This is a genomic window from Streptomyces sp. NPDC001985 (genome assembly GCF_040296845.1).
Taxonomy (GTDB): domain Bacteria; phylum Actinomycetota; class Actinomycetes; order Streptomycetales; family Streptomycetaceae; genus Streptomyces.
Genome location: NZ_JBEOYB010000042.1, coordinates 1 through 57,671, shown reverse-complemented (window position 1 = coordinate 57,671; position 57,671 = coordinate 1). Strand labels below are relative to the sequence as shown.

The 57,671-nt window shown below is 74.6% G+C and carries 39 protein-coding genes (1 of these 39 running past the window's edge); 17 read left to right on the top strand and 22 right to left on the bottom strand.

The features are described 5' to 3' along the window. The 12 genes from ABT122_RS20075 to ABT122_RS20025 form a co-directional block, all read left to right on the top strand. Nucleotides 1–198: the 3' portion of a DUF6084 family protein gene (locus ABT122_RS20075; RefSeq protein WP_351553684.1), read on the top strand. Its footprint begins 456 nt before the window's first position; 198 of the gene's 654 nt are visible here — the last part of the coding sequence; its start codon lies off the left edge, out of view; the stop codon is at nt 196–198. Continuing rightward, nucleotides 195–1,757, top strand: a complete 1,563-nt coding sequence (locus tag ABT122_RS20070; protein WP_351553683.1) for a hypothetical protein — start codon at nt 195–197, stop codon at nt 1,755–1,757. The genes ABT122_RS20075 and ABT122_RS20070 overlap by 4 nt, the downstream gene beginning before the upstream one ends. Then, the gene (locus ABT122_RS20065) at nt 1,754–2,317 is read left to right on the top strand and encodes a hydrogenase maturation protease (RefSeq protein WP_351553680.1); all 564 of its coding nucleotides are present in this window, start codon (nt 1,754–1,756) and stop codon (nt 2,315–2,317) included. Before ABT122_RS20070 ends, ABT122_RS20065 begins: the two co-directional genes overlap by 4 nt. Continuing rightward, a complete protein-coding gene (locus tag ABT122_RS33630; RefSeq protein ID WP_451068378.1) occupies nt 2,311–2,415 on the top strand; it encodes a DUF6893 family small protein in 105 nt (34 codons plus the stop codon). Before ABT122_RS20065 ends, ABT122_RS33630 begins: the two co-directional genes overlap by 7 nt. A gap of 174 nt (nt 2,416–2,589) precedes the next feature. Beyond that, entirely contained in the window at nt 2,590–2,958 is a 369-nt protein-coding gene (gene hypA / locus ABT122_RS20060) for a hydrogenase maturation nickel metallochaperone HypA (RefSeq protein WP_351553677.1), read from the top strand. 18 nt (nt 2,959–2,976) lie between these two features. Next, nucleotides 2,977–3,903, top strand: coding sequence for a hydrogenase nickel incorporation protein HypB (gene hypB / locus ABT122_RS20055; RefSeq protein WP_351553674.1), 927 nt, complete (start codon nt 2,977–2,979; stop codon nt 3,901–3,903). Beyond that, nucleotides 3,900–6,236: a carbamoyltransferase HypF gene (gene hypF / locus ABT122_RS20050; protein ID WP_351553671.1), complete on the top strand. Its 2,337-nt coding sequence runs from the start codon at nt 3,900–3,902 to the stop codon at nt 6,234–6,236. The genes hypB and hypF overlap by 4 nt, the downstream gene beginning before the upstream one ends. 14 nt (nt 6,237–6,250) lie before the next feature. Then, entirely contained in the window at nt 6,251–6,514 is a 264-nt protein-coding gene (locus tag ABT122_RS20045; RefSeq protein ID WP_351553669.1) for a HypC/HybG/HupF family hydrogenase formation chaperone, read from the top strand. Next, nucleotides 6,511–7,635 carry a hydrogenase formation protein HypD gene (gene hypD / locus ABT122_RS20040; RefSeq protein WP_351553666.1) on the top strand — a complete coding sequence of 375 codons (1,125 nt, stop codon included), beginning with the start codon at nt 6,511–6,513 and terminating at the stop codon, nt 7,633–7,635. The genes ABT122_RS20045 and hypD overlap by 4 nt, the downstream gene beginning before the upstream one ends. Before the next feature lie 88 nt (nt 7,636–7,723). Beyond that, nucleotides 7,724–8,713 (top strand): hydrogenase expression/formation protein HypE, encoded by a 990-nt coding sequence (gene hypE / locus ABT122_RS20035; protein WP_451068421.1) that lies wholly within the window; start codon nt 7,724–7,726, stop codon nt 8,711–8,713. 795 nt (nt 8,714–9,508) lie between these two features. Next, complete coding sequence (locus ABT122_RS20030) at nt 9,509–10,000, top strand: hypothetical protein (protein WP_351553660.1); 492 nt, start codon at nt 9,509–9,511, stop codon at nt 9,998–10,000. 255 nt (nt 10,001–10,255) lie between these two features. Beyond that, entirely contained in the window at nt 10,256–11,812 is a 1,557-nt protein-coding gene (locus ABT122_RS20025) for an MFS transporter (RefSeq protein ID WP_351553657.1), read from the top strand. On the opposite strand, the gene ABT122_RS20020 is transcribed toward ABT122_RS20025, so the two are convergent. From ABT122_RS20020 to ABT122_RS19925, 20 genes are all read right to left on the bottom strand, one after another. After that, a complete protein-coding gene (locus ABT122_RS20020) occupies nt 11,780–14,020 on the bottom strand; it encodes an AfsR/SARP family transcriptional regulator (RefSeq protein ID WP_351553654.1) in 2,241 nt (746 codons plus the stop codon). The two genes, ABT122_RS20025 and ABT122_RS20020, sit on opposite strands and share 33 nt — an antisense overlap. Nucleotides 14,021–14,339: 319 nt before the next feature. After that, nucleotides 14,340–15,188 carry a dimethylargininase gene (ddaH, locus tag ABT122_RS20015; RefSeq protein ID WP_351553651.1) on the bottom strand — a complete coding sequence of 283 codons (849 nt, stop codon included), beginning with the start codon at nt 15,186–15,188 and terminating at the stop codon, nt 14,340–14,342. Between the two features lie 67 nt (nt 15,189–15,255). Next, the gene (locus ABT122_RS20010; RefSeq protein WP_351553648.1) at nt 15,256–16,083 is read right to left on the bottom strand and encodes a 2OG-Fe(II)-dependent halogenase WelO5 family protein; all 828 of its coding nucleotides are present in this window, start codon (nt 16,081–16,083) and stop codon (nt 15,256–15,258) included. 12 nt (nt 16,084–16,095) lie between these two features. Then, complete coding sequence (locus tag ABT122_RS20005) at nt 16,096–16,791, bottom strand: FMN-binding negative transcriptional regulator (protein ID WP_351553645.1); 696 nt, start codon at nt 16,789–16,791, stop codon at nt 16,096–16,098. Between the two features lie 14 nt (nt 16,792–16,805). Next, a complete protein-coding gene (locus ABT122_RS20000; protein WP_351553642.1) occupies nt 16,806–18,122 on the bottom strand; it encodes a lysine N(6)-hydroxylase/L-ornithine N(5)-oxygenase family protein in 1,317 nt (438 codons plus the stop codon). A gap of 48 nt (nt 18,123–18,170) precedes the next feature. Next, the gene (locus ABT122_RS19995) at nt 18,171–18,380 is read right to left on the bottom strand and encodes an MbtH family protein (RefSeq protein ID WP_351553639.1); all 210 of its coding nucleotides are present in this window, start codon (nt 18,378–18,380) and stop codon (nt 18,171–18,173) included. A 48-nt stretch (nt 18,381–18,428) separates the two neighbouring features. Continuing rightward, a complete protein-coding gene (locus ABT122_RS19990; protein WP_351553636.1) occupies nt 18,429–19,367 on the bottom strand; it encodes a class I SAM-dependent methyltransferase in 939 nt (312 codons plus the stop codon). A 43-nt stretch (nt 19,368–19,410) separates the two neighbouring features. Continuing rightward, on the bottom strand, nt 19,411–21,225 hold the full coding sequence (locus tag ABT122_RS19985) for a condensation domain-containing protein (RefSeq protein WP_351553633.1): 1,815 nt from the start codon (nt 21,223–21,225) through the stop codon (nt 19,411–19,413). A 19-nt stretch (nt 21,226–21,244) separates the two neighbouring features. Next, nucleotides 21,245–24,565: a non-ribosomal peptide synthetase gene (locus ABT122_RS19980; RefSeq protein WP_351553630.1), complete on the bottom strand. Its 3,321-nt coding sequence runs from the start codon at nt 24,563–24,565 to the stop codon at nt 21,245–21,247. After that, nucleotides 24,562–27,804: a non-ribosomal peptide synthetase gene (locus tag ABT122_RS19975; RefSeq protein ID WP_351553627.1), complete on the bottom strand. Its 3,243-nt coding sequence runs from the start codon at nt 27,802–27,804 to the stop codon at nt 24,562–24,564. The genes ABT122_RS19980 and ABT122_RS19975 overlap by 4 nt, the downstream gene beginning before the upstream one ends. Before the next feature lie 67 nt (nt 27,805–27,871). Further along, nucleotides 27,872–32,581, bottom strand: coding sequence for an SDR family NAD(P)-dependent oxidoreductase (locus tag ABT122_RS19970; protein WP_351553625.1), 4,710 nt, complete (start codon nt 32,579–32,581; stop codon nt 27,872–27,874). After that, nucleotides 32,571–35,861: a non-ribosomal peptide synthetase gene (locus ABT122_RS19965; RefSeq protein WP_351553622.1), complete on the bottom strand. Its 3,291-nt coding sequence runs from the start codon at nt 35,859–35,861 to the stop codon at nt 32,571–32,573. Before ABT122_RS19965 ends, ABT122_RS19970 begins: the two co-directional genes overlap by 11 nt. Before the next feature lie 109 nt (nt 35,862–35,970). Further along, nucleotides 35,971–37,707 (bottom strand): hypothetical protein, encoded by a 1,737-nt coding sequence (locus ABT122_RS19960; protein WP_351553619.1) that lies wholly within the window; start codon nt 37,705–37,707, stop codon nt 35,971–35,973. Continuing rightward, nucleotides 37,704–38,888 (bottom strand): 2-oxo acid dehydrogenase subunit E2, encoded by a 1,185-nt coding sequence (locus tag ABT122_RS19955; protein WP_351553616.1) that lies wholly within the window; start codon nt 38,886–38,888, stop codon nt 37,704–37,706. Before ABT122_RS19955 ends, ABT122_RS19960 begins: the two co-directional genes overlap by 4 nt. Further along, a complete protein-coding gene (locus tag ABT122_RS19950) occupies nt 38,885–39,964 on the bottom strand; it encodes an alpha-ketoacid dehydrogenase subunit beta (protein ID WP_351553613.1) in 1,080 nt (359 codons plus the stop codon). The genes ABT122_RS19955 and ABT122_RS19950 overlap by 4 nt, the downstream gene beginning before the upstream one ends. Beyond that, nucleotides 39,957–40,895, bottom strand: coding sequence for a thiamine pyrophosphate-dependent dehydrogenase E1 component subunit alpha (locus tag ABT122_RS19945; RefSeq protein ID WP_351553610.1), 939 nt, complete (start codon nt 40,893–40,895; stop codon nt 39,957–39,959). Before ABT122_RS19945 ends, ABT122_RS19950 begins: the two co-directional genes overlap by 8 nt. A 12-nt stretch (nt 40,896–40,907) precedes the next feature. After that, nucleotides 40,908–41,135 (bottom strand): acyl carrier protein, encoded by a 228-nt coding sequence (locus ABT122_RS19940; protein ID WP_351553607.1) that lies wholly within the window; start codon nt 41,133–41,135, stop codon nt 40,908–40,910. 14 nt (nt 41,136–41,149) lie between these two features. Then, nucleotides 41,150–42,724, bottom strand: coding sequence for a hypothetical protein (locus ABT122_RS19935; RefSeq protein WP_351553604.1), 1,575 nt, complete (start codon nt 42,722–42,724; stop codon nt 41,150–41,152). A 310-nt stretch (nt 42,725–43,034) separates the two neighbouring features. Then, nucleotides 43,035–44,006, bottom strand: a complete 972-nt coding sequence (locus ABT122_RS19930; protein ID WP_351553601.1) for an ornithine carbamoyltransferase — start codon at nt 44,004–44,006, stop codon at nt 43,035–43,037. Nucleotides 44,007–44,059: 53 nt separating this feature from the next. Beyond that, nucleotides 44,060–48,100, bottom strand: coding sequence for a non-ribosomal peptide synthetase (locus ABT122_RS19925; protein ID WP_351553598.1), 4,041 nt, complete (start codon nt 48,098–48,100; stop codon nt 44,060–44,062). Nucleotides 48,101–48,587: 487 nt separating this feature from the next. Here ABT122_RS19925 and ectB point away from each other — a divergent pair, with 487 nt between their 5' ends. Continuing rightward, nucleotides 48,588–49,856, top strand: coding sequence for a diaminobutyrate--2-oxoglutarate transaminase (ectB, locus tag ABT122_RS19920; RefSeq protein WP_351553596.1), 1,269 nt, complete (start codon nt 48,588–48,590; stop codon nt 49,854–49,856). A 54-nt stretch (nt 49,857–49,910) separates the two neighbouring features. Here the strand turns inward: ectB and ABT122_RS19915 are convergent, their stop codons facing one another. Then, a complete protein-coding gene (locus tag ABT122_RS19915) occupies nt 49,911–52,013 on the bottom strand; it encodes a restriction endonuclease (RefSeq protein ID WP_351553593.1) in 2,103 nt (700 codons plus the stop codon). A 248-nt stretch (nt 52,014–52,261) separates the two neighbouring features. Between ABT122_RS19915 and ABT122_RS19910 the strand changes: the two genes are divergently transcribed. From ABT122_RS19910 to ABT122_RS19900, 3 genes are read left to right on the top strand one after another with little or no spacing between them, the layout of a single operon-like run. After that, on the top strand, nt 52,262–53,020 hold the full coding sequence (locus tag ABT122_RS19910; protein ID WP_351553590.1) for a (Fe-S)-binding protein: 759 nt from the start codon (nt 52,262–52,264) through the stop codon (nt 53,018–53,020). Then, complete coding sequence (locus tag ABT122_RS19905) at nt 53,017–54,441, top strand: LutB/LldF family L-lactate oxidation iron-sulfur protein (RefSeq protein ID WP_351553587.1); 1,425 nt, start codon at nt 53,017–53,019, stop codon at nt 54,439–54,441. The genes ABT122_RS19910 and ABT122_RS19905 overlap by 4 nt, the downstream gene beginning before the upstream one ends. Next, nucleotides 54,438–55,073 carry a LutC/YkgG family protein gene (locus ABT122_RS19900; protein WP_351553585.1) on the top strand — a complete coding sequence of 212 codons (636 nt, stop codon included), beginning with the start codon at nt 54,438–54,440 and terminating at the stop codon, nt 55,071–55,073. Before ABT122_RS19905 ends, ABT122_RS19900 begins: the two co-directional genes overlap by 4 nt. 36 nt (nt 55,074–55,109) lie before the next feature. On the opposite strand, the gene ABT122_RS19895 is transcribed toward ABT122_RS19900, so the two are convergent. After that, entirely contained in the window at nt 55,110–56,039 is a 930-nt protein-coding gene (locus ABT122_RS19895) for a TauD/TfdA family dioxygenase (RefSeq protein WP_351553582.1), read from the bottom strand. Between the two features lie 357 nt (nt 56,040–56,396). On the opposite strand from ABT122_RS19895, the gene ABT122_RS19890 reads away from it, so the two are divergent. After that, entirely contained in the window at nt 56,397–57,437 is a 1,041-nt protein-coding gene (locus ABT122_RS19890) for an ABC transporter substrate-binding protein (protein WP_351553579.1), read from the top strand. The last annotated feature ends 234 nt before the right edge of the window (nt 57,438–57,671 follow it).

Here is a 57,671-nt window from a genome sequence, read left to right as displayed (position 1 = left end):
GTGCGCCTGCCGGTGCGGGTGTGGCGGGAGATGATCGAGCAGCACTTCCCCGGCTGCGGCTGGCTGCGGCTGCCGGGGGATCTCATCGACGGGCTGCTCGCCTTCCGCACCCGGCGGGCGCTGCCCTCCTGGGAGGCGACCGTGCGCACCCTGCTCAGCGCGGCCGAGCCCGCGGAGATCGGAGAGGGCGCGCGATGACGGCACCGGAACCGGCGGCCGTCCCCGCGGAGGTGACCGGCACCCGCCGGGCGGAGACGGCCGGCGCCGTCCCGCCCGAGGTGACCGGCGCCGTCCCGGCGGAGACGGCAGGCATCCGCCCGCCCGACCTGACCGGCACCATCCCGGCCGAGGTGACCGGCGCCGTCCCGGCCGAGGCCGCCGATGTCTTCCCGCCCGAGGTGGAGGACCAGTTCGGCGCGGTGCGGCAGATCGCCGACGCGGTGCTCTTCGAGGGATACGTCCTCTACCCCTACCGGGCCTCGGCGGCGAAGAACCGGCTGCGCTGGCAGTTCGGCGTCCTGGTGCCGCCCGGCTACGGCCGGGGCCGGGCCGAGCAGGTGCATCAGCGGACGGAGTGTCTGCTGGAGCCCCGGAGCGGCGCACTGCTCTCCGTCGAACTGCGCTTCCTGCGGACCCAGCGCAGAACCGTCCAGCGGGCGGCGGACGGCGGCTGGGAGACGGTCCCGGAACTGGAGCTGGCCGACCGGGTGCTCGTCTGCTGGGACGAGGGAGTGGAGGAGCGGATCAGGCTCCGTGTACCGGTCGCCGACCTGGCGTCCGCCGGCGGGATCACCCATGGCTTCCGGCTCCCCGCGCACCACGAGGAGGAGGTGCTCCACGCGTCGGGGGCGCCCGTGGGACGGCTGCTGCGCGCCCGGGAGCCGGTCGCCGGGGAGATCCGGCTGAGCACGCGCGAGATCCCCGGCCCGTACGGAGCGGTGCGGCTGACCGCCGTCGTGGAGAACACCGGCCGCTGGGAGGCCGCGGCCGGGGCCCGCCGGGAGGACGCGCTGCCGCACTCGCTGGTCTCGGCGCATCTGCTGCTCGCCCTGGACCGCGGCTGCTTCCTGTCGGTGACGGACCCGCCCCGGTGGGCCGAGGCCGCGGTGGCCGAGTGCCGCAACGAGCACACCTGGCCGGTGCTGGCCGGCCCGGCGGGGCCCGACCGGGTGGTGCTGTCGTCGCCGATCATCCTGGAGGACCATCCGCGGATCGCCCCGGAGAGCCCGGGCGCGCTCTACGACTCCACCGAGATCGACGAGATCCTGGCCCTGCGCACGGCGGCCCTGACCGACCGGGAGAAGCGTGAGGCGCGCGGCACCGACGAGCGGGCGGGCGCGGTGATCGATCTGGCCGACTCCCTCCCGCCCGAGGTGCTGGAGCGGCTGCACGGTGCGGTACGGGCGCTGCGCGGGGTCACCGGCCCCGGTCCCGGAGCGGACGGCGAGCCGCAGCCGTGGTGGGACCCGGGCGGCGACCGGGACGTGGACCCCGCCCGGGACCGGGTGCTGATCGACGGTCACGCGGTCGGCGCGGGCAGCCGGGTCGTGCTGGGCCCCGGGCACCGCCGCACCGACGCCCAGGACCAGTTCCTGCACGGGCGCACCGCCCTGGTGGAGGCGGTGCTGCACGATGTCGACGGCTCGGTCCACCTGGCGGTCACGGTCGACGGCGACCCGGGCGCGGATCTCTGGCGCGCGCAGGGCCGGTTCCGCTACTTCCAGCCCGACGAGGTCACCCCGCTGGAGGGGCCGTGACCGCCGGGCGGGTGCTCGTCGCGGGGGTGGGCAATGTCTTCCTCGGCGACGACGGCTTCGGCGTCGAGGCCGTCCGCCGGCTCGGGCTCGCCGGGGTGCCGGACGGCGTGGAGGTGGTCGACGCCGGGGTGCGGGGCGTCCATCTCGCGTATCAGCTCCTCGACGGCTACCGGACGGTGGTGCTGGTGGACGCCGCCGCGCGCGGGGGCGCGCCCGGAACCGTGTATCTGATCGACGCCGGCACCGGGGCGGTGGAGCCCGGGGGGCCGGCGGTGCTGGACGGGCACCGGATGGGCCCGGACGCCGTGCTGGCGCTGCTGGCGGCGCTCAGCGCGGGCACCGGGGGCGTACCGCCCGGGCGGGTGCTCGTGGTCGGGTGCGAGCCCGCGTCGCTGGAGGAGGGCGTCGGGCTGAGCGCGCCGGTGGCCGCCGCGGTGGACGGGGCCGTACGGCTGATTCTCGACGTCGTGGGCCGGGACGGGGAGACGGACGGGGGCATGGACGCGGGCGGGGAGAGCGTGGGGGCCGAGCTGTCCGGAAGAAAGGCGTCACCATGGTGAAAGCTGTGTTCGCTGCGGCCCTGGGGGCCGCCGTCGGTGCGGTCCTCTGGCAGACCCTGCCCGACCTCAAGCGGTACGTCCGCATCTCCCGTATGTGAGCCGCCGCGCGCCGTCCTCCCGGGCCGCACTGCTGCGAATGGGTCCCGCCGGGGCCGGCCGCGGCGTGGCGCACCCGCGGGGCGGCGGCTCCGCCGTGCAATGGAGCCGCTGTCACACCGCGCGGCCGGCCGGGGCCGGCCGCCGGCACAGTGGAGTGGGAGCGAGGCGCACCGATGCACGAGATGTCGATCGCGGAGGCCGTTGTCGAGCAGGTGGTCCGGGCCGCCGGCCGGCACGGCGCCGCCTCGGTGGCATCGGTGCGCCTGGAGGTCGGCGAACTCGCCGGAGTGGTGCCGGACGCTCTGGACTTCTGCTTCGCGCTGGTCTGCGAGGGGACGGTCCTGGAGGGTGCCCGGCTGGAGATCCGGAGCGTCCCGGCGCTCGCCCGGTGCGGTCCCTGCGGGGTCGAGTGGCCTCCGGGTGTCCCCCCGGACCTGGTCTGTCCCCGCTGCGGCGGGGCACGGGCCGAGCTGCTGACGGGGCGTGAACTCCAGATCAGGGATGTCGCGTGGGCCGATGGCCCGCTGCGTGCCCACGGCTGACGAGGAAGGCGGATTCCCATGTGCCGTACGGCCGATCTCCGGCAGGCGGTCCTCGCCCGCAACGACGACAGCGCGCGGGCGCTGCGCGCCGAGCTGGCCGGCCGGGGGGTCATCGCCGTCAATCTGCTCTCCAGTCCGGGCAGCGGCAAGACGGCGCTGCTGGAGGTAGAGCTAGCGCTGGCCCGGGAGCGCGGCGTGCCGGTGGCGGCGCTGACCGCGGATCTCGCCACCGAGAACGACGCCCGGCGGCTGGCCCGTACGGGGGTGCCGGTCCAGCAGGTGTACACCGACGGGCTCTGTCATCTGGAGGCCGCGACACTGCGCGGCTATCTGGCCGGCTGGCTGCCCGCCGAGGCCCGGGTGCTCTTCGTGGAGAACGTCGGCAATCTGGTCTGTCCGGCCTCCTACGACCTCGGCGAGTCGCTGCGGGTGACGCTGGCGTCGGTGACCGAGGGCGAGGACAAGCCGCTCAAGTATCCGGGGGCGTTCGGGCTGGCGCAGCTGGTCCTGGTCACCAAGGCCGATCTCGCGGAGGCCGTGGAGTTCGACCGGGACACCTTTCTGGCGAATGTGGCCCGGGTCAACCCGGGGGTGGAGGTGGTGTTCACCTCGGCCCGCCGGGGGCAGGGGGCCGGGGCGCTGCTGGAGCGGGCGCTGGCCGTGTGCGAGGGAGCGCGGGCCCATGAGCCGGTGATGGCCCGTACGCCGGACCACCCGCACCCGCATCCGCACCCGCACCCGGAGCAGGACCCGGTGCGGCACACACAGCCGTACGCGCGTCCGCACGCGCACCCGGAGCCGCACCCCGCCGGCGGCACGGAGCCCGCCGCCGCTCCGGCGCTCTCCGTCTCCGGCCCTCCGCCGCGCACCGCCCCGGACCCGCCGGCCGCACCCCGCTCCCCCGCCGTCCCCCGCCACGGGCACCCGGTCGCGGACCAGCGGTGACCCCCGCCCCGGAAGCGGACACCGCTCCGCTGCGGGTGAGGGTCACCGTCCAGGGGCTCGTCCAGGGCGTCGGCTTCCGCCCGTTCGTCTACACCCTCGCCGCCGGGCTGGGGCTCTCCGGCCATGTCGGCAACACCGGCGACGGTGTGCTCGCCGAGGTGGAGGGCCCGGCGGACGCCGTGGACTCCTTCTGCCGCCGGGTGGCGGCCGACGCCCCGGCGGCGGCCCGGGTGGCGTCCGTGCGGCACGAGCCCATCGCGGTCGCCGGCACGGCGGGCTTCGCCATCGCCGCCACACGCGCGGACGACGGGCCCACCGGGTCCGCGCTCATCCCCCCGGACACGGCGACCTGCGCCGACTGCCTGGCCGAACTCACCGACCCCGCCGACCGCCGCCACCGGCACCCGTTCCTCACCTGCACCGCCTGCGGCCCCCGCTTCACCATCGTCACCGCGCTGCCCTACGACCGCGCGGCCACCACGATGGCGGGCTTCCCGATGTGCGCCGCGTGCGCCCGCGAGTACCGCGATCCGGCCGATCGGCGCTTCCACGCCCAGCCCATCTCCTGTCACGACTGCGGCCCCCGGCTCGCGCTGATCGCGCCGGGCGCGCCCGCCCTCGACGGCGAGGCCGCGCTGGGGCGGGCCCGCCTGCTGCTCGCGGAGGGGGCGGTGGTGGCGGTCAAGGGCATCGGCGGCTACCACCTGGCGTGCGACGCGCGGAACGCGGAGGCCGTCGCCCTGCTGCGGCGCCGGAAGAACCGGGGCGACAAACCCTTCGCCGTGATGGCGCGCGATCTCCGGGAGGTCGAACCGCTGGTGGAGCTGGGGGCGGTGGAGCGGTCGCTGCTGACCGGGCCGGTCCGGCCGGTCGTCCTGCTGCGGCGCCGCCCGGCCGGTCCGGGCGCGGCGCCGGTGCTCGACGCCGTCGCCCCGCGCGGGCCCGACCTCGGGGTGATGCTGCCGTACACCCCGCTGCACCATCTGCTGCTGGGGCTGCCGGGCGACCCGGAGGGCCCCCGGCTCCTGGTGATGACGAGCGCCAACCTGGCCGGCGAGCCCATCGTCACGGACGACGGGGAGGCACTGGAGCGGCTCGCCCCGCTGGTGGACGCCTGGCTGGCGCACGACCGGCCGATCCATGTGCCGTGCGACGACTCGGTGGTACGGGTCGTGGACTCGGTGCCGCTGCCGCTGCGCCGCTCGCGCGGCTGTGTCCCCGCGCCGGTCGACCTGCCGCTGGAGGTCCGGCCGGTCCTCGCGGCGGGCGGTGACCTCAAGAACACCCTCGCGGTCGCCGCCGGCCGGCGCGCCTGGCTCTCCGGGCACATCGGCGACATGGACGATCTGGCGACCCTGGACGCCTTCGGGCGGGCGGCGGACCATCTCACGGCGCTGACGGGTGTGGCGCCCTCGGTGCTGGTGGCGGACCGTCACCCGGGCTACCGCTCCGCCCGCCGCGCCGCGCACCGGGCGGCCGGCCGGCCGCTGGTCCGGGTCCAGCACCACCACGCCCATGTCGCGGCGGCGATGGCGGAACACGGCCTCGACGGCGAACAGCCGGTGATCGGGGTCGCCTTCGACGGCACCGGGTACGGCGACGACGGCGCCGTCTGGGGCGGCGAGATCCTGATCGCGGACTACGCGGGCTTCCGCCGCTTCGCCCAGCTCGCCTATGTGCCGCTGCCGGGCGGTGACGCGGCGGTGGCCCGTCCGTACCGGATGGCGCTGGCGCATCTGCGGGCCGCGGGGATCGGGTGGGCGGCGGAGCTGGCGCCGGTCGCGGCCTGTCCGGACGGTGAACTCCGGGTGCTGGAGCGGCAGCTGGAGTCCGGGCTGCACTCCGTCCCCACCTCCAGCATGGGCCGGCTCTTCGACGCGGTGTCGTCCCTGGCCGGCATCTGCCACCGGGCCGGGTACGAGGCCCAGGCGGCCATCGAGCTGGAGGGCGCGGCCCATGCCCACGGCCCGGCGCAGGGCTACCGCTTCGCGCTGCGCCGAGGCGACGGCCGGTGGCTCGCCGACCCCGCGCCGGTGCTGCGCGCGGCGGTGGCCGAGCTGCGGGCGGGTGCTCCGGCGGGGCTGGTGGCGGCCCGTTTCCACGCGGCGGTCGCGGAGCTGGTACGGCGGATCTGCGCGGCGGCACGGGAGCGGCACGGGCTGGGGACGGTGGCCCTGACCGGCGGGGTGTTCGGGAACGCCCTGCTGCTGTCGGAGTGCGCGCGCGGGCTGGCGGCGGACGGCTTCCGGGTGCTGCGGCACCGCCGCGTACCGCCCAACGACGGAGGACTGGCCCTCGGCCAGCTCATGGTGGCCGCGCGGGTCGCGGCCTGAGAGGAGACGGCTCCATGTGTCTGGCGGTGCCCGGCAGGGTGATGGAGATCGCGGAGCGCGACGGTGCCCGGATGGCCGTGGTGGACTTCGGCGGAGTGGTCAAGGACGTGTGTCTGGAGTATCTGCCGGATCTGAAGGTCGGCGAGTACGCCATCGTGCACGTCGGTTTCGCGCTGCAACGGCTGGACGAGGAGTCGGCGCGCAGAACGCTCGATCTCTTCGCCGAACTCGGTCTGTTGCAGGAGGAGTTCGGAGATCCCTGGGAGGAGCAGCGGTGAGGTATCTGGCGGAGTTCCAGAATCCGGAGCTGGCCGGCGGCCTGCTCGACGACATCAGGGCGGCGGTGACCCGGCCGTGGGCGCTGATGGAGGTGTGCGGCGGACAGACCCACACCATCATCCGGCACGGCATCGACCAGTTGCTGCCCGAGGGGGTGGAGCTGATCCACGGCCCGGGGTGTCCGGTGTGCGTCACCCCGCTGGAGGTCATCGACAAGGCCCTGGAGATCGCCTCCAGGCCCGGGGTGATCTTCTGTTCGTTCGGGGACATGCTGCGGGTGCCCGGAACCGGGCGCGATCTCTTCCGGGTGCGGGGCGAGGGGGGCGATGTCCGGGTGGTGTACTCGCCGCTGGACGCGCTGCGGATCGCGGTGGAGAACCCGGACCGCGAGGTGGTGTTCTTCGGCATCGGCTTCGAGACCACCGCCCCGCCCAACGCGATGGCCGTGCACCAGGCCCGCGGACGCGGTGTCCGCAACTTCAGCATGCTGGTCTCGCACGTCCGGGTGCCGCCCGCCATCGACGCCGTCATGAACTCACCGCACTGCCGGGTGCAGGGCTTTCTGGCGGCCGGTCATGTGTGCAGCGTGATGGGGACGGACGAGTACCCCGAGCTGGCGGCGCGCCACCGGGTGCCGATCGTGGTCACGGGATTCGAGCCGCTGGACATCCTGGAGGGCATCCGGCGCACCGTGCGGCAGCTGGAGCGCGGTGAGCACACGGTGGAGAACGCCTATCCGCGCGCGGTGCGGCCGGAGGGGAATCCCGCGGCCCGCGCCATGCTGGCGGATGTATTCGAGGTCACCGACCGCGCGTGGCGGGGGATCGGGACGATCCCGCTGAGCGGCTGGCGGCTCTCGCCCCGCTACCGCGACCACGACGCGGAGCACCGTTTCGACGTCGCGTCCATCACCACCAGCGAACCCGCCGAGTGCCGCAGCGGGGAGGTGCTCCAGGGGCTGCTGAAGCCGAACGAGTGCGCGGCCTTCGGCACCACCTGCACACCGCGCACACCGCTGGGCGCCACGATGGTGTCCAGTGAGGGCGCGTGCGCCGCGTACTACCTCTACCGCCGTCTCGGCACCCAGGCCACTCCTCTGGAGGCGAACCCCGTTGGCTGACACCCTCTCCGGCACCCAGTCCCCCACGGCACCCGATCTCTGCGGCTGGAGCTGTCCGCTGCCGCTGCGGGATCATCCCCGGGTCGTCATGGGGCACGGCGGGGGCGGTGCGATGTCCGCCGAGCTGGTGGAGCACCTCTTCCTGCCGGCCTTCGGCGGTCCGCCGGCCGCGGCCCTCGGCGACAGTGCCGCGATCGGTCTCGGCGGGGCACGGCTCGCGTTCTCCACGGATTCGTTCGTGGTCCGGCCGCTGTTCTTCCCCGGGGGCAGCATCGGGGATCTCGCGGTCAACGGCACGGTGAACGATCTCGCCATGAGCGGGGCGCGGGCCGCGTATCTCTCCTGCGGTTTCATCCTGGAGGAGGGGGTGGAGATCGAACTGGTGGGCAGGGTCGCCCGGGCGCTGGGCGACGCGGCCCGCGCGGCGGGGGCCGAGGTGGTCACCGGGGACACCAAGGTGGTGGAGGCGGGCCACGGGGACGGCGTCTACATCAACACCTCGGGGATCGGGCTGATCCCGCCCGGGGTGGACATCAGGGCGGAGCGGGCCGAGCCGGGCGATGTGGTGATCGTCAGCGGCGGGATCGGGCTCCACGGTGTGGCGGTCATGAGCGTGCGCGAGGGCCTGGAGTTCGGGGTGGGGATCGAGAGCGACTGCGCGGCCCTGGGCGGGCTGGTCGGGGCGATGCTCGCCGTCACCCCGGATCTGCATGTGCTGCGCGATCCCACCCGGGGCGGTCTCGCGGCGGCGCTCAACGAGATCGCCGCCGCCGCGGGCGTCGGTGTGGTGGTGCGGGAGCGGGCCGTGCCGGTGCCCCCGGAGGTCGCCAGCGCCTGCGCCATCCTGGGTCTGGACCCGATGTACGTGGCCAATGAGGGCAAGCTCGTCGCCTTCGTGCCGCGTGAGCACGCGGAGGCGGTGCTCGCCGCGATGCGGGCGCATCCGCTGGGCGCCGGTGCCGCGGTGATCGGGGAGTGTGTGCCGGAGCATCCGGGGATGGTGGTCGCCCGTACGGCGTTCGGCGGAACCCGGGTGGTCGATCTGCCGCTGGGCGAGCAGTTGCCCCGCATCTGCTGAGAGCGCTTACCACTCACATCCCGGTTCCGGGGTGTCCCAGCACTCACTTCACTCTCACGGGTGAATTCAGTCAACTGCCGTTGGGCGACCACCGATCGACTGCACGTGATGTCATATGCCAATGCGATAGTTCCGAAACGGCAACTCTGTCGCACTTGATCAGAATGCTGCACAAAAAAGCCGAGTAAGCGCAGTCATCGATCAGTTTCCATCAAGGTGACCAAGGCATCCGGTTCTGCGTCGCCTTGACTAATCGTCAACAGTTCCGGAGAGCGGTGCCGCCGTCCACCGGCGGCGGATTCGCCGCCGGTCCGAGGGCCCACCAACAGCCCGGCAAGGCGGTACGGTCATCGGGAAAGTCGGCCCGGGAGGCCGGTCCGACGCAGCGAGAAGGCCCTGGGCGGCTGCCACCGCTCCAGGGCCAAATGATCAAGCAAGGAGTCTGCCGTCGATGCTTGACCCGTTCCGCCGAGAGTGCTCACTCCCGTTCCCGGCGTCCCGTGCCGGAAGTATCCCGCACCCGGCACCACCGCAAACAGGTCCCCGCGCCGGCGGCCCGTGCGCCGGGCCCGGCACCGCCGCCGGCCAGGGCGGCTGACGGACCGTACGCTCACACGATCCGCGGCGGGCAGGAGCCGCCACCGGGTGGAAGGGTCCCCGGCGGCCGGCCGGCCGCGGACCCGGGCCGCCGCACCCCGTCCCGTACCGCGCGGCCCGCCTCCACTCCACCCCCGCCGGGGCCCTCACCGGGCCGGCGGGTCCGTGGACCTCGCACACCCGAGGAGGTCCGGGGCCGTGCAGAAGCCGTCAGCCCCGCAGCACCGCCATTCCCCGCCCGCCCTCCACCGCCTCGACTACCAGGCCTTCCGCCAGCTCGTCCGGAGCGACTACGCCGTGTACGCGCGGGCCCGCATAGGGCTGGAGCCGGTGGCATCGGCCGCCGTCGATGAGGCGTTCACCGCGATAGCCCACGCCTGGGCGCGCATGCTCAGCAGCCCGTCGACCGCCGCGGCGGCCTGGCTGCTGCTCGGGGACACCGTGACGCGCCACGCGTCCGGCGTCCCCGGCACCCGCTCCCCGGCTCACCGGATTCTGCCCGCGCCACCCGCCGACGCCCTGCTGCTCCACCGCGGACTCGGCCTCCCGCTCGACCGCACGGCCGCGCTGATGGGTTCCGACATCTCGGCGGTACGGGCCCTGATCGCCCGGGCCGACCGCGAACTGGGCCGCGCCCGGGAGGCACCCGCGCTCCGGGCTCCCTCCTCCGCCGCCCGACGGGCCGGGTGACCGGGGCGCGCGGGCCCGGGGGCGGTCACCCGACCCGCGCCCGCGCGGTGCGAGCGCCCTCGGCGGTACCGGCCCGCGCCGCCAACCACACGGAACGAAGGGCCCGTTCATCCGCCGGCGGCGGCCCCGGGCGCATGACCCGACCCCCCGCACCTCTGTACACTGCGACGACTCGCTCATACAGTGTTGGATTACTGGATCAGCGTTGGACGAAACCCTTGGCCGTAGGGCCAACAGGCCGTGGAGAGGTGCTCAGTGACGGAAGAACAGACGGGGGCCGAGGGGCACCCCCGGCGCTGGCTGATCCTGGTGGCGCTCTGCTCGGCGCTCCTGGTGATCGTCATCGACAACACGGTCCTCAATGTGGCCATGCCCTCGATCGGCCGGGCCTTCAACGCCTCCACCGGTGAACTCCAGGCCGTACTCGACTCCTATGTGGTGGTCTTCGGCGGACTGCTGGTGGCGGCGGGGGTGGCGTCCGACCGCTACGGGCGCCGGCGGACGATGGTCATCGGGCTGATCGTCTTCGCGGTCACCTCGCTCGGCGCCATCGCCGCCCAGTCGGTGTGGTGGCTGATCGGCATGCGGGCGGCCATGGGTGTGGGCGCGGCGCTGGTGATGCCCGCGACCCTCGCCGTGATCGTGCAGGTCTTCCCCGCGCGCGAACGCCCCCGGGCGTTCGCGGTGTGGGCGGCGGTGGCCTCGGCGGCGATGGGCCTCGGGCCGCTGCTCGGCGGCATCCTGGTGGACTGGTGGAGCTGGGCCGGGGTGTTTCTGATCAACCTGCCGATGGTGGCGGTGGCGCTGTTCGGGACGCTCAAGCTGGTCCCCGAGTCCCGTGACCCCGAGGGGCGGCCCCTGGACCCGCTGGGCGCGGTCCTGGTCACCCTGGGCATGGTCGCGCTGGTGTGGGCGGTGATCGCGGTGCCGGAGGAGGGGTTCACCGCGCCGGTCGTCCTCGGTTCCTTCGCGCTCTCCGCGATCGCGCTCGCGGCCTTCGGTCTCCGCCAGCGGCGGTCGGCGGAGCCGATGGTGGATCTGTCGCTCTACCGGGACCGTACGTTCGCGGGTGCCAGCTTCGCCATCGCCCTGCTGTCGGTGGCGACGGGCAGCACGCTCTTCCTCCTGAGCCAGTATCTGCAACTGGTCCACGGCTACAGCGCCACCCTGACCGGGCTCTCCGTCGCCCCGCTCGCGGCCGGTGTGGTCATCGGCTCCGTCTTCGGCGGGCGGGCGCCCGGGCGGATCGGCGCGCGGGCGACCATCGTCACCGGCTTCGCCGTGACGGCCTGCGGTTTCGCGGTCCTGGTCACGCTGACCCCCGGCTCCCCCTACCCGGTGGTGGCGGCCGGGCTGCTGCTGTGCGGCGGCGGCACCGGGTTCGCCAGCCCGGCGGGGACCAGCACGGTGCTCTCCGCCGTACCGCCGCACCGGGCGGGGATGGGATCGGCGCTCAACGACACCCACCAGCAGATGGGCATCGCCCTGGGCGTGGCGGTGCTGGGCAGTCTGCTGACGGCCGTCTACCGGGAGCTGCTCTCCGGGGACGTGCCCGGGCACGCGCGGGGCTCGCTGGCCGAGACCCTGGCGTACACGGAGACGGACCCGGCCCTGTCGGCGCTGGCCGGCACCGCCCGGGAGGCGTTCTCCGACGCTCAGTCGGTCGCCATGGGCGCCGGTCTGGGCTTCGCCCTCGCGGGCGCGGCCGTGGCGCTGTTCACGCTGCGGGGCGGGCCGCGCGAGAGCCCCCGCGCCGAGGGGGGCGCGGGGGCGGGCGCGTCAGACCGGGTGGCGCAGGAGCGACAGGCGTGAGGCGGGCCGGGGCGGCGGGGGCGATCCGGCCGGGCAGAGCGGGCCGGGGTCGGCCAGCGGGTGCGGAGGGCGGGACGTCCCCGCCTCCGCGGGAGCGCCGCCCTCCCGCGCGGCGGCCGTGCGCAGCAGCGCGAGCAGCTCACCGGGTTCCCGGCGCCCGTCCCCGATGACCAGCCCCGAGGCGACGGCCGGGCCGAAGCGCTCATCGGCCCGGCCCAGCACGGCCCGGAGGAATTCCCGCTCCTGGTGGGCCCGTCCGTGACCGGCCCCGCCGGTGAAGAGGGAGGCCGCCGGTCCCGCGCCCGCGTCGGGCGGGGTGCGCCCGCCGCCGGACCGGGGCGCCCCGGTGGCCCTCTCCGCCAGTTCCAGCCATCCCCGCAGGGCGCGCAGCTGGATGGTCACGGCCTCGGCGGGGTCCATCCGGGCCAGCAGATGGACCCGGAGAAGCTCATGGAGGCCATAGCTCCAGGAGTGGGTGCGCTCCGACCACCGCACGGCCAGCAGGCCGCGGTCGGCGAGCCGGTCGAGGACCTCCCGGGCGCGGGTGGCCGGACGGCCGATGAGCACTCCGGCGATCCACGGGGTCAGGGCCGTGCGGCCGAAGACGGCCAGGGCCGAGAGCGGCCCCCGGTCGTCCTCCGGCAGATCGCGGAGCGCGCCGTCGAAGGTGCTGACGATGGAGCGGCCGGGGGTGCCCAGCCGCTCCAGCCAGCTCTCCTCCCGGGAGAGCGCTTCGGTGACATGCGCCATGGACCAGTGCGGCCGGGACGCGAGGAGGGTGCCCACCGACCGGATCGCCATGGGCAGCCCGGCGCAGCGGGCCAGCACCTCCTCGGTCCGAGGTCCCTGTTCCTCGTCGCGTCTGGCGGGAAGCCCCGAGAAGAGCAGGCTCCGGGCCTCCTCGGGCGCCAGCGGGCCGAGCGGTACGCGCAGGGCTCCCTCGACCGTCAGGGTGGCGGCCTGGGCGGTGACCAGAACCGCGCACCTTCCGCTGGGAGGGATCACCGCCCGCAGATCCTCCGGTCCGGCAACGTTGTCGACCACCAGCAGCACACTGCGGGACGCCACCAGGCTGCGGTACAGGTCCTGCCGCTCCCCGGCGGACTCGGGCACCGTGCCCTCGGCCGCGCCCAGTCCCCGCAGCAGCCGGCCCAGCACGGCGCGCAGCCCCTCCTCGGAGCGCGGGTAGGCCGCCGCGTCGACATAGAGCCGGCCGTCGACGAACTCCTCGTGGAGGCTGTGCGCCGCGCGCAGTGCCAGGGTGCTCTTGCCGACGCCGGGCATCCCGGTGACGACGACGGCGCGCGGGGCCGTGTCGGCGTGGGCCGCGCCGCCGTTGACCAGCCGGGCGACGATCTGCCGCAGCTCGGACGTCCGGCCGGTGAAATCCGGTATGTCCGGCGGGAGCTGGCTGGCCGCCGCGTCGCCGGCCCGGCAGGGGGCGGGGCGGCGTGCGGGCCGGTCCGGTCCGCCGTCGCCCGCGGTGCCCGACAGCAGCGACTGGTAGAGCTGCTGGATGTCCTCGGCCGGGTCCGCGCCGAACTCGTCCGCGAGTCTCCTGCGCAGGCTCCAGTAGACGTTGAAGGCGTCGCTGCGCCGTCCGCTGCGGTCCAGCGCCACCATCAGATGGCGGTGGAGCCGCTCCTGTGTGGGGTGGGCGGCGACCAGATCCACCAGTTCGGGGACGAGTTCGGCGGCGTCCCGGGTCTCCAGATCCGCTCCGATGCAGTGCTCCAGCGCGAGCAGCCGCAGTTCGGCCAGCCGGCCGGCCTCCCGGTCGAAGAGTTCACCGTCCAGCATCTGGAAGGCGCACTCCCCCCGCCAGCGGCCGAGCGCCCCGCGGAGCACCGCGGCCGTCTTCTGGAAGGCGCCCCTCGCCTCCCACTCCAGGGCGCTCTCGACCTCCGCCTCGAAGAGGTGCGCGTCGACCGCGTCCGGCGCGACGTCCAGGAGGTAGCCGGAGGGATGGGTCACGATCGCCCGGGTCCCGAGCACCCGGCGGAGGGTGCTGATCCTGCTGTGGATCTGGGCCTGCGCGGTGGACGGCGGACTGCGCTGCCAGAGGGTGTCGACGATCTGCGGCACCGGGACGACGGTGCCGCAGCGGGCGATCAGCAGCCCGAGCAGGGCCTGTTGTTTGGGTCCTCCTGCGATCACGGGGACTCCGCCGTCGACGACGCTCAGCGGCCCCAGTACCTGGAACTTCACACCCATACTCCTCGCGGTCTCGGTTGCGCCCGATTCGGGGTGGGGGGCACGGAAGGCCGCACGGCGGGCGGGGGAGCCCGGCGAGTCCGCACGACCTGTTCCGTCCCGGCGTGAAAGGCTTCTCCATGCCCTGCCGCTCCATCCGTCGGGAGGCCGGACGGGTGCGCGCCGGGGGTGCCGTCGGCAGCGCCCCGGGCCCCTCCCGCGGACCCCGCTCGCCGGGTCCGGAACAGTGCCGGCCCCTTCCTGACGATTGATACTGCCCGACACCGTGGATCAACGGGGGGTGATTTCACGTCAGATTCGTTGGATAAGGCAACTAATCCTGCGGGGGTCTGATCTCCAGGGTGCAGCACTTCACGCTGCCGCCGCCCTTGAGGAGTTCCGTCAGATCCACCCCGATCGGCTCGAAGCCCCGCTCGCGCAGCCGGGCGGCGAGGGTGGTGGCGGCCTCGGGGAGGACGACATGGCGGCCGTCGCTGACGGCGTTGAGCCCGAACACCCCGGCCTCGGACGGACCGGCGAGCAGCGCTCCGGGGAACACGCGCCGCAGGACGGCGCGGCTCCCCGGGGAGAACGCCTCCGGGTGGTACATGATCTCGTCGCCGTCGAGTACGGCGAGGGCGGTGTCCAGGTGGTAGTAGCGCGGGTCGGTCAGCTCCAGGCCGATCACCGGGCGGCCGAAGAACTCCTGGGCCTCCGCGTGGCTCTCGGGCGAGCTGCGGAAACCCCTCCCGGCCAGAATCCAGCTGTCGGTCACGAGGAAGTCGCCCTCGCCCTCGTTGATGTGGCGGGGCTCCCTCACCTCGGTGAAGCCCCGCTCCCGGAACCAGCTCAGATGGGCGGGGCCCTCGGCGGACCGCTCGGCGTCGCGGAAGCGCGCGCCGAGGACCCGGCCGCCGACCACGGTCGCGCCATTGGCCGCGTACACCATGTCCGGCAGGCCGGGCAGCGGGGGGATCAGCTCGACCTCGTGCCCCAGCTCCAGGTAGAGGGAGCGCAGCCGCTCCCACTCGGTGACGGCCAGCGCGGTGTCGACGGGTTTCCCGGGGTCCATCCACGGGTTGATGGCGTAGGTGACGTCGAAGAACTCCGGCCGGCACATCAGATAGCGGCGGCGGCGGGCGACGCGGGGGCCGGTGGCCCGGTGCGGTGCGGCGGCGGTCATGGCACTCCAGTCGGTCGGTGGGGGCGGTCCCGCGCGGGGCTCCGGGGAGGGGAGGAGTGGGGCGGGCTCAGGACCAGAGGAGGAGGTTGCCGTGGCGGGAGAACCCGATGAAGAAGGAGAGGGTGACCCTCCGGCCGCCCCGGTTGGCCTCGATCATGTGGTAGTTCCGGGGGTCGAAGACGATCGCGTCGCCGGTGGCGGGGGCGACGGTGAGGCTCGGCTCGCCCGCGACCACCTCGGGCCGGTACCAGTAGCCGTCCCGGTGGTGCTCGTCGTCCGGGCGCCAGCGGCGGCGGAAGACGGTCAGCGCGCCTCCGTCGGGCGGGGTCTCCAGATAGCAGTTGAAGGCGAGCTGGCTCAGCGGGGTCTCGTCCAGACCCGCCGGGAACTCCCGCTCCACCTCGTCGAAGTGGAGGCCGGCGCCCTGGTACATCTCCCGGATCATGCCCGCGAACAGCGGTGCGCCGCCGACGGTGGCGGGCGTGACCTCCTGCTGCCACGCGGCCGCGAGCCGGTCGCCGGCGAGGCCGAGCGGGTCCCGGCCGTCCAGCAGCCGTGAGCGCACCCGGGCCGCGGCAGCGGCTTCCTCCCAGTAGGAGGGCTCCACCCGGGCGCTGTTGTAGTAGTCGAACACGGCGGGGCCGAGCTTGGCGATCCGCCGTCCGACCAGCCGCTGGTCGTACTCCCCCATGGCGTCCTGGACGAGCGAGGCGACCGTGGTCCGGCACTCGTGCGGGGAGAAGAAGTTCCGCACCCGCACCGCGCCGAGGACTCCGGCCGCCACCCGGCTCATCCGTCCGGCGTCCATCTCGTCCACGACATCGAGCCCGAAGAGGGTATGGACGGGTGTGGTGTCGTGATGCCGCTCCCGCGGCACATCGGTCCTCTGCTGCACTGGTGCCGCCCCTCACGGATCGGTTGGGGGCTCCGCGGGGCCTTCCCCGCGCGGAGCTCCGTCCTGGTAGAAGTCCTTCATCAGCCGTGCCATCTCGGCGCCGCGCCCGCCGCCGGCCCGGAACCACTCGGTGACCGCGCTCCGGACCCCGGGGGACTTCTCCTGGCTCAGCTTCAGCATGGTGTCCATCCGGGTGACGCGGAACGCGAAGGCGCCGACGCCCGGGAGCAGTTCCTCGAAGTACGCCGCCGACGCGTGGGCGCACCATCCGCCGCCGAACCGTCCCTCCAGCTCGGCGGCGGTGGCCGTGACGACCTCCAGCGTCTCGGTGTCGTCGTCGATGAGCCGCAGCGTGCCGTGGACGTGGACGGCGGCGAAGTCCCAGGTCGGCGCGGCAGGATCGGTGTCGTAGACGGCGGGCGATACATAGGCGCCGGGCCCCTGGAAGACGAGCTGGGCCGGTGAGCCGCTGCTCAGGGCCGCCCAGTGGGGGTTCGCCCGGTTCATGTGGCCGAGGAGCACGGCGCCGCGCGGGTCCTGCCCGGCGAGCAGTTCCGCCCGGGAGTCCCGGGGAATGATCACCGGCACATGGGTGGCGTACGGGGCGGCGGATGCCCTGCTCGTCGACAGCAGCGCGAGCGGGTTCTCCTCCAGAATCCGTACGGGCCAGGTCCGGTCCTCGGTCCGGTACAGGCTGGGCACATACATGGGAGCCGCCTCTCCTACTCGCGGCCGGCCGCGGCCGGGCGCCGCGCGAGGGAGCGGGCCACCTCGCCCGCGCGCACGGCCGTGTTGGACAGCAGGCCGGAGGAGATGCCGTGGCTGTGCTCGGTGGCGCCCTGGAGATAGATCCCGCAGCGCACCCTGCCCTCGGTGACCACCCGGTAGTCGCGCTCCGTCTGGAGCCTGCCCTGTTCGTCGGCCTTGCACAGACCGGCCACCGAGCCGAGCAGCCGCCGTACGTCGGGGGCGCGGTAGCCGGTGGCGTACACCACGCAGTCCGCCGGGAGCCGGAGCCGTTCCCGCGTGACGAGGGACTCGACCGTGACCTCCACCCCGTCGTCGCGGGGCTCCACCCGGGTCAGCCGCGAGGTGTTGAGGACTCTCAGCCGCTGGTTGCCCGTCACCTTCTCCTGGTACGCCCGCCGGTAGAGCTCGTCGATCAGCTCGGCGTCCACCACGGAGTAGTTGGTGTTGCGGTGGTAGTCGAGCAGGGCGCGCCTCACCTCCGGCGCGGCGGTGTAGAACGCGTCGACCGCCCCGGGATCGAAGATCCGGTTGGCGAAGGGGCTGTCGTCGGACGGGCTGTAGCCGTAGCGGGCGAAGACCGGGCAGATCTCGGCGGTCTCGAACCGGCGGTGCAGATACTCGGTGACCTCGGCGGCGCTCTGGCCCGCGCCCACGACGACGATCCTGCGGGGGTGCCGGGGCAGCGTGTCGACCCGCGCCAGCAGCTCCGAGCTGTGCCAGACCCGGTCGCCCGGCACCGCGCCCGGCGGCATGCTCGGCTCCAGACCGGTGGCGACCACGACATTGCGGGCGCGCCGGACGCTGGTGCGCCCGCCGTCCGGCCCGCTGTGCCGGACCACGACCTCCAGCGAGTCCACGGAACCACCGGAGTGCACCGGGCGGACATCGGTGACCTCCGCTCCGTACTCGACCCGGTCGGCGAAGAATCCGGCGACCCAGGAGAGATAGCCGTGGAACTCGATGCGGGACGGGAAGAGGACCTTGTGGTTGATGAAGTCCGACAGCCGCCCGGCCTGCTGGAGATAGCCGAGGAAGCTGTAGGGGCTTCCCGGGTCGCGCAGGGTCACCAGGTCCTTGAGGAAGGAGATCTGCATGGTGGCGCCGTCGATCAGCATGCCGCCGTGCCAGGTGAACCGCTCTCCTCGTTCGTAGAAGACCGAGGTCACGGCCTCGGCGGAGCCGGGCGGCCCGGTCTCCGCCAGCGCGGTGGCCAGGGCGAGGTTCGAGGGGCCGAACCCTATGCCCACGACGTCGACGATCTGATCGGTTTCCGCTGCGGACACGCTCATGTGTCCCTCCCTCTTCCCTGTGGCCGGACGGTGGGGGCGGACATCGGGTCAGGCATCGTGCCCGGCCCGGGCGAGGCTCTCGCGCAGACTGCGCGGGCGCATATCGGTCCACACCGCGTCGATGCGGGCGAGGCACTCCTCGCGCCCGCCGGTGGTTCCCTCGGCCCGCCACCCCGCCGGGATCTCCCGGTCGGCGGGCCAGACCGAGTACTGCTCCTCGTCGTTGAGCACCACGCGGTACGGTGCGTCACTCGCCATGTCCTGCTCCTCTTCTCCAGATGGGCCGCCGGGTGGGCGGCTTCGGGGTCACGCCGGTTCGCAGACCAGCGCGCAGGAGAGGGTGGCCCGGTTGTCGCGGGCCTCCCGCTCGGTGTATCCGGTCATGGGGAACACCTCGGCGCCGAGAATCCTCAGACCGCCGTCGCGGAGGTACGCGTGGACCTCCTCGGGGGTGCGCCAGAGGTTGATGTGGTCCGGTGCGGGGCTGTTCACCGGGATGTTGATGAAGAGCCGGCCGCCGGGGCGGGTCAGTCCGCGCAGCCGGCGCACCGCCTCGTCCGGCTCGTCGACGTGCTCCAGCAGCTCGCTGGCGACGACGGCGTCGAAGCTCTCCGCCGTGCCGGGGTCGTGGAGGTTGCGGTGCTCCAGGCGGGCGGTGCGCACCCCCATGCGCTCCAGGGCGTCCGCGGTGTTCGCCAGGCTGCTGGCGCTCACGTCCCAGCCGGTGACCCGGACGCCGGGGCGCTCGGCGGCGAGCGCGAGGAGGAGTCCGTGCCCGGGGCCGACCTCCAGCAGGGTGTTCCCGGGGCGGAGCGCGGGGAGGAAGCGCTCGACATAGGTCTGGAGCGCTCGGGTCTGGTTGACCCAGTAGATCTGGGAGAGCAGCAGGCCGTCGGTGTACCGGGTCATGTAGCCGGTTTCGAGTGCGATGCCGGCGCGGACCTCGGCGAAGGAGGTGTAGCGGTACTCCCCGGTCAGATGGAAGCGGTACTCCTCCTCCAGCATCCGGTCGCAGGTCCAGCGGTAGTTCCGGGCGTACCGGTCGGGATCGTGCCCGGTGATGGCGGCGATGTTCCGGCTGACGCGTTCGCAGAAGTCCAGATGGGCGCGGTCGAGTCCGCGGAACCGCTCCTCCGTGTGGGCGAGGTGGTCGGGCCAGTGGGCGAGCACCCGTTCGGTGAGGCGGGTGAGGGCGGGCCTGTTCTCCAGGGCCGCCGCGAGAGGTGGTGCGCCGAGCTGTTCCACTGCTGCTGCTCCTTCCCAGGGGGTTTCTCCGGCGGGGCGCGGTTCAGGCGGTGGGGCCGAGGCCCATCCGCCGCCGGACGGCCGACAACTGGCGGTCGTCGAGACCGCCGGCGGCGCCGGTGAGCAGCCCCACCAGTTCCCGCAGCCGCTTCTCCCAGTGGTCGGCGAGCCGGCGCACCTCGTCCTCGGGGAGCAGATCCCGGGCGAACACGAACTCGGCGGTCAGCTCGCGGTCCATGGCGGTCACCACGATGTCGAGCAGATACCGGCGGGGGGCGTCGGCGCTCTGCAGGACGCCGGGGGCCTGGACCGGATTGCCCAGGATCTCGCCGGTTCCGGCGCCCGAGCCGCGTTCGAAGCGGCCCAGGTAGTTGAAGCTGACCCGGGACTGCGGCAGCCGGGCCAGCGCGGCCCCGCCGGGCCCTCCCAGATAGCGCAGCAGTCCGTAGCCGAGACCGTTGTCCGGCACCTCGGCCAGGGTCCGGGTGACCGCGTCGACGGCGTCCCCGGGCCGGTCCGGCGCGGGGAGCGGGAAGCGGACCGGGTGGATGGCGGTGAACCAGCCGACGGTACGGGAGACATTGGCCGTCCCGGCGACGACCTCGCGCCCGTGGGCCTCCAGATCGAGCTGGAGGCCCTCCGTGCCGGGGGTGCGCGGCCAGGCGGAGAGCAGCGCGGCCAGCAGCAGATGGTGGGGCTGGGTGCCGCGGGCGGGCACCTGCCGCAGCAGGGTCGCGGTGAGTTCCCGGTCCAGCCGGGTGGTGACGACGGCGCTGCGCCCGACGGTGTTCGACGGCTCCGCGCCGCCCTCGTGCGCCGCCCCCGGGCCCGTGAGGGGCACCTCGGTGGCGCGGGCGTCCGGGACCCCGGTCCAGTACGGGAGCTGACCGGTGATCCGCTCGTCGGCGGCCCACTCGCGCAGCAGCCGGGACCACTTCCGGAAGGAGGTGGTACGGGCCGGGGGCCGGGGGTCCTCGCCGCGCTCCAGCCGCCGGTACACCTGGTCCAGGTCGTCGGTGAGGACCCTCAGGGAGATGCCGTCGACGACCAGGTGGTGGGCGATCAGCACCAGGAAGTCCCCGTTCGCGCCGGTGTCCCCGGGGCGCGCGCCGCCCTCGCAGAGCACCGCGGTCAGCAGGGGGCCGCGGCCGAGGTCGATGTCGCGCTGGGCGTCGGCGACCGCGCGCCGGACCCGTTCGGCGCGCTGCGGCCCCGGCAGTCCGGTGAGATCCACGCGGGAGAGCACGGGGTCGGGGGCGTGGGCGTCCACCCAGTGCCGCCAGCCGGTGGCGGTGCGCTGGAACCGGCTGCGCAGGACGTCGTGGTGGGCGGCGACGCGGGCGAGGGCGCGGCGCAGGAGCGCGGCCCGCACGGGCTGCCGCAGGGCGATGTGGAGGGTCTGGTCCCAGTGGTGGGAGTCGGGGATGTCCTGTTCGAAGAACCACTGCTGGATGGGGGTGAGCAGGACCTCGCCGACCGCCTCGCCCTCGGTCTCGCCGTCCTGCGGCGCCGCGTCCGCGGCGCCGCGGGACAGCTCGGCGAGACCGGCGACGGTCTGGGCCTCCAGCACCTGCTGGGGTGAGACGGGGATGCCCTCGGCGGTGGCGCGGGCGGCGATCTGCATCCCGATGATCGAGTCCCCGCCGAGTTCGTAGAAGTTGTCGTGGAGCCCCGGGTCGTCGACTCCGAGCAGCTCTCCCCAGATCCGGGCCAGGGCCTCCTCGGTGGCGGTGGCGGGCCGGTCCCGCTCCGCTCCGGCCTCCCGGGTGCGGCGGCGCTGCTCCAGCAGCCGTTCCAGCCGCTGTTTCTGGGCGGGGGTGAGCCGGGCCAGCCGTTCGGCGTAGTTCGCTGTGGACATGGGTGCCTCTCTGGGGTGGTCAGGGGGTGGCCGGGGGTCCGGCGCGGCGGGCGGCGCGGTCGGCGGCCCCGGCGCCGCCGAGCTGCTCCTCCACGGCGGCGAGCAGCGCCCCGGGGGTGCGGACCGCGAGCAGGGTGCCGACGCCGAGCGCCACGCCGAACGCGCCCCGGACCCGGCTGGTGAGCCGGATGGCGAGCAGGGAGTCGCCGCCGAGCGCCAGGAAGTCGTCATCGGGGCCTGCCGGGGCGGTGCCGAGCACCGAGGTCCACAGCCGGTCCATGAGCGCGGCGGCGGGCCGGGTGGCGTGACCGGGTGCGGCGGCGGGGCGGGCCGCCGGCTCGGGATCGGGCAGGGCGCGCCGGTCGACCTTGCCGCTCGGTGTCAGCGGGATGCGGTCGACCCGGACCACGCGCCAGGGCACGAACGCGGGCGGGAGCACCGCGCGCAGTCCGGCGGTCAGCCGCCGTTCGTGCTCGGCCCAGGCGCCGCCGTCCGGCGTGTCGTGGACGACATGGCCGATGAGCCGGTGGTCGCCCTGGATCTCCCTGATGACCACGGCGGCGTCCCGCACCCCGGGCAGGGCGCGCAGGGCGGTGCGCACCTCGCCCGGTTCGATCCGGTAGCCGCGGACCTTGACCTGGTCGTCGGTGCGGCCCAGGCACTCCAGGGTGCCGTCCCAGGAGAGGACGCCCTGGTCGCCGGTGTCGTACAGCCGGCTGCCGGGGACCGTGGCGAAGGGGTCGGGCACGAACCGTTCCGCCGTGGTGGCGGGGCGTCCGAGGTAGCCGCGGGGCAGGGCGGCGCCGCCGATGTGGACGGTGCCGGCGACTCCGTACGGCACCGGGCGGCCGTCGGGGCCGAGGACATGGAGGCTGACCGCGTCGACGGCCTTCCCGGCGGGCGGGCGGTCGGCCAGGAGCGCCGGGTCGCCGGTCAGCCGGTGGCTGCTGACGACCTGCACCTCGGATGAGCCGTACTGGTTCTCCAGGCGCGCGCCGTGCCGGGCGCCGGCGAGCAGGGCCCGCACCGGGTCGCTGATCCGGAGGGGCTCCCCGGCGACCATGACCTCCCGCAACTCGGGCAGGGTGATGCCGAGCCGATCGGCGGCAAGGGCGATCTGCTCCAGGGCGGTCGGGGAGAGGTACCAGCGCTGGATGCCCTGGTCGCGCGCGAGCCGCAGCAGGCGTTCGAAGTCGCGGCGGTCCTCGTCCCCGGCGAGGACCAGGGTGCCTCCGCCCGCCCAGGTGGTGAAGATCTCCTGGGCGGAGACGTCGAAGGTGAAGGAGACCTGGGCGAGGGTGCGGGCGGGGGCGGGCACCGTGCCGTGGGCGAGTTCCCAGGCGAGCATGTTCACGACCGGGCCGTGCGGCATCGCCACGGCCTTGGGGCGCCCGGTCGAGCCGGAGGTGTAGGTGACATAGCAGAGGTGGTCCGGTCCGACGGCGGCGTCGGGCGGGGTGGCGGCGGGCGGTTCGCGGTCCGCGCGCAGCCGGACCGGTTCCGTGCCCGGTGCCCGGTGGTGGGTGGCCTCCTCGGTCAGCAGCACCCGTGCCCCGGAGTCCGCCAGCAGGAACCGCAGCCGTTCGTCGGGGTGGTCCGGGTCGAGGGCGAGATAGGCGCAGCCCGCCCGGAGAACGGCGAGGATGCTCACCAGGGCCGTGGCCGAGCGGGTCAGGAGCAGCGCGACGACACGGTCCGGTCCCGCGCCGTGCCGGACGAGTTCCGCGGCGAGCCGGCCGGACCGGTCGTCGAGCGCGGCGTAGTCGAGGAGCGTGCCGTGGTCGTCGACGGCGATGGCGTCCGGGGTGCGGGCGGCCTGCCGTGCCACGATCCGGTGCAGCGGGAGCCGGGTGACGGCCTGCGGGCTGTCACCGTCCCGGCCGCCGGGCCCGTCGGATGCCCCGTTGTCCTCGCGGTCACCGGCCGGCGGGCGGCCGTGGGCGACGGCGGGCGCGGCGGTGGCGGCCCGGACCTCGCGCACGGGTCTGTCCAGGCCGTCGGCCATCGCGCCCACGGCGGCCTCCAGCCGGCCCAGCAGGGTGCGGACGGCCTCCGGGGCGAACCGGCCGGTGTCGTGGAAGAGCTGGAGCCGGATCTCGCCGTCCGCCGGGAGGACCACCAGGGTCAGCGGATAGCCGGTGTCCTCGGTGTACTTCCACAGCGTCGACTCCGTCCCCGGGCCGAGATCGAGCAGGCTGCCGTGGTGCGGGTAGTTCTCGAAGGCGACGATGCTCTCGAAGAGCGGCTGTTCCGGCTCGGTCGCGCACAGCCGCTGGATGTCGGCGAGACCGAGGTGCTGGTGGGGCAGGGTGGCATTCTGCTGCCGCTGGATCGTGGCGAGCCAGTCGCGCACGGACTCGGCGCCGCCGGCGTCCACCCGCCGGGGCACGGTGTTCACACAGGGGCCCGCGATCTCCTGCGCGCCCGGCAGCCCGGCGGGCCGCAGGGCGACCGTGACGCCGAACAGCTGCGGTGGGCCGGGGGCCGCCTGGGAGAGGGTCATCGCCCAGGCGGCCTGGAACCAGGTGCTGAGGCTGACCCTGGCCCGGCGGGCCGCCGCGCGGGCGGCGGCGCCGACGGCGGGGGGCAGTTCGTGGAGAGCGGTGCCGCCCTCGACCCGGCCGCGCCGCTCGCCCGGCGGCCCGGGGCGCAGCACCAGCCGGGCGGGGGGTGTCCGGCGGCCGAGGCTCTCGCGCCAGAACCGCTCGGCGGCCGGGGTGTCCTGGCGCGCCAGCCAGTCGGCGTAGTCGCGGAACGGTGGTGCGGGCTCCCGTTCCCGCGCGCTGTCCGGGCCCTCCCGGTAGGCGCGCCCGGCCTCGGCGAGCAGGCGGGGCATGGTCCAGCCGTCCAGCACCAGATGGTGGACCGTCCAGATCAGATGGGTGGCGTCGGAGGCGTGGAGCAGGGCGATGCGCATCAGGGGCGGCCGGGTGATGTCCAGGCCCTCGGCCCGGTCGGCCCGCAGATACTCCTCGACACGGCGCTCGGCCTCCCTCGGCGGGAGCCCGGCGAGTGAGGTCTCCGTGACCGGCACCTCCGCGTGCGAGAGGGTGACCTGGAGGGGTTCGTCCACCTCCTCCCAGACGAACCCGGTCCGCAGGACGGAGTGCCTGGCCAGGACGGAGCGCCAGGCGGCGCCCAGGGCCCGGCCGTCCACCACGGGGCCGGTGCCCGGGCCGGTGCGGGCGCAGCGGAACACGAACTGCTCCAGGTAGGGCCCCGGCCGCGCGGCCTTGAGGCAGTGGAAGAGCATGCCGCTCTGGAGGGAGGTCAGGGGGCCGATGTCCTCGATCGCGGCCTCGCCGGGGGCCGGTGCCGGGGCCGTTTCCTGTGGGCTCATGGGGTGTTCTCCACCTGTTCCAGCAGTTGTTCCAGCAGGTCGCCGTCGATGTCCGCGAGCGCGGTGAGCGCCGCGCGGTCGACCTTTCCGTTGACGGTCAGGGGGACGGTGGGCACCCGGTGGACGCGGGTGGGGACCATATGGCCGGGGAGGGTGGCCGCCAGTGCCTCTCTCACCTCGCGCTCGAAGCCGGCCCGGAGCCCGGGGGCGACCACGTACGCGACGAGCCGGGCGCGCCCCTGGGGGCCCGGCTCGGCCTGGACGACCGCGGCGCCGACGGCGTCCAGCCGCAGCAGGGCGGCCTCGACCTCGGCCGGCTCGATGCGGTAGCCGCGCACCTTGACCTGGTGGTCCCGGCGTCCCACGAAGGTGAGTTCACCGCCGGGGAGCCTGCGCACATGGTCGCCGGTGCGGTACATCCTGGCGCCGGGCAGCGGGCTGTGCGGATCGGGGAGATAGTGTCCGGCGGTCGTCCCGGGGCGGTTGAGATAGCCCCGGGAGACGGCGGTGCCGCCGATGTGGACCTCGCCGACGGCACCGGGGGGCACGGGTTCGAGTTCGCGGTCGAGGACATAGAGCCGCACCCCGTCGAAGGGCACCCCGATGGGCAGGGCGGCGCTGAAGCGCTCATCGTGCTCCTGCCAGGTCTGGACGATCGTCCCCTCGGTGGGGCCGTAGGCGACGAAGAAGCGGCACCGTCCCGTCCAGCGCTCACGGAGATCACCGGTCACCAGATCGCCGCCGGTGATCGCGATCCGGACGCTGGGCACGGCCGCCGGGTCGACCAGCGACAGCAGGGCGGGCGGCAGATAGACCACGGTCGCCCCCGAGGCGCGGATCACCTCCTCGATGCCCTGCTCGGCGCGGGCGACATCGGGCGGCCCCAGGCAGAGGGTCGCGCCCGAGGAGAGCGCCATGAAGATCTCCCACACCGAGGCGTCGAAGTTGAACGAGACGACCTGGAGGACCCGGCTGCCCGGGCCGAGCCCGAAGTCCTCCACGGAGCAGGCGATGACCTTGGCGAGGGCCCGGTGGGTGATCTGCACGCCCTTGGGGCGGCCGGTGGTGCCCGAGGTGTAGATGACATAGGCGAGCCCGTCCGGTTCGGTGGCGCGGGCCGGCGGCCCCTGCGGTTCCGCTGCCCCGGCCGGAAGTCGGTTCAGGTCGATCAGCGGGGTGGCGCCGAGGACGGCGTCCAGCGGTTTCGTGCCGGCGGGTCCGGAGGTCACCACGGCGGCGGGTCCCGCGTCGCCCACCATGGCGGTCAGCCGCTCCACCGGATAGGCGGGATCGAGCGGCAGATAGGCGGCACCCGCCTTGAGGACGCCGAGCAGCGCCGCCATCTGGTCCGGGGAGCGGGCGATGTGGATGCCGACGACGGACTCGGCGCCGATGCCCCGCCGCCGCAGCTCCCGGGCGAGCGCCCCGGCCCGCGCGTCCAGCTCTCCGTACGTGACGCGCTCGCCGTCGCACCAGAGCGCGTCGTGCTCCGGATGCGCCGCGGCCCGGCGTTCGAACATGAGGTGGACGGGTTCCCAGGCGCCGTCCTCGTGCTCCGCCCGGCCCTCCTGGTCGAGCAGCAGCGCCCGTTCGGCGGGGGTGAGCACGGGCACGGCGGTGGCGGGGGTCTCCGGATCGGCGGCGGCCAGGGCGGTGAGGGCATGGGCGAAGTGGCCGTGGAGCCGTTCGACGGTGGCCCGGTCGAAGAGATCGGTGGCGTACTCGGCATAGCCGCTCAGCCCCCCGTCGCTCTCGTCCAGATACCAGTTGAGGTCGAACTTCGCCGTACCGGTGGAGCGTTCGGCGATCTCGACGTCCAGGCCCGGGGGCGGCGCGGGAAGGCTGTCACCGGAGAACAGCACCAGGGCGCACTGGATCAGCGTCGGTACGCCCGGCTCCCTCGGGACGCCCGCTGCCTCGGCGATGGCCTCCAGGGGGAGCAGGGCGTGCTCCCGCGCCCGGTCGATCTCCTCGTGCAGGCCGGTGAGGAGCGCGGAGAGCGTCGGCCGGCCGGAGAGCCGGACGGCGAGCGGCACGGTCTTGGTGAGATATCCGGCCACCTGGTCGAACTCGGGGCGGGTGCGGCCCGCGACGGGGAAGCCCAGCACGAAGTCGTCCTGTCCGGTGTGGCGGCGCAGGGTGAGCGCGCAGGCCGCGGCGAGCACGGTGAACAGGGTGACGTTCCGCCGCCGCGCCAGGGCGCGCAGGGCGCCGGTGGTGGCCCGGTCGACCGTGACCGGAATCCGGTCGCCGCGGAAGGAGCGGGTCGCGGGCCGGGGCCGGTCGGTGGGCAGCTCCAGCACGGCGGGGAGTCCGGCCAGCGCGCCGCGCCAGTGGGCGGCGAGCCGCTCCCGGCGCTCCCGGCCGAGTTCCGCGCGCTCCCAGGCCGCCACGTCGAGGGCGTCCGGAGCGGGTGGGCGGGGCGCGGTGCCGGGGCCCTCGGCACAGGCGGTCAGCAGATCGGCGGTGATCAGCCGCAGCGACCACGCGTCGCAGACCAGGTGGTGGAGGACGAGCACGAGCAGGGAGCGGTCCGGCGAGAGCCGCAGCAGCCGGGCGCGCAGGGGGGTGCGCGCGAGATCGAAGGGGGCGAGCGCCGCCGCGTCGATCTCCCGCTCGACCCGGGCGTCCAGAGCGGCTCCGCGGAGCGGGGAGAGGTCGACGCTCTCCCACTCCGGCGGTTGCTCGGTCCGTGTGCCCACGGGGCCGTCCGCACCGGAGGTGAAGACCGTGCGCAGTGCTCCGTGGCGGGCGACGACGTCGGCGAGGGCCGCGCGCAGCCGTTCCGGGTCGGGGGCGCCGGAGAAGCTCAGGGTCAGCGGGACGTTGTAGGCGGGGTTGCCGGGGTCGGCGGTGTGGAGGGAGTACAGGCTCTCCAGCGCGGGCGGGAGACGGACCGGGTCGCCGGGCCGGGGGGCCGGCGCTCCCGGCGGGCGGCCGGCCTCCGCCGGGGCCCGGCCGCCCGTCTCCGCCACGGCCTTGCGCAGCAGCTCCCGGAAGTCGCCCATCCTGGTGGCCGGTTTCAGCGCCTGGATGGGCAGCTCGGTCCCGAGCGTCCGCCAGCAGGCGGAGAGCACGCGCACGGCGCGCAGGGAGTCGCCGCCCAGCTCCGCGAAGGTGCTGGTGTCGTCGGCCGCTCCCGTGCCGAACACGGATTCCAGGGCCTGCGCGAGGGCGGCGTCGGCACGGGCGTCGCCGGGGGCGTCGTGGGGGAGGCCGGGGGCGGGGTGCTGGGGCACGCTGATCTCTCTCTCCGGGTGGGTGCCGGTGGGTGATGGGCGGTGTCGTGCGGAGTGGCGCCCGGTGTCAGCCACGGGCGCCTCCGGGGTCCGGGCCGGGTGCGCCGGTCCCGGTCGCGCCGGTGCCGAGCAGCAGGGTCAGCCCCTCCACCGTGGGATGGAGGAAGAGCGTCTGGGCGGTGGCGGCCGTGCCGAAGCGGTCGTTGAAGCGCTGGGCGATGCGCATCGCCATCAGGGAGTGGCCGCCCAGTTCGAAGAAGTTGTCCCGGACGCCGAGGCCGCTGATGCCGAGGGCGGCCTCCCACATGGCCAGGACCTCCCGCTCCCGGCCGTCGCGGGGGGCGAGACGGTCGGTGGTGAGCCCGGGGCGGCGGGCGGCCGGATGCCGCTCTTCCCCGGCTCCCGCACCGGCGGGGGGCGCGACGGAGGCGGACTCGGACACGGGCACGGGCACGGTGGAGGCGGGGAAGGGGGCCGGCGCGGCGGGCGGCTCGCCCGGGCCGTCGAGGAGGTCGTCGGGGTGGATCGTGGCGACCGCGAGCTGTCCGGCGTGGGCGTGGCCGAGCGCGTCGACGAACGCGCGGACCGCGTCGGCCGGGTCCATGGCCGGGCCCAGGTCGTGGGAGGTGAGTTCGCGGTGGGCCCGTTCGGCCTCCCTGGCCATCCCGGTGCCCTCCCAGCGGTCCCAGTTGAGCGCCACGACCGGAAGCCCGAGTTCGCGGGAGGCCAGGACGGCGTAGGAGTCGAGGAAGGCGTTCGCGGCGGAGTAGGGGGCCAGGCCGGCCGAGCCGCTCAGCGAGCCCAGGGAGGAGAACAGGGCGACGAAGTCCGGGGTGAGGCCGGTCCGGAGGAGGGCGTCGGTGAGCGCGTGGGCGCCGTCGACCTTCGCGCCGAGCGCCTCCCCGAGGGTGGCGGGGTCGACGAACTGCGCCATGCCGCCGCCCGGTGACCCGGCGGCGTGGATCACTCCGTGGAGCGCGCCGAAGCGGTCCGCGGTCTCCCGGAGGATCGCCGTGAGGCGTTCGCGGTCGCGGACATCCCCTCGCCGCACCAGCAGGTCGGGGGCGTCGGACTCCTCGGCCGTGCGGCCGATCAGGACCAGCCGGGCGCCGTACTCGGCGGCGAGGTGGGCGGCGACCTCGCGGCCCACTCCGCCGAGGCCTCCGGTGATGGCGTACACCCCGCCCGCCCGCAGCGGCGCGGCCCCCGCCACCGGTTCCAGCCGCTGGAAGCGGCGCTGCCAGCGGTGGCCGCCCCGGTATCCGGCCACCGGGTCGGTGCCCGGGGCGGGCACGGTCTCGGCCACCAGCATGCGGGCGGCGTGGCGCAGGCTCGCGGGACCGGCACCGGTGCCGGTCTCGGCGTGGTCCAGGTCGGCCACCCGCAGCCGCACATGGGGAAGTTCGACGGGCAGGGCCAGGGCGGCCCCGGCGGCGCAGGCCGCCCGGGGGGTCAGCCGCTCCGCTCCGGTGACATCGAACGCGCCCCGGGTGACCAGACACAGTTCGAGGGCGGTGGCGGTGGTGTGGCCGGCGGCGTGCGCGAGAGCCAGCAGACCGGCCAGGCCGGGGGCGGCGGCCCCGGCGGGCTCCCCGGTGGCGGCCCCGGCGGGCTCCCCGGTGGCGGCTCCGGCGGGCTCCCCGGCAGCGGCCTCTGACCGGTCCGTCCCGGAGCCTGCCGCGCCTGCCGCGCCGGCCGCCCCCGGCCCGGCGGGCCCTGGGGCCAGCGGCCGGAGGTCGACGACCCTCAGCGGGGTGTTCTCCCGCGCGCCCGGGGCCGGTTCCGCCAGCGCGGCCAGCAGCCGCCGGCAGTGGGAGCGGTCATCGGGGTCCAGGACGAAGGAGGAGGTTCCGGCCTGCCGGAAGGCGCTCCCCGGCCGGGCCACGGCCGGGTTGACCCCGTGTTCCCGGAGCACCGTGACGAGTTCGTCCGCGAGCGGGGAGCCGTCGGAGAGGATGAGCCAGCGCCGGTCCCGGACACGGCCGGCGGCGGCGGGCGGGTCGACGCGGCGGCGCCAGCCGGCCCCGTAGAGCGCCGGGACGGGACGGGTGGGTCCTGGGGACACCGGCACGGCGGGGCGGGGCTCGGGAGCGGAGCCGGCCGGGCGGCAGAGGTCCCTGCGGAAGGGGTAGCGGGCCGCGGGCATCCGCCACCGGCGCTCCCCCGCGTACAGGCCGGTCCGGTCCACCTCGGCTCCGGCCACCCACAGCCGTCCCAGCGCCCGCAGGAAGACCTCGCTGTCCTCGCTGGGGTCGCGCGGGTGGCGCAGGGTGTTGGTGATCGTGGCGCGGGCCGCGAGAGGGTGGGCGCGGGCGATGGTGGTCAGCGCGGTCCCGGGGCCCGCTTCGATCAGCGCGAGCCTGCCGTCGCCCAGGGAGTCCAGCCCTTCCGCGAAACGGACCGTGCTCCTCAGATGGGTGACCCAGTACTCGGGGTCGGTGACCTCGTCGCCGACCGCCCCTCCGGTCACATTGGAGATCATCCGCAGGGTGGGCGGGCGCAGCGGGATCGCGCCCATGAAGGAGCGGAACTCGGGCAGCGCCGCCTCCACCAGCGGTGAGTGGGCCGCGGTGGCGATGGCGAGGAGATGGCTGTCGGTGCCCGTGGCGGCGAGCCGTTCCCGGGCCGCCTCGATCTCCCGGCGGGGTCCGGCGATGACGCACAGCCGGGGTCCGTTGACCGCGGAGAGCGAGAGCCGGCCGGTGAGGAAGGGGCGTACGGACTCCTCGGACGCGGCCACGCTCAGCATCGCCCCGCCCTCGATCCCGGCCAGGATCTCGCCCCGTTTGACCACGACGGCGAGCGCGTCCTCCAGGGTGAGCACTCCCGCGAAGTAGGCGGCGGCGTACTCGCCGAGGCTGTGGCCGAGCACCGTGGTGGGGCGCACGCCCCGGGCGGCGAGGAGTTCGCCCGCGGCGACCTCGGTGATGAGGAGCGCGGGCAGCCCGACCGCGGGGTCCGCCAGCGCGTCCGGCGCGCCGGGCGCCCCCTGTCCGGCCCCCTGGGGCGGGTACATGGCCTCGCGCACCCGGCGGCGCAGATCCGGGTCCCAGGGCAACGCGAGGCAGCGGTCGACGGTGTCCCGGAAGAGCGGTTCGTCGGCGTACAGGCCCCGGCCCATGCCGGCGTGGTGGGCGCCACCGCCGGGGAAGAGGAACACGGTCTCCTCGGGGCGGTCCTGTTCGGCGTCGCCGGCGAGGAATCCGCCGGAGCGGGGGTGGTCCAGCAGGCTCCGGGCGGCGGTGTGCCCGTCGCGGTGGACGACCGCCGTCCGGTGGCGCATGCCCTGGCGCCCGGCCAGGGAGTGGCAGGTGTCGGCGAGCGCGGTGTCCTGGCCGCTGTCGACGGCCTCGGTGAGAAGGGCGCCCGCGGAGGTCGCCAGCGGGGTGAGCGAATCGGCGTCCCGGGCGGAGAGGGTGAGCAGATGCCAGCGGCGGCGGGTCCCGTCGCTCCGGCGGTGCGGGGCCTCCTCCAGGACGGCGTGGGCGTTGGTGCCGCCGATGCCGAAGGAGCTGACGGCCGCCCGCCGGGGGTGTTCCCCGGTCTTCCACTGGGCCCCCTCCCCGCTCAGCCGGAAGGGGCTGCCGTCCAGGCCGAGTTCCTCGTTGACGCGCTCCGGACGGACGGCCGGCGGGAGGTGCCCGTGGTGGAGGGCGAGGACCGCCTTGATGAATCCGGCGACCCCGGCGGCGACATCGGTGTGGCCGATGGCGGCCTTGACCGAGCCGATGGCACAGGTGCCGGTGCCGGTGGCGCCCATCGCGCGGTAGGCGTGGGTGAGCGCGGAGATCTCGACGGGGTCGCCGAGGCGGGTGGCGGTCCCGTGGGTCTCGACATAGCCGACGGTGTCGGGGTGGACTCCCGCGTTGCTCAGCGCCTGGGACACCACCCGGCGCTGCCCCTCCGCGCCCGGTGCGGTGTAACCGACCTTCGCCGCGCCGTCGTTGTTGACGGCGCTGCCCTTCAGCACGGCGTAGATCCGGTCGCCGGACGCGAGGGCGTCGCCGAGCCGGCGCAGCACCACCACCCCGATGCCGTCGGCGGGGACGAAGCCCGCCGCGTCCCGGTCGAAGGGGCGGCAGACGCCGTCGGGCGACATGATGCCGCCGGGCTGGTGCAGATACCCCTGGGGCCGCAGGGAGGTCCAGGACACCCCGCCGGCGACGGCCATGTCGCACTCGTGGCCCAGCAGGCTCTGGGCGGCGAGATGGATGGCGACGAGCGAGGTGGAGCAGGCGGTCTGGACGTTGATGCTGGGGCCGGTCAGCCCCAGCCGGTGGGAGACCCGGGTCGGCAGGAAGTCCTTCTCGTTGGAGGACATCCGCTGGAAGACATCCATCGGGTTGGTGAGCAGTTCGCCGAGGCCGGAGGGGAGATGGGTGCTGATGGTCTGTCCGGCGAGCACGCCGATGGCGCCGGGGAAGACGGCGGGGTCGTGGCCGGCGTCCTCCAGGGCGCGCCAGGCGCACTCCAGGAACATCCGCTGCTGGGGGTCGATCAGGGCGGCCTCGCCGGGCGAGAGTCCGAAGAAGGCGAAGTCGAACTCCTCGGCCCCTTCGACGATCCCGCCCGCGGGCACATGGTGCGGATGGTCCAGGACGGAGGCGGGCACGCCGCGCGCGGTCAGCTCCGCGCGGTCGAAGCGGGAGATCGCGACGGTCCCGTCCTTGATCAGGCGCCAGTACTCGCGCGGGTCGCGGGCGCCGGGGAAGCGGCAGTCGAGGCCCACGACGGCGATGTCGAGGAGTTGGTCGTCGGCGGTCTGCTCAGTGGTCACGGCGGGTCCTTCCGGTTCGGGCGCTCAGCCGTGCGGCCCGCGCGCGGCGCTGGTCGGAGAGGTCGGACGGCGCCGGGGGGACGGGTTCGCCCTCCCGCTCGGCGAGATGGGCGGCGAGCAGCCGGATGTTGTGCGCGCGGAAGAGTTCGGCCATGGGAACCCTGATCCGGCGGTCCTGCTGGATGCGGTCGCGCAGCCGGACCATCTCCAGGGAGCTGCCGCCCAGCGCGAGAAAGCTGTCCGTGACGCCGACCCGGTCGAGGCCGAGGATCTCGCTCCACATCCGGACCAGGTCGCGCTCGGTGTCGTCGGCGGGGGCGATGTACGCGTGGCCGGTGTCGGGGCGTTCCCTGCCGGGCTGGGGCAGGGCGGTGTGGTCGGCCTTGCCGGAGGAGTTCACCGGGATCGCGTCCATGATCACAAAGACGGCGGGGACCATGTACGCGGGCAGCCGGGTCCGCAGAAAGGCGGCCAGGGAGTCCGGCCGGAGCACCCGGCCGGGGAGGGGCGCGGCATGGGCGATCAGCCGCCGCTCCCGCTCGGGGGGCTGCCCGTCCCGCTCGTGGCGGCCGTCCGGCGCGGGGTGGTCGTCCCGGGAGACCGTGACGACGGCGTTGGCCACGTCCGGGTGGAGCCTCAGTGCCTCCTCCACCTCGCCCGGTTCGATCCGGAAGCCCCGGATCTTCACCTGGCGGTCGACCCGGCCGAGGAACTCCAGCCGCCCGTCGGGGAGCAGCCGCGCGAGGTCGCCGGTGCGGTAGAGGCGCTGCCCGGGACGGGCGGCCCAGGGGTGGGGGATGAACCGCTCGGCGGTCAGCCCCGGGCGGCCCAGATATCCCCGGGCCAGCCCGGCGCCGCCGATGTGCAGTTCGCCGGTGACGCCGGGGGGCACCGGCCGCAGGGCGGCGTCCAGGACGAGGGCCTCCGCGTTGCCGACCGGGGTGCCGATGGCGGGTCTGCGGGGGGTGCCGCGGATCTCGCCCAGGGACGCGGCGACCGTGGCCTCCGTGGGCCCGTACCCGTTGAACAGCGGCCCCCGGGCGGCGAGCCGGGCCGCGAGCCTCGCCGGCAGCTCCTCCCCCGCCGAGATCAGGGTGACCGCCCCCGGGTCCGCGCCGGGGGGCAGCGAGGCCAGCACCGAGGGCGGCACGGTCGCGTGGGTGACGCGTCCCCGGCGCAGCTCGTCCGCGAGCGCGCCGCCGGAGAGCGGCGCGCCGTCGGCGGGCAGACGGAGCGCACCGCCGTGCCCCAGGGCCATCACGATCTCCCACACCGAGGCGTCGAAGGTGGGACGGGAGAACTGGAGCACCCTGGCCCGGGAGAGGTCCCCCAGGGCCAGGCGCTGCGCCGCGATCAGGTTGGCGAGCCCCGCGTGCTCCAGCAGGGCGCCCTTGGGGCGGCCGGTGGAGCCGGAGGTGTGGATCACATAGGCGAGGCTGCGGGGGGTGCGGCCGGGCGCGGGCGGGGGTCCGTGTCCGGCCTCCGCCCTCCCGCCGCCGGCGCGCAGGACCCGTACCGGCCGTCCGAGCCGTTCGGCGACACCGTCGCGGTCGGTGATCAGCAGGGGCAGCGCGGTGTCGTCGGCGATGAGGCGCAGCCGGTCGTCGGGGTGGTCCGGGTCCAGGGGCACATAGGCGCCCCCGGCCTTCCAGATCGCCAGCAGGGCGGTGATGAGGTCCGGTGTGCGGTCCAGGAGGACACCGACCGGGGTCTCGGTGGTCACTCCGTGCTCGCGCAGCACCCGGGCGAGGGCGTTGGAGCGGCGGTCGAGCCGGCGATAGGTGATCTCCTCGTCTCCGTGCACCAGGGCGATGGCGCCGGGGGCGCGGCGCGCCAGGGCGGTGAAGATCTCGTCCACGCACCGGTCCCCGCTGTCGCCGGCGTCGGGGCCCCGTCCGAGGGCGATGAGCCGCGCGGTCTCCTCGGGGGTCGTCAGCGGCAGCGCGCCGATGGGGGTGTCCGGGGCGCGCAGGGCCGCCGCGAGGAGGGTCAGATAGTGGTCGACCAGCCGCTCCACGGTCGCCGGGTCGTACAGGGCGGTCGCGTACTCGGCCCGTACGGTGAACCGTCCGCCGCTCTCCACGACGAGGAGGGAGAGGTCGAACTTGGCGCAGCCGTTGTGCGCGAACTCCTCGTGGACGGTCAGTCCGGGCAGGTCGAGGCCGGCGCCGGCGCGTTCCACTCCGAAGGTGGTCTGGACGAGCGGGGGCCGGCCGGGGTCGTGTTCCCGTACGAGTTCGCCCACCAGCCGGTCGAAGGGCAGCCGGTGGTGGTCGAAGGCGCCGAGGACGGTGGCCCTGAGCCTGCCGGTCAGCTCGGCGAAGCCGGGGTCGCCCGAGAGGTCGGCGCGGAGCGCCAGGGTGTTCACGAAGCAGCCCGCGACCTGCTCGTCCTCGGGCCTGGCGCGCCCGGCGAACGGGGAGCCGACCAGCAGATCGGTCGCGCCGCCGAGACGGCCGGCGAGGACGCACCAGGCGGTGAGCAGCACCACGTAGGGGGTGGTGCCCAGGCCGGTGGCGCGGGCGCGGACGGCGGCGCCGAGACCGGTGTCCAGGGTGCGGTGGAGGACGGCTCCGGAGAGGTCCTGGATCGCGGGACGGGGGCGGTCGGCGGGCAGTTCGACCGGTGCGGGCGGGTCGGCCAGGGCGCGGCGCCAGTGGTCGAGTGCCGCGCTCCGGTCCTTCGCCCAGGCGTCGCCGCGCTGGTGGGCGGCGTAGTCGCGGTAGCGGCCCGGTCCGGGCGGCGGGGGCGCCGTGTCCGTGGTCCGCGCGGTGTAGAGCGCGGACAGTTCGGCGAGCAGCAGCCGCAGGGACCAGCCGTCCACCACGGCGTGGTGGAAGACCAGGGACAGGGTGTGCTCACGGGCGGAGGGGCCGCGCAGCAGCCGGGCGCGCAGCGGCGGACCGGTGTACGGGTCGATCGGACGGGTGGCCTCGGCGGCGGCGAAACCGGCGGGGTCCAGGCCGTCGTGGTCGCCGGCCGTGGCGGAGAGGGGCACGGCCCGGCTGCCGGGGGCGCCGGGCGGCGCGATGCGCTGGTGGAGGGTGCCGTCGTCCCACACGAAGGTGGTGCGCAGCGACTCGTGCCGGGCGATCAGCTCGCCGATGGCGTACTCCAGGGCCGGCACGTCCAGTTCGCCGAGCATCCGGAAGACGGCCGGGATGTTGTACGCGGGGGTGCCGGGGTGGAGTTCCTCCACCAGCAGCAGGCCCCGCTGTTCCGCGGACGCGGGTTCGCGCTCGGGGGTGCCCGCGCTTCCGGGCACCGGGCCGTCGGTCATGCGTGCCTCCTGAGGTCCGCTCGCTGGCCGAGCGGTTCGGCGTGATGCGGCCGTGCGCGCCGGCCGGGGGTCGTGGGTGGTGCGGAGGTGCGGGGCGGGGGGGTCCGGCTCAGCCGGGCCCCTCGGGCACGGCGGGTCCGGTGAGGCCGGGCCCCTCGGGCACGGCGGGTCCGGTGAGGCCGGGCCCCTCGGGCACGGCGCGGATCTCCAGCGGGTGTCCGTCCCGGCCGGGCCGGGGGCCGGCGGCACGGCGCAGGAAGTCGAGCGCGGGCCGGTTCCGTCCGGTGTCGCGGTAGTGGAACTCCAGGGCCCGGGCGCCGCCCGCGGCGGCCCGTTCGGCGAGGTCGTCCAGGAGGATGTCCTCCACTCCCTTGCCCATGACCACGCAGGAGAGCGAGAACAGCTCCACCACCCACACGGGGCCGCTCTCGCGCACCCCGATCACCGCCGACGTGCCGTAGTCGCCGTGGCGGTCGCGGACCCGGGCGGAGAGCAGGGAGCGGCCGGCGGCGCGGAGGTACTGGCCGGGGGCGGGGTCGAGGGCGAGGGTGAAGTCGTGGGCCCGGTCGGCGACCTCGTGCTCGGGGTGGGCGGGTCCGCTGTCGATCCGGTCGACACGGGCGGTGACACCGAGCCCGCGCAGGAAGTCGTCGAGACCGGGTGCGGGTGGCGCGGCCGGGGTCGGTCCGGGTGCGGTGCCGGGCGGCGGCCCGGGGGCCGAGGTGACCGGTGGCACGTGGTCGAGGACCCCGGTCGCGGCCAGGGCGGGCCAGGGCGGTCCGGCCTCGGGACCCCGGTCCACCAGGAGGGTCCCGGCGGGCCACCGTGCGCCGCCCCCGTCGCCGGACTGCCCCGCGAGGACGGCGATGCGGCCGGGCGGCAGGCCGGTGTCGGCGGCGAAGCGGGCGAGGTGGTCGGCGGCCGGGGCGCCGCCGAGCCAGCGGGCGGGCACCCGGGCGAGGCGGGGGGCCCGCTCGGCGACGGCGCCCCAGGCGCTGTCCGCGGTGCCGTCGGTGCGGAAGGCGACCGGCCGGTACGGGGGGAGCCGCTCCAGGAGTCCGGCGAGCGCGGCGCCCTCGTCCGCGCCGTCCGGCTGCCCGGCCCCGGCTCCGCCGTCGCCGTCACCGCCACCGGTTCCCGGCCCGGGCAGCAGGGTGTCGAGGTCGATCAGGACGCCCTGGCAGCCCTGCCCGTACCGGGCGAGCAGCACCCGGGCGGCCGCGCCCCCCAGCGCGCTGAACGTCTCCTCGGTGTAGGGGATGCGGGCGAAGGCGAGGAGGGCCGCGTGATGGGCGTGACGGGCGCCCACCGCGCGTACCGCTTCCTCCAGGTCGACCACGCGGGCGCCCGGCTCCCGTGCCAGCCGGGCGCGGACCGCCTCGCGCGGCGCGGTGGCGCGGGCCACCGCGCCCAGCGGGTCGCCCGCGTCGCCCGCGCCGTGCGGGCGCTCCTCGGGCAGCGCCGGCAGCACCCACAGGAGCAGGGCTCCCCAGCGCCGGGCGGCGTCCAGGGCCAGGGTGGCGAGCCGGCCGGGGGCGCCCTCGGGGTCGCCGTCACCCGCGGCGGGCCGGTCCTCGGGACGGACCGCCACCAGCAGCACGTCCGGAGCGAAGCGCGCGGTGGCGCTGTCCGGCCGCAGGCACTCCTGGGCGATCTGGTTGAAGGGCCCGACCAGGAACTCGGGCGCGAGGCCCGCCTCGTGCAGCGGCAGGCCGAGGTGGGGCAGGAGCGGATCGACGGTGAAGCTCGACAGCAGGGCGATCCTCAGCGGGGTGCCGGCGGCGGGGTCCCGGCGCTGCCACGCCCGCCGGGTCCCGGCCGGTGTCCCGTCGCGGAGGGCGGTCATCGGGCCCGCACCTCCCCGGCGGCCGGGCCGGGGCCGGCCGGCAGCAGCGCCTCGGGGGCCTCCAGCAGCTCCCTGAGCGCGAGGAGGAACCGGGTCGCCTCCCGTCCGTTGAGCACCCGGTGGTCGTAGGAGAGCCCGAGCTGCACGGTCCTCCGGACGGCCGGGGCGCCGGCCTCGTCGAGGAAGACCTCCTCCTGGACACCCGGCAGGACCACGGCGCAGCTGTGCCCGGGGAAGACGATGGGCCGGGCGAGCACCACGCCGGGGTCGTTGTGGAGCGAGACCACGACATTGCTGCCCGCGAGGTCCTCCGCGCGGAAGTCCCGGCGGAGCGAGCGCAGCCGGAACTCCATGAGCAGCCGGGCGATGCCGACGCAGTCCAGGGTCTCGGCCCGGTGCACGGCGGCCACGTACAGACCGTCGCCGGTGTCGATGGTGACGCCCACCGCCGCCGTGTCGTGGAGCTCCACGGTGGTGTCGTCCACGAGCGTCGCGAAGCAGTACGGGAACCGTTCCCGCAGCGAGGCCACGGCGGCGATGAGGAGTTCCGGCAGCCCGATGAGCGCGCCGTGGGTCCGGCCTGCCCCGGCCGCGCGCTCCAGCGCCCGGTCGACGCGGGCCCGGACGGCGACATAGGCGGTGGGAACCGTGCGGTGGGACGCGCTGACGGTGGCGGCGACGGCGCGCTGGGCGGCGGAGAGCGGCCGGAGCGTGCCTCCGGGGGGACGGGAGGTCCCGGCGGGGGCGGCCGGGGCGGGGGCCCTCGCGGCGAGCAGTCGCTCGATGTCGGCGCGCTTGAGGAGCTTCCTGCCGGTCGCGGCGAGTTCGGCGGCGCCGATGCCGTGCCCGGCCGCCAGTTCCCGGGCGCCCCGGGTGAGCGCGGGTCCGGCCGGGACGTCCGGGGCGGCGGGAGCCGGGGGCCGGTCCCGTGCCGCCCGGTGGGCGGCCTCGTCGGGGTGGAGCACGGCCACCACGTCGCCGACGGCGCACTCGGTGTGCTCCGGGAGCCCGTGCTGCACCACCCCGTCGGCGGGGCTGTCGAGTTCGACGGTGGCCTTGGAGGTCTCGATCACGGCGACGGGTTCGCCCTCGGCCACCCGCCCGCCGTCCTCGGCGAGCCACTCGACCAGGACATAGCTCTCGTCGTTGCTGTTGAACCTGGGTATCCGGATGCCGGTCACCGCACGGCCCTCCTCACGGCGTCGCGGATGGTGTCCTGCTGCACCAGCACCTCCCGCTCCAGATGCGGGGCGGCGGGGATGACGCTGGGGCGCGAGGAGACCAGCCGTACCGGAGCGGACAGCCGCCGCCAGAGCCGGTCGTGGAGCACGGCCGCCACCTCGGTCCCCCAGGTGCCGCCCGCGACACCCTCCTCCGCGACGACCACGGGCGCCCCGTCGGTGAACTCGGCGAGCAGCGGGCCCGTTCCGAGCGGGTAGAGCCGGGAGGGCACCAGGAGCCGGCAGCTGATCTCGTCCTCCAGGAGCAGTTCGCGCATGGCGCCCAGACAGCGGTGGGCCATACCGCCGGGGGCGATCAGCAGACAGTCGTACGTCTCCTCGCCCGCGACCCCGATCCGCGCCCAGTCGCCCGGGCCCTCCAGCGGCTGGTGGTCGAAGAGGTCGTCGACCATGCCCGGGGCGACCATCCGCCGGGTGTAGAGCGACTTGTCCTCGAAGAGGACCGAGGGCTCCGCCGGCTCCATGATCCGGTCGAGCACGGTGTGGTTGTCGTGGAACGGCGACAGCTCGAACAGCGAGAGATGGGGCACTCCGATGAAGTGCTTCTGCGGGCTCTGGCTGTGGGTGGGGCCGTAGCCGCGGTTGCCTCCCACGGGGCAGCGCACCAGCAGCCGCATCGGAATGCGCCGTCCGTACATCGAGACGGACTTGCTGGCGAAGTTCACCAGTTGGTCGAAGCAGAGCGTGGTGAAGTCGCTGAACATGATCTCGGCGATGGCGGCATCGCCGGCCAGCGCGAGTCCGGCGGCCACCCCGACGATGGCGCCCTCGCTCAGCGGTGCCGGAAGCACCCGGTCGGGGTGGGCGCCGGAGAGACCTCTGGTGATCTTGAAGGCGCCGCCGTAGGGGTCGGCGATGTCCTCGCCCAGCAGGTGGAGCCGGGGATCGGTCGCGAAGCGGGCGCGGAGCGCCTCGTTGAGGTTGTCCGCGACCCGGGGAGCACCGGTGCGCGCCGGTGCGGTGCCGGGGGCCGGGTGGGTTCCGGTCACGGCCGGGACCGGGGCCGCGCTACTCATGGTCGTTCCTCCAGACGGCCGGCGGGCGGGCGCCGACCTCCCGGACCACACCCTCCACCAGCGAGCGGGCGAGGGTGTCGCGCAGCGCGAACTGCGCGGGTGCCACACGCGGGTACAGGCGGTACCAGTCGTGTGCCCGCGCCCGCTCGACCGCGTCGGGGGGCCGGGAGTCGTCGCCCTTGCTGTGCGGGCCGAGCCGGTGGGTGACGAACTCCACCACCAGCGGCAGCCGCTCCGCGCGGACCCGGGCGAGCGGGGCGTCGAGGACCCGGCGGATCTCGTTGATGTCGAGGGACTCCAGCCGCAGATGGGCGATGCCGAAGGCGGCGGCCCGCGCGCCGATGGTGCCCGCCAGCTGGTGTTCCGTGGGGGTGGACTGGGCGATCCCGTTGTTCTCGACCACGAGCAGCAGCGGCAGCCGCCACAGGGCGGCCATGTTGAGCGCCTCGTACACGGCTCCCTCGCCCCAGGTGCCGTCGCCGATGTAGACCACCACGATCCGGCCCTGCCCGGCGCGTTTGGCGTGCAGGGCGAGCCCGCAGCCGACGGCTGGGCTCTCGCCCTGGACCCCGGTGGAGAGAAAGCGGTCGCGATGGACGTGCTGGCTGCCGCCGACCCCCCGGCAGACGGCTCCCTCCCGGCCCATGATCTCCGCCAGCAGCCCCCGCGGGTCGTCGTAGCGGGCCAGGTAGTGGCCGTGGCCGCGGTGGTTGCTCAGGATGAAGTCGTCGTCCAGCAGGGGCCGCAGGGCCACGGGGATGTACTCCTGGCCCAGACAGGTGTGCACGGTGCCGTGCAGCTTCCCCTCGGCGAAGAGGTCGAGCAGCGCGTTCTCGAAGTGCCGGATGAGCAGCAGGGTGTCCAGGTCCCGGTCGTCCAGGGGCGACAGGGGTCCTCGCGGCGGTGCCTTCGCCGGGGTCGGCGCGGTCATCGTGCTCCCTCCTCAGTTGAGTACGCCCTTGCCGTGGAGCACGGCGCGGATGGCACCGACGGAGGTGAGCCGTCTCAGCTCGCCGTGGCTGAAGGAGACGCGGTAGACCTCCTCCAGCCGCACGATGATCTGGAGATGGCGCAGGCTGTCCCAGTTCTCCAGGCCGCCCGGGTGCGCGGTGTCGTCCACCCGGCCGGCGTCGATACCGAGCACCTCGCCCACCACTTCGGTCAGCTGCATAACGGAGTCCGTCCTCATGTCGTTTTTTGTGCAGGTTGCGCCGGTTGCGCCGGTCGCACGCCCTGGCCCCGGGGGCGGACGGGGGCGGCTCCGGGGCCGGTGGTGTCCGTCCCCGGAAGGCCCGCGATCGCCCGCTCCACCGGCTCCGGGGTCAGCACCAGCTCCGCCGGGGACCAGACGGCCCGCAGCGGTCCATGGACACCCGGCTCCGGGGAGCACGCCACCACGGCCCCGCCCCGTCGCCGCTGTTCGGCGACGAGACCGCTGATCTCGCGGGCCGTGCGGCCCGTCGCGTCGATCACGGTCCGGCCGGCGGCGTCGCGGGCGTCCGCCGGCCGGCCGGTCCCCCGTGCCACCGCCGCCGTGAGAGCGGCCCCGGCCCGCAGGCGCTCCGGGTCGGAGGGAGAGGCGGTACCGGGCCCGGCCGGGAGACCGGGGACACAGACGACCTCCGTGGCCTCCAGACCGTGGAGGGAGGCGGCCAGGGTGTCGCTGAGCGTCCGCATCAGCCCGGCGATCGGTGCTCCGGCACCCTCTTTCTCCCGGGCTCCCGCTCCGGTTCCGGTGGACCAGGTGGTGACGATCAGCAGCGGAGCCGGAGCCTTGGCCCGGAAGCGGCGGACCGCCTCCGCCAGAGCGGCTCCCACGGGTTCCAGGGCCCGTGCCGCCTCCGCGAGGCCGTGCGCCGTGTCCGGCCGGGGCGGGGTCCGCAGCAGGTCGTCCCAGTCGACCAGCAGGACCCCGGCGGTCGCGGCGGCGCGCAGCGGACCCGACCGGTCGGCCAGATGCCGCATCACTCGGCCCGGAGCCAGTGCCGTGTGCGCCGGCGGCCGGTCGGGGCCTGCCGTGAGCGCGGCGCGCACACGGCCGTCGAGCGGGCCGCACGCGGACGCGACGGTGCGCGTGCCGCCGGTGGCGGGCCCTTCCCCGGGTGTTCCGGGCTCCTGGTTCCCGTCGTGCTCCCCTCCGTCGTCCGCCGCCGCGCCGGGCGCTGTCGCGGCTGCCGTTCCCGGTGCTGTGCCGAGCCACCGGGCGATGCCCGACGCGAGGTCGGAGAAGTACTCGTCCGCGTACGGAATGTGCGCCATCCGGTCCGAGAACGGGTCCTCCTCCTCTCCCTCGCGCAGCGCGGTGGGCCAGCCGCTCGCCCAGCTGATCTCGAAGGCCCCCGACTCCAGGGCGAACCGGGCGAGTTCCTCGTCCAGCCGGGCGAGTTCCCGGTCCCTGGCCCGCCATCGGGCCGACGGCGGGCAGACGACCAGCAGCGTGCGGGCGCCGGACGCCGAGCGGAACGCCTCGACGGCCCGGCACAGTTCGCCCAGCATCCCGGCCATGACGGCGACCTCGTCGGCATTCCCCGCCGCGGCCCCCTCGTTCCCCTCCGTCGTTCCCGGGGAGAACCGGAGCCAGTCCTCCCACCGGAGCAGTACCACCAGGGCGCCATCGCCCGTGTCCCCGCCGCTCCAGAGATGACGGTTCAGCTGGCCGTAGGGAACCGCGGAAACCGCGTGCCCGGATACGGCGAGATGCTCCCGCAGCGGTTCCACGGTGAAAGTCGCCGCGACGGACACCGATAGGGCTCCGGACACTTCTTCGGCTTTCTCCATAAGACCGGCTCCTGGCGTGCGTCGAATCAAACAACGCATCGAAAGAAAGAGGGAGGGGAATTGTGCGGAAAGGCTTGGGCCGGTTGTCCCGGACCAACATCAGCGACGTTAGCCTGTGCCTCCATGAAACCCCTATCGTGCCGCTATCGATCAGCTATGGCCCGGGTTTCCGGCTCTGTGACCCGGCCGGACACCCGGGAATCCGGCCCGGCGCTCCCGGTATTACGCGGTCATGGAAAAGCGCGGGTGACGGCCCGAGGACCGTCACCCGCGCGGGGAGAACGCCGTACCGCTACCGCGCGGCCGGGAGCACGGGGCCGGCGCCGAGCGTCCACAGCAGCGCCGCCGCGGCGGCGGACGTCTTGTGGTACGCCTGCCGGGCGACCAGCGACAGCGGCCCGTCGAGCACCTCGGAGGTCGCCTCCTGCTCGCGGATGGCGGGCAGATCGTGCATGAACACGGCTTCGGTGGTCCCGCTGAAGCGCTCCATGGTGCGGCGGGTCACGGCGAAGGGCAGGAAGAGGTTCCGCTGCCCTTCCGGGTCCGCGCTGGGCACCCCCATCGACTGCCAGCGGGTCGTGTAGAGGGCGTCCACCGGCCGGGGAGCACCGGGAATCCGGTCGTGCTGGCGCACCGCGGTCCGGCCCGCCCCGGTGTTCAGGGCCTCGGTCTCCGCCTCGGGGAAGCCCTGGCCCCCGGGGCTGTAGACATCCAGCTCCATCCCCGGTGTCGCGCACGCCAGATGGGCCAGCGAGCGCGCGGTGTTGTTCACCAGACCCAGATAGGCGAGGCGCAGATTCTCGGCGCTGCCGAACCGGTCCCGCAGGGCGCAGAGGTCGGCGATGGCCTGGGTCGGATGCTCCTCGTGGGTGAGGGCGTTGACGGTGGACACCAGTCCGGACGCCAGCTCCTCCAGCTCCCGCTGCGGGCCGTTGGTGCGCACGACGGCGGCGTCCAGGTAGTGGGCGAACATGGCGCCGGTGTCGCCCCAGGTCTCGCCGGTGGTGACCTGGAGGTCCGCCGCGCCCAGATGCAGCACGTCGCACCCCAGGGTGGTGGCGGCGCTCCAGAAGGAGGACCTGGTCCGGGTGGAGGGCGCGGTGAAGAGCAGCCCCACCCGGGTCCCGGCGAGCGTTCCGGCGAACTCCCCGGGCGACGCTCCGAACCGGTGCGCCAGATCCCCGAGCGCGGCGGTCCGCGCGGGGCCGAGACCGGTCAGGCTCAGCAGGGGGACCCGGCGGGTCTCGTCAGCGGCGTCGTACATGACAGCACCTCCACGGTGTTTCGGCAGGGGGCGGCTGAGGCGCGGCGGGGGCCTCAGCGGCTGGGGGAGCAGGAGTCGGCGAACCGCAGCAGGGCCTCGGCCAGTTGACCGGCCACGGGCCGTTTCATGATCGAGTAGTGGGTGCCGTCCACCTGGGACGCGCGGGCGGTCGCCCGGGTGTAGCGGCTCCAGTCCGTCTTGGCGACCACTCCCCTGGCGAGGGAGTCGGCGGCCCACACCACCGAGACGGGGGCCCGGACGGTTCCGGGCCGCCAGCCCGTGAAGAGCCAGTTGTGCAGGGACGCCAGCACCGCCCGGTCGCCGACCGCCCGGGGCTCGCCCCGCGCCTCCGTGCCCCACAGCGAGTCGGCGGCGCGGAGTATCCGTTCGCCCAGATCCGGTCCCGGCAGGGTGGCGAACCGCGCGCCGAACCGGTCCCTCGCCTCGGCCGGCGCCGTCGGCACGCCCTCCGGGGCGAGGGTGGCGAGGACGGTGAGCGGTCCGGCCGACCAGTCGGGTTCGGCGGGGCGCGCGAACCGTACGGGCGAGCATCCCGCGTCCCAGATGGTCAGGGACCGGACGCGCGCCCCGGTCTCCTCCAGCCGCTGGGCCACCCCGTGGGCGATCAGCCCGCCCAGTGACCACCCGGTGATATGGCAGGGGCGCCCGTCGAGGGCCCCGGTGATCTCGGCCGCGTACGCCCGGATCATCTCCTCCGGGGAGGCCCAGCCGCCGAGGGTGCGCGGGTCGGTGCGGCCGTCGAAGACTCCGTACACCTGCCGGGGCACGGGCAGGGCGTCCACCAGGTCCTGGTAGACGAGGGCGTCGCCGCCCAGCGGGTGGAGGCAGACGACGGGCTCGTCGTCGGGTGCGGCGCTCAGCTCGATCAGATGGCGCCACTCCCCCGCCCGCCCGGGCGCCGGCTCGGCCGCGGCGCGCACCCGGGCGGCGAACTCCCGGGGCGTGGGGCCTTCCAGCAGGGCCGCCAGGGTGAGCCCGGCGCCGAACTCCCGCCGCAGCCGGGCGATCAGCCGGGCGGCGAGGAGGGAGTGGCCGCCCGAGGCGAAGAAGTGCGCGTCGGGGCCGAGTTCCGGCCGGCCGAGCACCTCCCGCCAGAGCGCGGTCAGCCGGTGCTCGGTCCCGTCCGGGGCCGTGGTCGCGACGGTGGGTTCCGTGCCGGGGTCCGGCGCGATGGGGGCGGCGAGCAGGGCGCGCAGGGCCGTCCGGTCGGTCTTGCCGGCGGCGTTGGCGGGCAGCGCGGGGACGGGGATGATCCGGGTGGGCACCATGTAGGCGGGCAGGCAGGCACCGAGGTGGCGCCTCAGCTCCTCCTGTCCCGCGCCCTCACCGGCGGCCACGACGAAGGAGTGCAGTACGGCGCCGCGCCCGTCGCTGTCGTCCGCGAGGGTGACGGCGGCGGCGACCCGGGGGTGGGTCAGCAGGGCCGCGGTCACCTCGCCCGGCTCCACCCGGTTGCCCCGGATCTTGACCTGGTCGTCCAGCCGTCCGAGGTGCTCCACCACGCCGCCCCTGGCCAGCCGGACCCGGTCCCCGGTGCGGTAGACGCGCAGCGGGGCGCCGTCCGGACCCCAGGGTGCGTGGACGAAGCGTTCGGCGGTGAGCGCGGGGCGGCCGAGATAGCCGGGCCCCAGGCCCCCGCCCGCGATGTACAGCTCGCCCGTCGCGCCGTAGGGGACGAGCCGGCGCCGGGAGTCGGCGACGAAGAGCGAGACTCCGGCGACCTCGGTCCCGATGCTGGGCCGCCCGGCGGTCGCGTCGACGGCCTGGACGGTGGAGTTGACCGTGCACTCGGTGGGCCCGTAGCAGTTGAACACCCGCAGCGGTCCGGCGGCGAGGGGGGCCCACAGCGGCGCGGGAAGCGCCTCGCCGCCGGTGATGAGCGTGCGCAGCGGCAGGTCCGTGCGGTCCAGCAGGCCGGCTTCGACCAGCAGCCGGAGATGGCCCGGGGTGACGTCGAGCAGGGTGATCCCCGCGTCCGCCACGTACTGGATCATCGCGTCGGGGTCGAGCCGGGTCTCCTCCGGGACGATGGCGACCGTGGCCCCGTCGAGCAGGGGCAGCAGTTGCTGGAGGGTGACGTCGAAGACCAGCGGCCCGTTCAGCGAGACGGTCTCGCGGCGCCAGTCGGGCACCTGGAACGCCGCGCCGAGACCGGCTCGCAGATGGAGCAGATTGGCGTGGGTCGCGAGGGTGGCCTTGGGCTTCCCGGTGGTGCCGGAGGTGTAGATGGCGTAGGCGATGTCGTCGGGTGCGGTGGTGCGGGACTCGGGCGCGTCCCGCTGGGCCGGGGTCGCCGGGAGCGCCCGGACATCGATCAGCTCGGCGCCCCGGGCGTCGAACCCGGGAGGTCCGAGCACCTGCCGGACCCCGGCGTCGCCGAGGAGGTGGTCCCGGTGCTCCGGGCCCGTGCGGGGATCGAGGGGTACGTACGCGCAGCGGGCCAGCCAGACGCCGAGCAGGGCGACGACCGAGTGGACCGACCGGTCGGCGACGACGCCGATGAAGGCACCCGGGCCGATGCCCCGGCCGATGAGCGCCTCGGCCACGGCCTCGGCGCGCGCGGTCAGCCCGGCGAAGCCGACGCGTTCGCCGGGCGCGGTGAGGGCGGTGCGGTCGCCCTCCCGGACGGCCAGGGAGCGGACGAGGTCGCTCATGGGTACGGAGGTGTCGCCGCGCGGGGGCGCGGAGCGGAGGGTGCGCAGTTCGGCCTCCGCCGCCCGGTCCAGCAGCGGGAGGTCCGACACCGGGGTGCCGGGGGCGCGGGCGCCCTCGGCGAGCAGGGTGAACAGCGAGCGCGCCAGCCCGTCGATGAACCGTTCGTCGAAGAGGGCGGAGTCGTACTCGGTGACGAGCCGCAGCCCGCCGCCGGCGCCGCGCAGAAGGTTGAGGGTGAGGTCGCCGCGGGCGCGCTTGGCGGGGTGGCCGTCGAAGCCGCCGGCCTCCACGGAAAGTTCCCCCCACCCCCGGGGCCGTCCGGCCGGTTCGCTCTGCGTCTCGACGGCGATCTGGAAGAGCGCTCCGCGCTCGCCGGGCGGTCTCGGGGAGAGTTCCCGCACCACCCGGTCGAAGGGCAGATCGTCGTGGGAGAGCGCGCCGATCAGGGTCCGTCCGCCGCGCTCCAGGGCCTCGGCGAGGGTGGGGTTGTCGCCGAGGGGGGTGTGCAGGGCCACGGTGTTCACGAAGAAGCCGACGGAGCCCTCGAACCGCGGCTCCTTCCGGTTGAGTGTCGTGGTCGCGAGTACGGCGTCGGGGCTGCCCGAGTAGCGGTGGGCCAGGATCTGCACCGCCGTCTGGAAGACGCCGAAGGCGGTGAGCTGATGGGCGGCGCCGAGCGCGGCGAGGGCGTCGGCGGCTTCCCGGGGGACGGTGGCGGAGTGGACCGCCACCGGGCCCGCTCCGCCGCCGCCGAGCGGGCTGGTGGCGAGGAACGAGACGGGCGGGAGTTCGGCGGGCAGCGCCTCGCGCCAGTGGCGGAGCTGGTGCTCGGCGGTCTCCTCGGTGAGGACGGACCGCTGGTGGCGGGCGAATGCACTGAACGGGGCCGGTGCGGTGGCGGGGTGCCAGACACCCGCCGCCGCGAGCGCGGCGTACGCCTCGGCCAGTTCGTGTTCGAGGACGCCCAGCGAGTGGCCGTCGACGCCGATGTGGTGGAACGCGAGCAGCAGCAGATGGTCCCGGTCGCCGAGGCGGAGCAGCCGGGCCCGGAACGGCGGCTCGGCGCGCAGGTCGAAGGGGGCGAGGGCGAAGGCCCGGCAGGCGTCCTCCACATCGGGCGGGAGTTCCGCGCGGTCTCCGGGGCCGGTGCCCGGCACCTCGGTCACACCGGCGAGGACGGGCGCCGGGTCCGCGATCCGCAGCCGGACCGTGTCCCCCTCCTCCGCGAAGGTCGTGCGGAGCATCTCGTGCCGCTCCACCAGCGCGTTCACGGCGCCGATCAGCGCCGGTGCGTCCAGCGGGCCGCGCAGCCGCAGCGAGCGGGTGATGTTGTAGGCGTTGGAGCCGAGGTCGAATTCCTGGTGAATCCACAGCCGCAGCTGATTGGCCGCTATCGGTTCACGGTCCGTTTCGCTCATGGGGTGTGCCTCCGATGGCGTCGCTGGAGACGGTGTGCCGGGGCGGCACGGGGAAAAAAGAAGGAGGAAGGGAAGGAAGGGGTGTGCTGACCGGGCGTCCCGCACCCCGGTCCGGCCGGCGGGGTGTCCGGCGGCGCCATCACACGGCACGAGGGATTCACTCGGTGCTTTCGTGGATGCCCGGCCATTAGACAGAGAATGCCGGCACCGCGCAAGCCCTCATTCCCTTTCGGCGCGGACATCGGATGGCGCGGGGATGTTGACAGCGACGCCAGGGCGGGACCTAAACTCCTGGTGTGCGCTGTCCGCTCAGGCGGGCACCTTTATCCTCTTCTCTCCCGCTCCCGGCCAGTGACCCGACCGGACTTCCCAGAGTCCCGTTCCCGGGTGTACCGGAACATGCGCGTGAGACCTCTGCCCGGCGCTTCGACGCGCCCTGCACCGAGAACCGTCCCGAGAGCCACCTCTTCACCTTCCGGGAGCGCACATGACCATGGTCCAGCCCGATCTGAGTGTTTTCGAGACGCTGGAGTCGGAGGTGCGCAGTTACTGCCGCGGCTGGCCCGTGGTCTTCGACCGCGCCCAGGGGAGTGAGCTGTTCGACGAGGACGGCGGACGCTATCTGGACTTCTTCGCCGGAGCCGGTTCGCTGAACTACGGCCACAACAACCCGGTGCTCAAGCGCGCCCTGCTCGACTATCTGGAGCGGGACGGCATCACCCATGGCCTGGACATGGCCACCACCGCCAAACGCGGCTTCCTGCGCGCCTTCGAGAACCTGGTCCTGCGCCCGCGCGACCTGCCCTACAAGGTGATGTTCCCCGGCCCCACCGGCACCAACGCCGTCGAGGCCGCGCTGAAACTCGCCCGCAAGGTGAAGGGCCGCGGGACGGTCGTGTCGTTCACCAACTCCTTCCACGGCATGTCCCTGGGTTCGCTGGCCGTCACGGGCAGCGCCTTCAAGCGCGCCGGGGCCGGGGTGCCGCTCGTCCACGGGACACCCATGCCCTTCGACCGCTATCTGGACGGCCGGGCCCCCGACTTCCTCTGGTTCGAACGCCTGCTGGAGGACCCGGGCTCCGGATTCGACCGGCCCGCCGCCGTCATCGTCGAGACCGTCCAGGGCGAGGGCGGTGTCAATGTCGCCCGGCCCGGGTGGCTGCGCGCCCTCGCGGAGCTGTGCCGGGGGCAGGACATGCTTCTGATCGTCGACGATGTCCAGATGGGGTGCGGCCGTACCGGCGCCTTCTTCTCCTTCGAGGAGGCCGGGATCGTCCCGGACATCGTCACGCTCTCCAAGTCGATCAGCGGCTACGGGCTGCCGATGGCCCTGTGCCTGTTCACCCCCGCGCTCGACATCTGGGAGCCCGGCGAGCACAACGGGACCTTCCGCGGCAACAATCCCGCCTTCGTCACCGCCACCGCCGCGCTGGACGCCTACTGGGCGGACGGCCAGATGGAGCGGCACACCCGCGCGCGGGGGCAGTTGGTGGAGTCCCGGCTCCGGGCCATCGCCGCGGAGCACCCGCAGGCGGTGGCGGAGTGCCGGGGGCGCGGTCTGGCGTGGGGGCTGGAGTGCGCGGACAAGCCGCTCGCCGCGAGGGTGGCCCGGCGGGCCTTCGCGCTGGGGCTGCTGGTGGAGACCTCCGGCACCCTGGGCGAGGTGGTGAAACTCCTCCCGCCGCTCACGGCGAGCGCCGACGAGCTGGACGAGGGGCTGAGCATTCTCGCCCGCGCGGTCCGGGAGTCCCTGTGAGGGCCCGGCGCGCGGCCGGCGGCGGGGCTCCGGCGCACCGCGCGGGCGGACCGTTCAGGCGACGTCGATGCCGTGCTCGCGGACCAGGGCCTCCAGCCCGCCCGGGTACCCCTTGCCGCCCATCACGAACTCCCAGTCGCCGTTGGCGCGGCGCCGGAAGGAGCCGAGCACCAGGGCGGTCTCCCCGGCCCGGCCCTCCGAGACGACGAGCCGGTCCAGTTCGGTGCCGGCCGCGTCCCGCAGGACGATGCCGGCCCGGGTGAACCCGGAGAGGTCCGCACCGGGATCGGCCCCGGGGTCGACGGCCGCCGCGATCACCAGCCGGTCGGCCCGCTCCGGCAGCCCGTCGAAGACCACCCGGATCGCGGCCCGGTCGCCCGTCGCCGCGCCGGGCACGGCGCGCACCGCCCCGTCGGGGGTGCGCTCGTTGTTGAAGAAGACGAAGTACTCGTCGCCGAGCACCTGTCCGCCCCGGCAGACCAGCGCGCAGACATCGAGGGCCACCTCCCCCGACCAGGTCATCCCCAGCACATTGGCCTCACCGGCCTCGGCGGGCGGGGCGGTCGGGGCCGTGGGGGCGCTCTCGCCGGGGCGCCGCGCGGGCGCCGCGGCCGTCCCCAGCCGGCCGCGCAGCCCGTGGCGGCCCAGCAGATCGACCAGCTCGGGGCCGGAGACCAGGGTCAGCGGCTTGCCGTTGGCGAAGGTGTACGAGCCGGGGCCGAAGCCCGACGTGGTGACCAGCACGCCCTTGTTGGCGCCGGAGCCCTGCACGGTGCCGTGGAGGTCGCGGACCGCGCTCGGCGGCACGGTGTTGCGGTACCGCTTGACCTGCACGATGATCCGGCCGCCGCTGATCGGGTCGGGATCGAACGCCTCGACGTCGACACCGCCGTCGTTGGAGCGCTGGGTGGTCACCGCCTGCATGCCCCGGGCCCGGAACAGCTCGGCTATCAGATGCTCGAAGGCGACCGGGTCCATCTCCAGCAGATCGGGGTCGTCTCCCCCGCCGTGCGAGACGACCCCGGCGCCGACGTCCTCCGGTACCCGGCCCGGCCGTACGGCCACCCGCTGGTCGGGGCGGGCGGAGAGCTGTCCGCGCATGCCCTCCAGACACTCCACCGCGCTCACCTGCTCCAGATTGAGCCGGGTGAACTCGGCGCGGACGGCCATCACCGTGCCGAGAACCAGGTTCCTCCGCTGCCCGGTGGCCGGATCGACATCGTCCACGAAGGCGTTCAGGGCCACCGACTCCAGCACCCCGAACTCGTCCGCCGCGAAGAGATCCCGCAGCACCAGCAGGACGCACTGCGCGGCCAGGTCGCGGTAGAGCGCCCGGCGCCGGGTCATCGGGCGGGGGCTCTCCCGGTCCTCGTCGGAGGAGGCCACGTACCGGACCGACTTCGTCCGGGGTATCACGTCGAAGCCGGGCAGCTCCCAGTTGAGCACCAGCTGCCGGGCGCCCGTGTCGAAGGCGGCCTCGACCTGGCGGGGCAGCTCCGCCGGCCAGATCGTGGAGGCGTACAGCGCGGCGGAGAAGTACTCCACGACGGTGTCGGGGTCCCCCGCGCGCAGGGCGGCGGCCATCCGGGCGATGGACGCGTTGTGGCCCCGGATCTCGGCGCGGCGGGCGTCCGCCCAGGCGTCGTACTGCCTCCGGTACTCGGCCAGTTGGCGCTGTCGCTGTGCCTCGGCGGCCCGGGCCCGGTGCAGATCGTGCTGGTAGCGCGCCTGCGCCTCCTCGGCCTGGCTCCGCCGGGAGGCGGACCAGCCGCCCTGGGTCCGGTATCCGTTCGGGTCGGGGAGGGGAACCGGGTACGCCAGCCGGCCGGGCGCGAAGGGCTCGATGTCCTCGGCGCGGGCCAGCAGCGCCGTCCGGAAGGCCGTCCCCCGGCATCCGGCGGCCAGCAGCCCGGTCAGCGCCGCGACCCTCGTGTCCAGTTCCTCCGTCCGCGCCCTGGCGTCCGCCTCGCGGCGCTGCTTGTACGCGGCCCGCTGCTCGCGGTGGAGCCGCGCCATGTCCCGCTGGTGTGCCCGCTGCCGCTGTTCCTGCTCCCGCTGCGCCCGCGCGAAGGCCCGTGTCCGGGCCTCCTGCTCGCGCTGCTGCCGTCGCTGGGCCTCCGCCCAGGCCCCGATCAGTCCACTGGAGCGACGACTCATTCCGCGCTCCCCTCCCCCCGGGCCGCACGGCCCGCATCGCACCGGAGCCGACAGTCTACGGACCTGCTACGGGGCGGCTCACCCCGTGGACCGGTGCCGGTTGCGGCCGGACCCGGGGGGCGCTTTCCGCCGGGCCGTGCGGCCGGGTCGCGGACACCGGGCGCCCGCGCCACTACACTCCTCGCGGTTCCCCACTCCCGGGAGGCGGCTGCCGCCCGGCCCGACCTCGGCCCCGAAGGAGAACCGCCATGCGGGTCGCTCTCTTCGCCACCTGTGTCAACGACGCGGTCCGGCCCTCCGCCGCGGTCGCCACGGTGCGGCTCCTCGAACGGCTCGGTGTGGAGGTGGACTTCCCGTCCGGTCAGACCTGCTGCGGACAGCCCCAGTACAACACCGGCTACCGGCGCGAGACCGAGCCGCTGATGCGCCGCATGGGCCGGGTCTTCGCCGGATACGACCATGTGGTGGTGCCCTCCGGGTCGTGTGTCGCGATGGTGCGGGACAACTACCCGCGTGTCGCCCGCCGCGGCGGCGACCCGGGGCTGGCGCGGATCGCGCGGACGCTCGCCCCCCGCGTCCTGGAGCTGACCGAGTTCCTGGTGGACGTGCTGGGGGTGACGGATGTGGGCGCCTGGTTCCCGCACACCGTCACCTACCACCCGTCCTGTCACGGTCTGCGGACGCTCCGTCTGGGCGAGCGGCCCCGCCGGCTGCTGGAGGCGGTGCGGGGGCTGGAGCTGGCCGAGCTGCCGGGCGCCGAGGAGTGCTGCGGCTTCGGCGGGACCTTCGCCGTCAAGAACCCCCATGTGTCGGTGGCGATGGGGACCGACAAACTCCGCGCGGCGCGCTCCACCGGCGCGCGGGTGCTCTGCGGCGCGGACACCTCCTGTCTGCTGCATCTCGACGGCCTGCTGCGCCACGGGTCGGGGCCGCCCGGGGCCGGCCCGCGGCGGGTGCTGCACCTCGCCGAGATCCTGGCGAGCACCGAAGAGGAGCCACTGGTATGAGCGGGACCTTCCTCGGGATGCCGTCGTTCCCCCGGGCCGCGGAGGAGGCCGTGGGCAATGAGACACTCCGCGCCAATCTGCGCCACGCCACCCACACCATCCGCGACAAGCGCTCGCGCGCCGTCGCCGAACTCTCCGACTGGGAGGGGCTGCGCGAGGCGGGCAAGCAGATCAAGGACCACACGCTGCGGTATCTCGACCGCTATCTGGAGCAGCTGGAGTCGGCGGTCACCGCCGCCGGGGGCACGGTGCACTGGGCCGCGGACGCGGCGGAGGCCAACCGGATCGTCACCGGGCTGGTGCGGGCGACCGGGGAGCGGGAGGTCGTCAAGGTCAAGTCGATGGCCACCCAGGAGATCGGGCTGAACGAGGCGCTGGAGGCCGAGGGCATCGCCGCGTACGAGACGGATCTCGCCGAGCTGATCGTCCAGTTGGGCGAGGACCGGCCGTCGCACATCCTGGTCCCCGCGATCCACCGCAACCGGGGCGAGATCCGTGACATCTTCCGCCGGGAGATGGGCCGCTGGGGCAGGGCGGCACCCGAGGGGCTCGGCGACGCGCCCGGGGAGCTGGCGGAGGCGGCCCGGCTGCATCTGCGGGAGAAGTTCCTGCGGGCGAGGGTCGGGATCTCGGGCGCCAACTTCATGGTCGCCGAGACCGGCACCCTGGTGGTGGTCGAGTCGGAGGGCAACGGCCGGATGTGCCTGACCCTCCCGGAGACACTGATCTCCGTCGTCGGTCTGGAGAAGGTGGTGCCGACCTGGCGGGATCTGGAGGTCTTCCTCCAGACGCTGCCCCGCTCGTCGACGGCCGAGCGGATGAACCCGTACACGAGCATGTGGACCGGGACCACCGGCGAGGACGGGCCGCGCGCCTTCCATCTGGTGCTGCTCGACAACGGCCGCACCGGCGTCCTCGCCGACGAGGTGGGCCGCCAGGCGCTGCGCTGCATCCGCTGCTCGGCCTGTCTCAATGTCTGCCCGGTGTACGAGCGGGCCGGCGGGCACGCGTACGGCTCGGTCTACCCGGGGCCGATCGGCGCGATCCTCACCCCGCAGCTCCGGGGGATCGGCAGTGAGGTGGACGCCTCGCTGCCGTACGCCTCCTCGCTCTGCGGGGCCTGTTACGAGGTGTGCCCGGTCGCCATCGACATCCCCGAGGTCCTGGTGCATCTGCGGGAGCGGGTCGCCGAGCGGGGCGGCGGCGGCCACCGGCTGGAGCGGGCGGCGGTCCGGGCGGCGGGCTGGCTGCTGGACCACCCCGGCGCGCTGGGGCTCGGCGAACGGCTGGCGGCCCGGACCCGCGCACTCCACCCCCGGCGGCTGCCCGGCCCGGGCGCCCGGCAGTGGACGGCGAGCCGGGGACTGCCCGAGATGCCCGGGGAACCGTTCCGTGACTGGTGGAGGAGGAACCGCTCATGACCTCGTCCCGCGACCGGGTGCTGGGCCGGGTGCGCGAGGCGGTCGCCGGCGCGCCGGACGTCCCGGAGGCCGCCCGCGACTACCTCGCGAGCCACACCCCCGACGACCCCGGCGTCCTGCTGGACCTGCTGCACGGGAACCTCGCCGACTACCGGGCGGTGGTGCACCGCGGCACCGCCGGCGAACTGCCCGCCCTGATCGGCCGGCTGCTGGCCGGGCACGGAGCGCGGAGTGTCGCCGTGCCGCCGGGGCTGCCGGCCGGCTGGCTCTCGGCCACCACGGCCGTACGGCGCTCCGACGACGGGCCTCTGACGGCGGTGGAGCTGGACGCCGTGGACGCCGTGGTGACCGGCTGCGCCCTCGCCATCGCCGAGACCGGCACGATCGTCCTGGACGCGGGCCCGGGTCAGGGCCGGCGCGCCCTGACCCTCGTACCGGATCTGCACATCTGTGTCGTGCGGGCCCCGGAGCAGGTCGTCGCCTCGGTACCGCACGCCCTGCCGCTCCTCGACCCGGCCCGCCCGCTGACCTGGATCTCCGGCCCCTCGGCCACCAGTGACATCGAACTCGACCGGGTGGAGGGCGTGCACGGCCCGCGCACCCTGCACGCGGTGCTGCTCACCGCCGGGTGACGGGGCGCGGGCCGCGTCCCGTCACCCGGTCGCGGCTCAGGCGTCGGAGGCCTCGCCCATCGCCACGGCGATCTTGCGGGGTCCGGTGAACGGCTCCCGGCCGTGGGAGACCAGCATGTTGTCGACCACGAGCAGATCGTCGCGGTGGTAGTCGAAGCGGACCGACGCCCGGCGGTAGCAGTCGCGCAGATGGTCGGTGACCTCGTCCGGGATCGGCTCGCCGTCGCCGTAGTAGGTGTTGTTGGGCAGCCCGTCCTCCCCGCAGATGTCCAGCAGTCCGCTGCGGGTGTGCGCGGGGAGGCTGCTCACATGGAAGATCACCACGTGGTTGAACCAGACGGTTTCGCCCGTGACGGGGTGAGTGTGGACCGGTTCACGGACCGCGCGGGTCCGCAGGCCGGAGCTGCCGATCCACTCGGCCTCGAGGCCGCCGGCCGCGCAGAGCCGCTCGACCTCCTCGCGGCTCTCGGTGTTGAACGCCTGCCACCAGCGGAGTCCGATGTCGTCCCGGTAGTTGCGCACCACCATCCACTTGCGCCGGACGAACTCCTCGCGCACCGAGGGGTCGATCAGGTCGTACACCGCGCGGGTGGAGGCCAGCGGGGTGGCGCCCAGGGTCAGCGGCGGCTCGACGCAGTGGAAGTAGAGCACCAGGGGCCAGCTGGCCTGGTAGGACATCTCATTGTGCAGCGGTATCTCGGCCTGCGCGGGATACTCCGTCGATGTGTAGACCTTGCCCTTGATGACGCTACGGGGCGAGGACTGTTCCGTGTACGTCAGCGGTGCGCCGGACAGCTCGCGCACCACGGCCTCGAAGCCGTCCACTCCGCCGACGTCGAAGCCCCGCAGAAGCAGGGCACCGTGCTCGTACAGCCGGTCCCGGAGGTTCGCTCGGTCCTGGCGGATGGCCTCGGAGGCCAGCCCCCCGTCTCCTTCGATGGTCCAGGGGATCGTCGAGCCAGCCATCAGCGTGTTCTCCTGTCGCGTCGGTGCGGTCACCGATCCGTCAGCGGTGTCTTCCTTGACCCGCCTGCGGGGAAACGGAAAGCGGGGCGTACGGCGCGGAGCGTCGCGGTGGTGTCCCGAGCTCCGGGCACCGCCCAACTCAACCCGCCACGAGCAAAGTTAGCCTAACCTAAGTAGAGACCTCAAGGGGCAACCCCGCCGGGCCGCGTGAGCAGTCAAGAGACCGTCATTGACTGTTTCCTGATGTCTTGTCAGGCATAAAGGGAATACATCGAGCCGCTTTGCCAAGGTGAGCCTTGCCTGACTAGGGTGCGGTCGCCGCCCCACCACTCCTCACCTCACAGACAGGGCCGATCCATGAACACACCGACCAACCACGGGCGTTCGCTGAGCCGACGCGGACTGCTCTCGCTGGGCGCGGTGCTCGGCTCGTCCGCGCTCCTCGCCGCCTGCGGCAAGGACGACTCCAAGGACACGGGGTCCACCGGGGACTCCGGCAAGGACACCGGGGGCTCCGGCGCCTTCCCCGTCACGGTCGAGGACAAGTTCGGCACGGTGAAGATCGACAAGAAGCCGGAGCGGGTGCTCTCGCTGGGGCGCACCGACCACGATGTGCTGCTGGCCCTCGGCATCGTCCCGGTCGGCGTGTGGCAGTTCATCCCGACCATGAAGCGCGGGGTCGGGGCGTGGGCCGAGAAGCCCCTCGACGGGAAGACGCCCGCCTTCCTCAAGCCGCCGTTCGACTTCGAGCAGGTGGCCTCGCTCAACCCCGACCTCATCGTCAATGTCCAGTCCGGCGGCGACCAGACCGAGTACACGACCCTCACGGGGATCACCACCACCGTGGGGCTGCCCAAGGGGGCCACGCCCAACGCGGTGCCGTGGCGGGACTCCACCAAGCTGATCGCGACCGCCGTGGGGCGCGCCGAGCAGGGGGAGAAGCTGGTGAAGGACACCGAGGCGCTGCTGGAGTCCACGGCGAGGAGCCACCCCGAGTTCGCCGGGAAGACCGTCTCCATCCTGCTCGCCTTCGGCGGCAAGATCGGGGTGTACACGGCCGGGGACACCCGGATGCAGTTGGCCACGGCGCTCGGGCTGAAGCCGTCGGCGTACGTCGAGAGCCTGGGGCGGGAGACGTACTTCGCCGAGCTGTCGGCGGAGAAGACCGGGGACGCGGAGGCGGATGTGGTGATTCTGCTGAGCCAGCAGCAGTTGCCGCTGAAGCAGACCCTGAAGCAGTACCCGCAGGTGGCCGCGATGAAGGCGGCGCGCGAGAACCGGCTGGTCTTTCCGGACGACCCGTCGGTGGGGTTGGCGCTGTCCAGCGCGTCGGTGCTGAGCATTCCGTACGCGGTGGAGGGGTTGGTGCCGCTGCTCGCGAAGGTGCTGAAGAAGTAGGCCGGGGTTGGGGGTGGGGGGTGGGGTTGCAGTTGGGAGTGCCCGGGGGTGCGGCCGGCCCCGCGACGCGCGGGCACCCGTCGGAGCCCGCTCCCGAACCCCACCCCGCGACGCGCGGGCACCCCGTCGGAGCCCGCTCCCGAGCCCGGCCCCGCACCGCGCGGGCACCCGTCGGGGGCCAGCCCCCGAACCTCCGCTCCTCAATCGCCGGAGGGGCTGATTTTCAGCCCGTCC

Excerpts from the sequence above, each read along its gene's own strand:
- ABT122_RS20070 (WP_351553683.1), top strand. The coding sequence starts at position 195 with ATGACGGCACCGGAACCGGCGGCCGTCCCCGCGGAGGTGACCGGCACC.
- ABT122_RS33630 (WP_451068378.1), top strand. The coding sequence starts at position 2,311 with ATGGTGAAAGCTGTGTTCGCTGCGGCCCTGGGGGCCGCCGTCGGTGCG.
- hypA (WP_351553677.1), top strand. The coding sequence starts at position 2,590 with ATGCACGAGATGTCGATCGCGGAGGCCGTTGTCGAGCAGGTGGTCCGG.
- hypB (WP_351553674.1), top strand. The coding sequence starts at position 2,977 with ATGTGCCGTACGGCCGATCTCCGGCAGGCGGTCCTCGCCCGCAACGAC.
- ABT122_RS20045 (WP_351553669.1), top strand. The coding sequence starts at position 6,251 with ATGTGTCTGGCGGTGCCCGGCAGGGTGATGGAGATCGCGGAGCGCGAC.
- hypE (WP_451068421.1), top strand. The coding sequence starts at position 7,724 with ATGGGGCACGGCGGGGGCGGTGCGATGTCCGCCGAGCTGGTGGAGCAC.
- ddaH (WP_351553651.1), bottom strand. The coding sequence starts at position 15,188 with ATGACCGCCGCCGCACCGCACCGGGCCACCGGCCCCCGCGTCGCCCGC.
- ABT122_RS20005 (WP_351553645.1), bottom strand. The coding sequence starts at position 16,791 with ATGTATGTGCCCAGCCTGTACCGGACCGAGGACCGGACCTGGCCCGTA.
- ABT122_RS20000 (WP_351553642.1), bottom strand. The coding sequence starts at position 18,122 with ATGAGCGTGTCCGCAGCGGAAACCGATCAGATCGTCGACGTCGTGGGC.
- ABT122_RS19995 (WP_351553639.1), bottom strand. The coding sequence starts at position 18,380 with ATGGCGAGTGACGCACCGTACCGCGTGGTGCTCAACGACGAGGAGCAG.
- ABT122_RS19985 (WP_351553633.1), bottom strand. The coding sequence starts at position 21,225 with ATGTCCACAGCGAACTACGCCGAACGGCTGGCCCGGCTCACCCCCGCC.
- ABT122_RS19980 (WP_351553630.1), bottom strand. The coding sequence starts at position 24,565 with ATGAGCCCACAGGAAACGGCCCCGGCACCGGCCCCCGGCGAGGCCGCG.
- ABT122_RS19965 (WP_351553622.1), bottom strand. The coding sequence starts at position 35,861 with ATGACCGACGGCCCGGTGCCCGGAAGCGCGGGCACCCCCGAGCGCGAA.
- ABT122_RS19960 (WP_351553619.1), bottom strand. The coding sequence starts at position 37,707 with ATGACCGCCCTCCGCGACGGGACACCGGCCGGGACCCGGCGGGCGTGG.
- ABT122_RS19950 (WP_351553613.1), bottom strand. The coding sequence starts at position 39,964 with ATGAGTAGCGCGGCCCCGGTCCCGGCCGTGACCGGAACCCACCCGGCC.
- ABT122_RS19945 (WP_351553610.1), bottom strand. The coding sequence starts at position 40,895 with ATGACCGCGCCGACCCCGGCGAAGGCACCGCCGCGAGGACCCCTGTCG.
- ABT122_RS19940 (WP_351553607.1), bottom strand. The coding sequence starts at position 41,135 with ATGCAGCTGACCGAAGTGGTGGGCGAGGTGCTCGGTATCGACGCCGGC.
- ABT122_RS19930 (WP_351553601.1), bottom strand. The coding sequence starts at position 44,006 with ATGTACGACGCCGCTGACGAGACCCGCCGGGTCCCCCTGCTGAGCCTG.
- ABT122_RS19925 (WP_351553598.1), bottom strand. The coding sequence starts at position 48,100 with ATGAGCGAAACGGACCGTGAACCGATAGCGGCCAATCAGCTGCGGCTG.
- ectB (WP_351553596.1), top strand. The coding sequence starts at position 48,588 with ATGACCATGGTCCAGCCCGATCTGAGTGTTTTCGAGACGCTGGAGTCG.
- ABT122_RS19915 (WP_351553593.1), bottom strand. The coding sequence starts at position 52,013 with ATGAGTCGTCGCTCCAGTGGACTGATCGGGGCCTGGGCGGAGGCCCAG.
- ABT122_RS19910 (WP_351553590.1), top strand. The coding sequence starts at position 52,262 with ATGCGGGTCGCTCTCTTCGCCACCTGTGTCAACGACGCGGTCCGGCCC.
- ABT122_RS19905 (WP_351553587.1), top strand. The coding sequence starts at position 53,017 with ATGAGCGGGACCTTCCTCGGGATGCCGTCGTTCCCCCGGGCCGCGGAG.
- ABT122_RS19900 (WP_351553585.1), top strand. The coding sequence starts at position 54,438 with ATGACCTCGTCCCGCGACCGGGTGCTGGGCCGGGTGCGCGAGGCGGTC.
- ABT122_RS19895 (WP_351553582.1), bottom strand. The coding sequence starts at position 56,039 with ATGGCTGGCTCGACGATCCCCTGGACCATCGAAGGAGACGGGGGGCTG.
- ABT122_RS19890 (WP_351553579.1), top strand. The coding sequence starts at position 56,397 with ATGAACACACCGACCAACCACGGGCGTTCGCTGAGCCGACGCGGACTG.